Below are 57,671 nucleotides of genomic sequence, written 5' to 3' on the forward strand. Positions count from 1 at the left end.
CAACCGCCTGGTCGGCATCCTCCACGGCTGCCTCAAAACACATACCCCCTACGACCAGGCAACCGCCTGGTCACACCGGCAACACGACCTCGCCGCTTGACATTCCGGCTCCAGGGATGTCTGACCCGGCTGTACAGCGGCGACGACTCCAAGGACAATCGGACCACAGCCTGCCCGCAGAGCCTGCCCCGGCCGACCGGCAAGTCATGCGACGAGTACCCCTTCGCTTCCAGCAACCAGGGGGCGAGCCTGAGCGGCGGACCCGGCCGTACCTTCGGCTACTGCGAGGTGGCGCCACTACCGCAGGGGGTCACCGGCCCCACGGGATACAGCTCATGCATGATCAACGCTTCCCAGAACAGCGGCGGCGGGACTTGGCTTGGGACGGTGTACCGGCAGAACCGCATCCTCCAGAATGATCCGTTCTACGTCTGGATCAAGCCCTGACCGTCCGATCTGACGGCGTTCCAGGCCGACGGCCGGGGACGCCGTCCTCCATGACAGGCCGGGACCGGGCTACCGGCGCCATACGAGACTCCCCACGCTGACCGCGGCTCTGAGACCGGTACGCGTTTCGGGAGCGCCTGTGCCGAGAGCGGTTTCGACCGAGGAGAGGAGCGACGACAGGTCCGGCCAGCGCACGCCGGTGGCATCGGCGTCCACGTCGTCGATCTCAGTCACGCAACCGTACTGTCCGCCCTTGCGTGTCCTGCGGTCCACCACCAGGAAGGTTTCGCTCTGGTCCTCCGCGATCGGGAGCCATGGCGAGATGAACCGGCCGGCTGGGGTCCCCGCAGGTTCGGCGTTCAGATTCCGATCCTTTGATGTCGGATCGGCTGCAAGCTGCGCCAGACGGACCGCCCTGTCGGCGTCAACGGCGAATGCGGCACCGGAATCCGACACGCCGATAAGAAACGTCTCCCACCAGGCCACCACTTCTTCAAGAGCCAGCGGGCGAAATCCTGGAAACACGTATCCGGAGGGGGTCCGCTCGAGACCGTCGCATCGGCTGAAGAAATCAAGCACATCAGCCGGCCAGTTCCAGCCACCGGTCCGGCGCTGCGCCGAAGCCAGCGCGTCCGGCGTCTTGGCGGCTCGTATCGCCGAGAACGTGTTCGGGGCGTTGTCCCTGCACCACTCCACAATGCTGTCCCATGAGTCCACGACTCATTATGTCATGCCCGGACGAACGGAGCTTGGCATGGGCGGAGTCGGCCGCCTTCTGCGAGGCGTGCTTGTTCCTTCCCTTATCGGCACTGATCCCGAGGTCCATAACGGCGTTCCGTCCGGAGCGGCGAGAACCTGAACGTTCATGCCATGGTGCCGGTGCTTGCCGGGGAGAAGCTACGATTGGGACATGTAAGCCATCAACTTTCTTCTCGGGAAGGTGGAGTGAGTGAAGAACGACAAAGGCTGGACGTTCAGTCTCGATGCAGACGAAATGGTTGTGCCGATCGCCCCCGCGGGGTGCCGGAAAATCTGAGGCCGGCTGTCGAGACGCTGATAATTCCCTTCGGTCTCACGGCCTATGCTGTAACGTAACTATCTCGAGCAATGGGAGCGGATGCGACAGGAGTTCGAGACCGGGTACATCGTGCAAACGCTTAGCGCAACCGTGAAAGGCACCTCCCGGTATCCGGGGCTGAACCGGCGGGAAGCCGGGTCCGCGTCCACATTTGCGTCGATGTCGTGGCACGCCAGATGCAGTGCGGCGAACGCATGGCGGTCCTGGCCGGCCCGAGCGGCCATCTCCGCTTGGAGGGCGTGGGCGCGCAAGATCCGGCTGTCGCTGCGTCTGGCGAGCCGTACCGTCTCGTCGGCCACCATGCGGGCTGCGGTGACATCGCGACTGGAGAAGCAGGCCACCAGGGCCCGACTGGTGCCTATCACGGCCTGTTCCCAGGCCGTGATACCGGCCGCGGCGTGGGCGGCTTCCTCGCGCATATCGTTGGCGCCGGCGGCGCCGGCGGCCAGGCGCAGCGGAGGCTGGTCGCTGCCGACGACTTCCGGAATGGCGGCGGCGACGTGCCCGGCGGAGTTGAACGCGCTGGGCGGTGGTTCGCCGAGTTGCCGCTGTACAGCCCGGACTGTCTGGTCGTAGCCGCTGACGGCGTCAGAGGTGTTGAGGTTCGGCCAAGAAGGCGGTGGCAGTCGGGGCGGGCTCGGTCAGGGTGACCTTGATGCCCGGCGGCTTCACCTCGCCGGTGAGAGCGTCGGTGAGTCCTTCGGCGTTTCTCACGGGGTGAGGACGATGCGGCCGTTGGCCGTGTGGTTCTCCAGCCGCTCGTGGGCGGTCGAGGCGTCCGTCAGGGGAAGGACCTCGATCTCGGTGTCGGCCAGGCCGGCGGCGACCGCGGTCAGCGCGGCCTCGGCCGCGGGGCCGATGGCGTCGGGGTGGGCCGGCAGGTAGACGCCGGCGTTGAACCCGGCGACGACGACGTTGCTGTACCAGATCTGGTTGCCGTCGATGCGGTGGGTCCAGTCGCCGCTGGCATTGCCGACCAGCAGGAGACGGCCGGACGGCGCGAGCAGGTCCAGGCTCTGTGTGCGGACCGCGCCGCCGACGGGGTCGATGATGACGTCGAACTTCTCGCCGCCCAGGGCGTCGGACAGCTCGGCGGAGTCGACGATGGCGTCGTAGGGCAGCTTGGTGGCGGCCGCCGCGCCCATCCTCTCGGTGCGGACCGTGCCGACCACACGTGAGGCGCCCAGCTGTCGGGCGATGCCGGGGAAGGCGGCGGCGAGCGCGCCCAGTGCGCCGTGGATGAGGATGCTCTCGCCCGCGGACATGGTGATGGCGCGGGTGAGGGCGACGTGGGCCATGATCGCGTTGGGCACGACGGCGACCGCGAGGGCGGGATCGATGTCGTAACCCTGGGTCGACACGACCCGCGTCTGGTCGCTGAGGTGCACCGACGCGTATCCACCCGTCGCGTCGGCGGAGAGCGCCACCACCTTCTCGCCGACGGCGAAGCCGGTGACCCCGTCGCCGAGCGCTCGCACGGTGCCGGCGACCTCCAGACCGGGAACGTACGGCGGTTGCGGCAGTCCTTCGCGGTCTTTGTACAGCCCCTGCCGGATGTAGACGTCGATGAGTCCGACGGCGGCGTGAGTGACGTCGATCGCGACCTGACCCGGCCCGGGCGTCGGATCCGGCAGGTCGGTGACGGCGAGCACATCCGGTGCGCCGAACCGGGTGACCTGGACAGCCTTCATGGCGATCCCCTCCCATTACGCACCCAATGATGCGTTAAATGGACCATATCGCAATGCGCGAGATAGCGCATCTTGGGGTGCGTTAATCGAGACGATCATCCCTGCCGACGCGAGCTGGGTGATGTCCGGCAAATGATCACGGTCAGCTGATCGTTTGTGGCGTGACGAGGTGAGCTGACCGACAAGGCCCGACATCGGATCGGACCCCTGCCGCCCGGGACGGATGGCAGGGGACGGCCCTGGCGCGTGATCACCGCGAGGTCATCTTGGGAGCATGTCTCTATAACGGGTGAGCGATGGACGGTGTGCTCGGGCGCGGGTGTCGCCGGTGGTGGCGTTGAGGTGATGGTCGGGCTCGCCGGTCTGGTGTCGGCGGCGGTGATGGCCCGGTGGGCCTGGTCCGTGATGCGGCGGGTGGGCCCGGGCCGTGTCACTCCTCGCCGGAGAAGCGCTCCCAGGCGGACTGGCGGGTGACCCCGAGAGCTTCGCCGATCCTCGTCCAGGTGACGCCGCGCCGGCGCAGCTCCTGCACCCACGCGCGCAGGTCCGCCTCGGCCTGGTCGATGTGCGCGGCTACGCGCGGAATGTGGCTCAGCATCTCCACGTCCGTCAACGACTCCCACACCGGCACCCGCGGACGCGTGGGGCCGCCGAAGCTCTCATCGATGATCGAGGCGGCCAGAGCCACGCACTCGTTGCAGATCTGCACTCCAGCGCCGGCGACCAGCTTGTCGACCTCGGTGTCCGGCTTGCCACAGAAGGAGCACCGGACGAGTTCGGTCAGCGTCTCAGGGGATGTCACGGCACACTCCTATGGCGTCAGGGACTGCCTGACACCATAGCTCGTCAGGGAATCCCTGACAACTGTCGTGCGTGCAGCTCCCTTCGGAAGCGCACTCGCTCACTACACCCGGGAGCAGGCGATCATCGTCACCCCTCTCAGCCCACCACCGCCTTCATCGGCTGCCAGGGCGCCGCGTCGAAGATCAGCATGATCGAGGTGATCCTGCCGTCGTCGAGGCGGAAGTGCTCGGCGGTGCGCTGGGTGCCGGCGGGGGTGGCCGTGTGCACGTCGTAGACGAGGGTGGCCTCGGCCTCGCCGTACAGCTCGCTGATCAGGTCGACGCCGGTGACGACCTGAAGGAACCCGCCGATCCCGGCCAGATGTCCCGCGGGGTCGGCCGAGCTCATCATCGGGCTGCGGAAGGCGAACGGCTCGCCGATCTGGGCGGTCGCCGCGGGCACGTCCCCGCGAAACCTCGCCTCGTGGTAGGCGCGGACGGTCCGCCGGGTGTCATCGGCAACGCTCACGGGGGCTCCCAAAGGGTTCGGTCCGCAAGGGACAGCAATAAGGGGTCAGGGGTGGAGGCGCAGGGGTGGAGGCGCAGGGGTGGAGGCGCAGGGGTGGGGGCAGCGGCGAGGCGGTAGGGGGCCAGCGCTGGGGCCGTGGGGGGCCAGCGGTAAAGGGGCGAAAGCGAAGGGATCGGGCGCGGAGGTGGGGTCAGGGGCTGGGAGAAGGGGTGGGGGGTGGGTTCTGGGTCAGGTAGCGGGTGAGTCTCTGTTGGTTGGCGGCCAGGTGGAGGCAGAGGTGGCGTAGGCGGGTGAGGTCGTCGGGGGTGAAGCCGCGGAAGACGGCGGCCATGGCGGCCTGGGTGGGGCGGCGGAAGGCGTCGAGCCACTCCTGACCGGCGGGCGTGATCCGGGCGAGCACGGAGCGCCGGTCCCTGCTGTCCGGCACCCGCCGCGCCAGGCCCTCCCGCTCCAGGGTGTCGACCAGGCCGGTGACGTTGCGGGAGCTCACCCCGGCCGCCTGGGCCAGGTCGCCGATGCTGACGCCGTCGCCGGGCGAGGCGCTCAGCCGGATCAGCAGGTCGAGCGCCCCTGAGCTCAGCCCGCGCCCTTCGGATCCGTGTGAACGCATGCGCTCGACGGCGTGGAAGGCGGTGCGGACGGCCGCCGCGGTCTCCAGGGCGAGGATGTCCTCCCCGCCGGTGAACCGGGTCATCGCCTCCCTGACCGCGGGGTCGAAGAGCCTGCCGTCCGGATCGTGACCGAAGCCCTCTGATGAGTTATGTACGTCCTTCATGATGAAGCAACACTTTAGTACGTACTTCCAGATATGGCCAAGCCGTTCCGACGATCTCCCGACACTCCGATCCGGTTCTTTCAAATTCCACTGTTTCTTGGTAGGAAAAGGGGGAGGAGGTGCCCATGCCGTACGAGAGGCCCGCCGACGAGGACCCGCCGGGGGCGGCACGTCGCGCGCCCGGCAGGCGTGACCTGCTGCGGATGCTGCCCGCGCTAGGTGGATTCGCCGCGCTCGGCGGCGGCACGCGAGCGTGGGCGGCGCAGGCCGAACACGCGGCGGGCACCGGTGCGGGGCACCCCGCCGCGCCGGGCGCCCGGCACCCGGCGGGCGGGATCACCCGTGCGGGCACGAGGACCGACGTGAACGGAAGGGCGGACGGGGACGACGCCGGCAGCGGCGGGAGCGGAAGGGGCGGGCGGGGGGTGGGGGTGAGTGGCATCGTCAAACCGCTGCCCGAGGACGTCTTCGTCGTGCACGGCACCAACGCGGAGACCCGCTGGGAGGCGCTCGGCGACGTGGGCCACCTCGTGCCCAACGACCGGTTCTTCGTGCGCAACCACACCTCGACCCCGCTGATCGACGCCGCCACCTGGCGGCTGCGCGTGCACGGGAGCGGGGTGCGCCGCCCCCACGAGTTCCGCTACGACGACCTGCGCGCCCTGCCCTCGGTCACGCTGGACGCCGCGATCGAGTGCGCGGGCAACGGCCGTTCGTTCTTCGGCTCGCAGCAGGGCTCGCCGGCGCCCGGCACGCCGTGGCGGCTGGGCGGCATCGGCGTGGCCCGCTGGCGCGGGGTGCCGCTGGCCACCGTGCTCCGCCTGGCCGGGCTGCTCCCCGGCGCGGTGGACGTGCTCCCGCGCGGCCTGGACGCCCCCTTCGTCAGCGACGGCGTGGACCTGGGCCCGGTACGCCGGCCGCTGCCGGTGGCCAAGGCGCTGAAGGACGTGCTGCTGGCCTACGAGATGAACGGCGAGCCGCTGCCGCCCGACCACGGGTTCCCGGTGCGCCTGGTGGTGCCCTCCTGGATCGGGATCGCCTCCATCAAGTGGGTGGGGGACATCGAGGTGTCGGCCGAGCCGCTGTCCTCGCCGTGGGACACGCGGTTCTACCGGATGTTCGGCCCCGGTCACCCGGCCGGGGGCGGCCCCCCGCTGACCACGCAGGTGGTGAAGAGCGCGTTCGAGCTGCCGTGGGACGCCTCGCTGCCCGCCGGGCGGTCCCACGTGCTGCGCGGCCGGTCGTGGTCGGGCACGGGGAGGATCGTCCGGGTCGAGGTGAGCACGGACGGCGGCGGCACCTGGCGGCCCGCCGACCTGCGCGGACCCCGGCAGCGGGCCGCCTGGTCGTCGTGGCGCCTCACCTGGCGTCCGCCCGGCCCCGGCGTGCACACCCTGCTCGCCCGCGCCACCGACGAGACCGGCGCCACCCAGCCCGCCGTCACCCCGCACAACACGTTCGGCTACCTGTTCGACGCCGTCGTGGCCCACCCTGTCACGGTGTTCACGCCGTGAGGCGGATCAGCGGGCGGCGTGCGCGCGGAGCATGCCGGTGACGGCGGCGGCCCACGGGAACAGCTCGGCGCGGGCGCGCGCCGCGGCGCCCGCCCGCGGGTCCAGCAGGTCGCACACCGCGCGGGCCAGTTCCGCCGGCTCGGCAGGCACGGCCCGCCCCGCGCCCGTCGCGAGCAGTTCGGGCAGGGCGCCCTCGTCCGGCGTGACCACCGGCGTGCCGCAGGCCAGCGCCTCCAGGGTGGCCAGGCCGAAGGTCTGCGCCGGCGCGGTGGCGAGCGCCACGTCCGCGGCGGCGAGCAGCCCGGCCACCTCGGCCCGGGAGGACAGGTGCCCGGCGAAGGACACCGGCAGCCCCTCGGCCGCCTGGCGCAGACGGCCGAGCAACGGCCCGTCGCCCGCGACCACCAGGCGCGCGTCCACCCCCGCCCGGCGCAGTTCGGCGAGCGTGCGCACGGCCAGCATGGGGCGCTTGCCGGGGTACAGGCCGGTCACGGTGGCGAGCAGCACGTCGGCGGTGCCCCGCCAGCGCTGGTCGGCGGCGCCGGGATGGAAGACGGACAGGTCCACGCCGAACGGCACCCGCACGACGTTGCGCGCGGCGATCCGCTGGAACTCGGCGGCGCCGTACCGGCTGGCGACCACGATCTTGTCGAAGCGGCGGGACAGGCGGCGGTTCCACGCGTCGGCCGCGCGCTCGGCGGGCAGCCACGGGCTCGTCCGGAGCAGCGCGTCGAGCCGCCGCCGGGCGACGAGCAGCGCGGGCACGCCGTTGGCCCGCGCCCATGGGCCGAGGTAGCCGAGGGTGAGCTGGTCGCAGACCTCCAGCCGGTCGGCGGCGAGGTCTTCGAGCACCCGCAGCAGCGGGCGCCGGTACGCCACCATCCTGCGCCCGCCGGGGTAGGGCAGCCCCGGCACGGTGCAGCACCAGCCGGACCCGGCGTGCGACCTGCCCGGCTCCGGTCCCGGCCGGACCAGCACGGGATCGTGGCCGGCGGCGAGGTATCCCCGGCCGAGCTCCTCCAGCACGGTGTCCTCGCCGGTGGCCGGCATACCGAAGCCGACCACCCTGACGATCCTCATGCCGTCCGCCCCCCGGGACACGCCGTTGTGACCTTCTGGACACGCATCCCGCCATCGTCGAGGCGATCGTTGGCCGTGCGGTGACAACAAACTGTCAGCCCGGCGAAAGCCACGGAATTGTTCGACCCCCGTGCCCCTTATTTTCCTAAAGAAAAAGAACAAGTACCTCAATCCACAACCAATTACGCCGATTTCACCTGCGACAATCTGCGGGAGACCCTACAGAAACGTTCGTGAAACGAAGCAGGGCGATGATGAACACAACCCCCCGTCCCGTTCCGTTGTAGGAGGCCTGACCGATGCGCCAGTTGACCGCACTCGACGCGCAGTTCCTCCATGCCGAATCGCCCACGACGGCGGCCCATGTGGCGGGGGTGGCGGTGCTGGATCCGGCGTGCGCCTCAGGTGCGGTCACCAGGGACGCCCTGGTCGTGTTGCTGCGCAGGCGGCTGCACCGGGCGCCCGCGCTGCGGATGCGTCTCGCCGACGTCCCGCTCCGCCTGGACCACCCCTACTGGACCGAGGACCGGGACTTCGATCCGGACGACCACGTCTACGAGGTGACCCTCGCCAACCCCGACCTGCTCGCCGAGGAGGTCGGCCGGATCCACGCCCGGCGGCTGGACCGGCGCCGCCCGCTGTGGGAGATGCACCTGATCCACGGGCTCGCCGGGGGCAGGGTCGCCCTCTACTCCAAGGTGCACCACTGCGCGATCGACGGCGTCTCCGGCGCGGAGACCTTGGCCGCCCTGCTCGACCTCTCCCCCGAGCCGCCCGAGCCGTCCAGGCGGGCCGCGGCCCGGCCCGCCGGTCCCGCCCAGGTCACCGCGCCGGTCACCGCCCCGGGCTCGCTGGCGATGCTGGCGGGCGCCGCCGTCCGCTCCGCGGCCCATCCGCTGCACGCGCTCGGCTCGCTCTGCCGTACGGTGGCCGACCTGGACGCGCTGCCGCTCACCTCCGGGCTGCCCGGGGCGCGGCTGGTGGCCAAGGCGACCAGGATGCTCACCGGGGACACCCGGCCGATGCCGGACCTGCCCGCGCTGCACGTGCCGCGCACCCCGTTCAACGGGCCGATCAGCGCGGAGCGGCGGTTCGCGTACGGGTCACTGCCGCTGGCCGAGATCAAGCGGGTGGCCAAGGCGTTCGGGATCAGCCTGAACGACGTGGTGATGACGTTGTGCGCGTCGGCGTTGCGCGGCTGGCTGCGGGAGAACGACGCGCTGCCGGACCGGCCGCTGGTCGCCGGGGTGCCGGTCGCGGTGCGCACGGCCGGGGCCTCGACCGTCGTCGGGAACCAGCTCTCCGCCATGGTCGCGCCCATGGCCACGGACGTGGCCTGCCCGCGGGAGCGGCTGCTCGCGACCGGCGCCGCCATGCGCGCCGCCAAGCGGCGGTTCGCCTCCTCACCCGCCACCTGGCTGAGCGAGCTGTCCTCGCTGCTGCCCGCCGCCGTCACCGCGCTGGCGACCGCCCCGGTCTTCCGGCTGGCCTCGGTCGCCTTCCCGCCGGTCAACCTGATCGTCTCCAACGTGCCGGGACCGCAGTTCCCGCTGTACCTCGGGGGCGCGCGAGTCGAGGCGTACTACCCGATCTCGGTGCTCACCGACGTGAGCGGCGGGGTCAACATCACCTGCTTCTCCTACGACGGCTCGCTCGACTTCGGCATCGTGGCCTGCCCGCAGCGGATGGCGGACGTGTGGCGGCTCTTCGAGCATCTCCGCGAGGCGATGTCGGAGCTGTCCGGGCTGTCGGAGCTGTCAGAGCCGCCCGAGCCGCCGGAGTTGTCGGAGCCGCCGGGCGCCGGCGTGGCGTCCCGCCGTCCGGCCGCACCCGTCGTCGAGGTACCGGCGCCCGCCGAGGCGCAGGCCGCCTCCGTGGCACCGCCCGCGAAGGCCGCGCGGGCCAAGGTGCCCGCCTGAGAGACGTCGCGCCCGGAGACGTCGCGCCCGGAAAACCAGGCGCCCCCGGACCCGCGTGCCGGCGGATCCGGGGGCGTGGTGGCGGCCCGGCCCCGGGGGGGTGAAAGCCGGGCCGCCTGGGTCCCCAATGGGGTGGTTCAGTGGCCGGTCGCCTTCTCGGCGCCGACGCCGGTGAGGGAGCGGACCTCCATCTCGGCATACTTGCTGGCGTTGTATTCCTTGCTGAGGATCGTGCCGAGCCAGCCGGCGACGAAGCCGATCGGGATCGACACGATGCCCGGGTTGGACAGCGGGAACCAGGCGAAGTCCGCACCGGGGAACAGCGCCGTCTCGCTGCCGGACACCACCGGCGAGAAGATCACCAGCAGCAGGGCGGAGACCAGGCCGCCATAGATCGCCGAGACCGCGCCAGCGGTGTTGAACCGGCGCCAGAACAGGCTGTACAGGATCGCCGGCAGGTTGCCCGAGGCGGCCACCGCGAAGGCCAGCGCGACCAGGAAGGCCACGTTCAGGCTCTGCGCCAGGATGCCGAGACCGATCGCGACCGCGCCGATGACGAACGCGGCGATCCGGGCGACCAGCACCTGCTCCTGGTCGGTGGCCCGGCCGCGCTTGAACACGTGGGCGTAGAGGTCGTGCGCGAAGCTGGAGGAGGAGGCCAGCGTCAGACCGGCGACGACCGCGAGGATGGTCGCGAACGCCACCGCCGCGATCACGGCCAGCAGGATCGTGCCGCCCACCGTGCCGAAGAGCTGCTGGCCTACCGCCTGGGCTAGCAGTGGCGCGGCCGTGTTACCGCCCTTGTCCGACGCGGCGATCGTGTCGCTGCCGACCAGCGCGGCGGCGCCGAAGCCGAGGACCAGGGTGAGCAGGTAGAAGATGCCGATGATGCCGATACCCCAGAGCACCGACTTCCGGGCGTCCTTGGCGGTCGGCACGGTGTAGAAGCGGATCAGGATGTGCGGCAGGCCGGCGGTGCCGAGCACCAGGGCGAGCCCGAGGCTGATCAGGTCGATCTTGCCCGCGATGCCCTGGGCCTCGGTGCCGTAGCGCAGGCCGGGGATGAGGAAGGAGTTCCCCTTGCCGCTCTGGGCGGCGGCCTCGCCGAGCAGCGCGGAGAGGTTGAACCCGAACCTGCCCAGCACCAGCAGCGTGATCAGCGCGGCGCCGGTCATCAGGAGCACGGCCTTGACGATCTGGACCCAGGTGGTGCCCTTCATGCCGCCGACGACCACGTAGACGATCATCAGCACGCCGACGCCGACGATGGTCAGCGCCTTGCCCACCGGGGAGGTGATGCCGAGGAGCAGGCCCACCAGCGCGCCGGCGCCGACCATCTGGGCCAGCAGGTAGAAGATGCTGACCGTGATGGTGGACACGCCGGCCGCGGTGCGGACCGGGCGCGGGCTCATCCGGAAGGCGAGCACGTCGGCCATGGTGAACTTGCCGGAGTTCCGCATCAGCTCGGCGACCAGCAGCAGCGCCACCAGCCAGGCGACCAGGAAGCCGATCGAGTACAGGAAGCCGTCGTAGCCGGACAGCGCGATGATGCCCGCGATGCCGAGGAAGGAGGCGGCCGACATGTAGTCGCCGCCGATCGCCAGGCCGTTCTGCGCCCCGCTGAAGGACCGGCCGCCGGCGTAGAAGTCGGTGGCGTCCTTGGTGTTCCTGCTCGCCCAGAACGTGATGCCGAGCGTGGCGGCCACGAAGAGCAGGAACAGAATGGTGGAAAGTGCCTCAGAACTCACTGTTCCCTCGCTTCGACCTCGTCGCGGAGCTGGTCGGCCAGCGGATCGAGCTTCTTCTGCGCGTGCCGCGAGTAAGCCCACGCGATGCCGAAGGTGGACACGAACTGGAGCACACCGAGGACCAGTGCGACGTTGATGTTGCCGAGGAGCTTGACGCCCATGAAGTCACGGGCCCAGCCCGACAGCACCACGTACAGCAGGTACCACCCGAGGAACGCGGCGGTCATCGGGAACGTCCAGGCGCGGAAGCGCCTTTTCAGCTCCTGGAACTGCTCACTTCCCTGTACCTGTTCATACACGGATGATTCATGTTCTTGGGTGGTCACCGGGCCGCCTCCCACGAATGTGATGTGGATCACGCCATACCGTAGGAGGGGACGCTACCCGCCGGGGAGGGGGGTGGGCGGGTTCTTCGCCGAGCCGTCTCCGCGCGGCGTTCAGCTGGACCCGGTGTGCGATGAAAGGTCGCATATGCGCGACGAACGGTCGCCGGTCAGCTCCGGCGTGGCCGCCAGTCGCCGCGGTCCACGTTCAGCATCTCGGGAGTGTGCAACCGGACCATGACCCGGGCCACGTCGCCGGGTACCCGGTGCTGCGTGGCCAGCGAGACGACCACCATGACGACGAAGGCGATCGGCACGGTCCAGGCGGCGGGCTGGGCCAGCAGGGCGCCGGCCATCCCGTGGTGCGGGCCGCCCACGATGGTGGTCAGCACCGCCGTACAGGCCAGGCCGCCGCCCGCGAGCAGGCCGGCCATCGCGCCCGGCGGGGTGAGCCGCCACCACCAGATGCCCAGCACGAGCAGCGGGCAGAACGACGAGGCGGCGACCGCGAACGCCAGCCCCACCACGTCGGCCACCGGCAGCGACCGCGTCGTGGACGCGAGCGCCAGCGGCACGATCACGGCGAGCACGGTCGCCACCCGGAACGACCGGACGCCCCCGCCGCCCAGGATGTCCTGCGCGATCACGCCCGCCACCGAGACGGTCAGGCCCGAGGAGGTGGACAGGAACGCGGCGAAGGCGCCCGCCGTGACCAGCGCGGCCAGCAGGTCCCCCGGCGTCCCGCCGAGCAGCCGGGCCGGCAGCGTCAGCACCACCTGGTCGGTCTGCCCCGTCGCCAGCAGGTCCCGCGCGTAGATCCGGCCCAGCGCCCCGTAGATCGCGGGCAGCAGGTAGAACGCGCCGAGCAGCGAGAGCACCACCAGCGTCGTACGGCGGGCCGCCCGGCCGTCCGGGTTTGTGTAGAACCGCACCAGCACGTGCGGCAGGCCCATCGTGCCGAGGAACGTCGCGAGGATCAGCGAATAGGTCGAGTAGACGGGATAGTCCCTGCCGCTGGCCAGCGGCAGCGCCCACGACGCGGAGTCTCCCGCGGGCAGGCCGGGCGCGCCGCGCGCCCGCCAGGCCATCAGCAGGAAGACCAGCGGCAGCGCCAGCGCGGTGAGCTTCAGCCAGTACTGGAACGCCTGCACGAACGTGATGGACCGCATACCGCCGGACAGCACGTTGACCGCGACCACCACCGCGACCAGCACTCCCCCGGCCCAGTCCGGCGCCCCGGTGATCGAGTGCAGCACCACGCCCGCGCTCTGGAACTGCGGCATCAGGTAGAGCCACCCGATCAGCACCACGAGCACGCTCGCCGTGCGGCGCACCGCCACCGACGACAGCCGGGCCTCGGCGAAGTCCGGCAGCGTGTAGGCGCCCGAGCGGCGCAGCGGCGCGGAGACCAGCACCAGCAGCACCAGGTAGCCGCCGGTCCAGCCGACCGGCAGCCAGAGCATGTCGGCCCCGTAGGCGAGGATGAGCCCGGCGATGCCGAGGAAGGAGGCCGCCGACAGATACTCGCCGCCGATCGCGGAGGCGTTCCACAGCGGGGAGACCGTGCGGGAGGCGACGTAGAAGTCGGAGGTGGTGCGGGACAGCCGCAGCCCGAACCCGCCGATGAGCACGGCGGCGACCACCACGACCACGACCGCGGTGACTCCGTACGCGGGGTTCAACGGGCTCCGACCCTCCGGGTCACCGGCGTTCGACCAGCTCGGTGAAGTGCCGTTCGTTGCGCTCGGCGTGCCGCACGTAGAGCCACGCGCCGGCCACGAACGCGGGGTAGATCAGCCCGGCCAGCACCGCCCACGGCAGCGGCACCCCGAGCAGCCGCACCTCACCCAGGTCGGGCACGAGCATGAAAAGCACCGGCAGCCCGCACACGACGCAGCCGAGCACCGTGCAGATGAACAGCGCGAGCCGGAACTGCGTCCTGACCAGGGAGCGGATGTAGACCTCGCCCAGCCGGGTCTGTTCGTCGATCTCCCGGGTCACCGGGTAACGCGGGCGGCGGGCGGCCCGCGTCCTCGGGCTGGTCACCACCTCCCGGCGCGGGCGGTCGCCGCCCATCCCGGAGATCCGCCGCGGCCTCTCGGTCACCGCGCCCCCTGTCCCTTGCGCGCCCTGCGGACCAGCAGGTCGCGCAGCTCTCTGGTGTGCCGGCGGCTGACCGGGATCTCGGTGCCGCCGATGCGGACGACGCACCGCCCGGAGTCGATGTGCAGCTCGTCGATGTGCTTGACGGCCACCAGATGGCTGCGGTGCACCCGGACGAAACCGGAGGAGGCCCACCGTTCCTCCAGGGTGGCCAGCGAGATGCGGACCAGGTGGCTGCCGCTGGCGGTGTGCAGGCGGGCGTAGTCGCCCTGGGCCTCGACGTACCTGACCTCGGTGCTGGCGACGAACCGGGTCACGCCGCCCAGTTCGACCGGGATCGTGTCCGGCTCCCTGGCCGGTACGGCCTCCGGCTCGGTGAGCTCGGTGGCGACGCACACCCGCCTGATCGCCTCGGCCAGCCGTTCCGGGCGGACCGGTTTGAGCAGGTAGTCCTCGGCCTTGATCTCGAAGGCGTCCACCGCGTGGTCCTCGTAGGCCGTGACGAAGACGATCTTGGGCGGGTTGGCGAACTGGGACAGCAGCCGGCCCAGCACCACGCCGTCCAGGCCGCGCATCCTGATGTCCAGGAACGCGGCGTCCATCGGCCGTCCGTCGGCGATGGCCCGGTCCAGCAGCCGCAGCGCCGCGGCGCCGTCCCTGGCCAGCGCCACCTCGCCGATCCGCGGATCGGCGCGCAGCATGTAGGCGAGGTCCTCCAGGGCGGGCAGTTCGTCGTCCACCGCCAGGACACGCAGGCCGGGCACCGTCACTCCCCTCCGGCGTGCCCGCGAACACACCGATCGCTGCGATTTCCGCGGCTTCCACTAGCTCGTGATGAAACAGGGGCGAGAAGTCAACGGCGTCACGGCGGGGTCACAGCTCGGCCGAATGCTCCGCGAGGCTCAGCGGACCGAGACACCCGGGTGGTACTTGGGCAGCCGGACGCTCACCTTGGTGCCCGCCTCCGGAGCGGTCTCCACCACGAGACCGTACTCGTCGCCGTACACCTGGCGGAGCCGCTCGTCCACGTTGGCCAGGCCGACCCCGCCCGCCCCCGAGCGCTCGTCGGTGTCGCCGGCGAGGATGCGGCGCAGCCGTTCCGGGTCCATGCCGATCCCGTCGTCCTCGACGCTGATCAGGCACTCCGCCCCGGCGTCCTCGGCGACGATCGCGATGCGGCCGGTGCCGGGCTTGCTCTCCAGGCCGTGCCGCACGGCGTTCTCGACCAGGGGTTGCAGGCACAGGAACGGCACCGCCATCGGCAGCACCTCGGGGGCGATCCGCAGGGTGACCTGGAGCTGGTCGCCGAACCGCGCGCGTTCCAGGGTGAGGTAGCGGTCGATGGAGCGCAGTTCCTCGGCCAGGGTGGTGAACTCGCCGTGCCGGCGGAAGGAGTAGCGGGTGAAGTCGGCGAACTCCAGCAGCAGTTCCCTGGCCCGCTCGGGGTCGGTGCGCACGAAGGACCCGATGGTGGTCAGCGAGTTGTAGATGAAGTGCGGGGAGATCTGCGCGCGCAGCGCCCGCACCTCGGCCTCCATCAGCAGGGTCCGCGAGCGGTCCAGCTCGGCGAGTTCGAGCTGGGAGTCGACCCAGCTCGCGACCTCCTGGGTGGCCCGGACCAGGCCGGCCGAGGCGTGCTCGCCGTACGCGGTGAGGGTGCCGACGACCCGCTCGTCCGGGGTGAGCGGCACCACGACGGCGGACCTGATCGGGCACTCGGGGTACTCGCAGGAGACGACGTCGGGGCCGAGGACGTGGGTCCTGCCGTCTTTGAGGGTCTCGGCGGCGTGCGCGAAGACGTCGGCGGCGTGGTGCTCCCCCGCGCCGTCGTAGACGAGCAGGCGCTCGCCGTCGGTGATGGCCAGGGCGGGCGAGCCGAGCAGGGCGCGCAGGTGGCGGGACGCCTTCAGGGTGCCCGCCTCGGTCAGGCCGGCGCGCAGGGCGGGCGCGGCCAGCGAGGCGGTGTGCAGCGTCTCGAACGTCGCCCGCTCGGCGGGGCTGCTGCCGAGCTCCCGCCGGCCGCGCAGCATCCGCCGCAGGACCAGCGCCGGCACACTGATCAGGACGAGTACCACCAGAACGGCCACGACGGGTTCCACAGCCGCAGAGTAGCCCTTTTCCGATCTCGGGCCGACGTCCTTGACAAAGTAAGGTCACTTCATGGCTGCACGGATTTTCGCCGCATAAGTCTCAGCTTCACTTTCATCCGCATATTTCACCCGGGGCCAGAAAAATCCGCGCAAACCGTCTTTTCGATTACGGGGCACCACGTGCACGTGCAGATGCGGCACGCTCTGGCTCACCCGGTTGTTCATCGCCACGAACGAGCCCGCCGCGGCCAGCCCCTCCTCCACGGCGCCGGCCACCGACCGCACCCGCTCGAAGAAGGGGCCCACCAGCTCGGCCGGCAGGTCGGTCAGCGTCTCCACGTGCGCCCGCGGCACGACCAGGACGTGCCCCTTGAAGACCGGGCGGCTGTCCAGGAATCCGATCGCCGTCTCGTCGGACAGCACGACGTGCGCCGGACGGTCGCCGCCGGCGATGGCGCAGAACAGGCACTCGGCGTTCACCAGTCCAGTGTGGCCTCTCCCGAGACCAGGGCGCGCGCGATCACCATCCGCTGCACGTCGTTGGTGCCCTCGCCGATCGCCATCAGCGGCGCGTCCCGGTAGAGTCGCTCGATCACGAACTCCTGCGAGTAGCCGTAGCCGCCGTGCACCCGCATCGCCTCCATCGTGGTGCGCAGCGCCACCTCCGAGGCGAAGTACTTCGCCATCGCCGCCTCGGCGTTCACCGCCCCCGCCGCCGACCGGTCCGCCGCCCAGTACGTGAGCAGCCTGGCCGCCTGGATGTCGGTGGCCATGTCCGCCAGTTTGAGCTGGATCGCCTGGAACTCCGCGATCGGCCGGCCGAACGCCCGCCGTTCCCGCGCGTAGGCCAGCGCCGCGTCGTAGGCGCACTGCGAGACCCCCACGGCCCGCGCGGCGATGTTGATCCGGCCCAGCTCCAGCGCGGAGAGCACCTGCTGCATGCCGCGCCCCTCGGCCCCGCCGAGCAGGTCCCCCACCGGCACCCGCACCTCGTCGAGCACCACCTCACAGGTCTCGGTGCCCTTGTAGCCGAGCTTGGGCAGGTCGCGGCCGATCGAGAAGCCCTCGCTCGCCGGATCGACCAGCAGCACGGACATGCCCTTGTGCGCGGGCGTGGTCCGCGACGTCTTCACCAGCACCGGCAGCGGGTCGGCGTGCCTGGCGTTGGTGATCCAGGTCTTGGTGCCGGTGACGACGTAATGGCCGCCGTCGCGGACCGCCCTGGTCTGGATGCCCTGCAGGTCGGTGCCGGCGGCCGGCTCGGTGAGCGCGATCCCGGTACGGCGGGCGCCGCTCGCCAGGTCGGGCAGCAGCCGGGCGCGCTGTTCGTCCGTGCCGTATTTCGCGATCATCCAGGTGGCCAGCGAGTGCGAGCCGAGCACGCCGGCCACGCCCATCCAGCCGCGGGCGATCTCCTCGAAGACCAGCGCGAAGGACACCCGGTCGAGGTCGAGCCCGCCGTACTCCTCGGGGACGGTGATCCCGAACAGGCCGAGCTCCGCGAACCTTTCGACGATCTCGGCCGGGTAGCGGCCGGTGCGCTCCCACTCGGAGGCGACCGGCACGATCTCCTTGTCCACGAACTCGCGGAGAGTCCGTCTGAACAGCCGCTGCTCGTCGTTCAGTGCGAAGTCCATCAGCCCGCCGCCTCGACCGGAACATGATTCGGAACTTCTACGCTAACCGATCGCCCGGCCCCGCACCCCGACCGGTCAGGTCAGGCGTCCGGCGCGCGCGGACGGCGGGGCCGCGCGCCTGCCGAGCAGGCGCCGGACGATCAGGAAGGCGACCACCCCGCCCGCGGTCCACACGAGTCCCTGACGGCGCCGGATCCCGGCGGCGGGCCCGGTCTCCCCCCGGTCGCCTCCGTCCCCGGCCGGGACCGAAACGGGCACGCCGGTGGCCTGGCCGTCCGGCGAGGGCCCGGCGGCGGGCGGCTCGCGGGACGCGCGTTCCCCGGCGGCCTTCCGCTCCAGCGCGCCCACCTGGGGCTCCGCCCCCGGCTCTCCGGCACGGGCGAAGTCCTCGTGCGCGGCCTTCTCCCGGCCGGTGGTCCCCAGCGTCTCCTCCCGCTCGGCGTACTCCCGCGCCCCCGCCCTCGTGTTCGGCACGTTCAGCGACAGCCGCTCGTCGGAGGGCACCTCCTCGCCCACCGTCTGCCGGTGCGCGCCGACGTCACCCGCGGTGTACTCCGGGCGGACCTCCCCTGGATCACTCTCGGTCATCTCCGGCGAACCTCCTCCTCCCCGGGCCTCCCCCGGGCCTTCCCGGCGCCCGGCCCTGGTGCGCCTACCCGCGGGACACACGGCAAACCTGCGGCGGGCGCGCGCTCAGCGACGCGGGCGGGGATCGCGCCCGGGGAGGGGGGCGGCGGCGGTGGTGCGGATGTGGCCGGCGTGGAACCCGCTGATCAGTTGTCCACGAAGTCCGCGGGCACCATCACGCGCAGCCCGTTGGCCACGGTGCGCAGCGTGATCGGCGTGAGCAGGCGGACCTCGCCGTCCACGTCGGCCCGCATCGGCGGGTCGGTCTCCAGCACGATCTCCCTGCCGACCACGAACGGACCGCCGGCGAGGCTGCGCCAGCGCCCGCCGGTGGCCCGGGTCAGGGTCTCCACCAGCAGTCTCAGCCGCTTGCCCGAGCCGAGCTGGTAGGCGACCAGCCTGCCGTTGTCGATGCTGATGTCGCTGGCGACCTGCCAGCCGCCCTGGAAGCGGCCGTTGGCGATGTTGAGCTGGTGGGTCAGCACCTCGTGCCGCCGCCCGTCCACGGTCAGGTAGGCGCGGAAGGGCCGGTGGCCGGGCAGCACCGTGAGCGCGGTGAGCGGGTAGGCGGCGCGGCCGACCAGTCGCTTGAGCCACGGCCGGACCGTGCCCGCCACCTCGACCGAGACGCCGAAGCTGGCGAGGTTGGCGAAGGCCCGGTCGCCGGCCATGCCGAGATCGATGTCGGCCACCTTGCCCCGGCTGAGCACGCCGATCGCGCCCGCCAGGTCGAGCGGCAGGCCCAGGCTGCGCGCGAAGTTGTTGGTGGTGCCGAGCGGCAGCACGCCGAGCGCCACGTCACGGTGCGCCACGTGCTTGACAGCCGTGCTGAGCGTGCCGTCGCCGCCGCCGACGATGAGCAGGTCGGGCCCGTCGGAGAGCGCGGCCTCCAGGGTCGCACGCAGCTTCTTGGGGTTGACCACGCTGAACACCCGGTAAGGGTCGAACCCGTCCCTGCGCAGGATGCGGATGGCCTCCGGATAGAGCCGGCGGCCCCGCCGGGAGTGCGTGTTGATCACCACGGTCGCCCGCCGCAACTCGTGGATCGCCTTGGTGTGCTCGGTCTTGCTGCGCAGCCCGGCCGTGCCGTCTCCCGCGCCTTGCTCGCTGCCCACGTTTCCCCTCAGAACCGATTCCCTTGTGTCTCGCGGAGAACCGTCGATTGCCCGCCTCCATCGTAGAACGCGGAACGCCGCCCCCGGGCGGTCCCGGGGGCGGCGTGGCCGGATGAATCCGTGCTACTTCCTGGCCGCCTTCGGCGGGGTCACCTGAATGATCGCGCCGAGGTTGCCGGGCAGCGGGGCGACCAGCTTGAGCTGAACGCCCAGCGCCTTGCCCTCGTCACCGGGGTTGCCGGAGCCGAGCACGCTGCCGTTCACCTGCTGGCCGTACAGCTCCTTGGCCGGGGTGCCGTCGGGGTTCACGACCCGGGTGGAGTACGGCTGGTCGTCCTTGGACGGGACGACCACCGAGGCGTCGAAGTCGCGGTAGCTCAGCGCGCCGTTCCGGACCTCCAGACCCGGGTACCACGTCTTCGCGTCGGTGAAGGCGGAGACCGCGGACAGGGCCGGGAACTTCGTGCAGTACTCGCTGAACGGCTCGGCCGCCGCTTCGAGGCACTCGGTGAAGGGGTAGGTCTTGCCGAAGGAGAAGGCCGCGTTCGAGGTCTGCGGGCGTCCCGGCAGGTTCTTGGCGACGGTGGTGTCCTTCTGCGCCGCCACGCCGGTGCGCCGCAGCGGGTCGAAGTGCGAGTCCACCAGCAGCAGGCTGCCCTTGGTGCCGAGGCTCGGCGGCAGGGCCAGGTTGGACTGGAGGATGTTGTTGGTGAAGGTCGAGTCGCGGTACCAGACGAGCATGCCGGGCGCGTTGTACTTGACCTTCTCCACCTTCCAGGCGCCGTCGCGCAGGTAGTTGGTGTCGTAGGTGTACTGGAGGCCCTTGTCGAAGCCGTCGAAGTTGCGCCACTCGGCGAGGTAGAAGCGCTCGACCTCACGCTCGCCGTTGTTGATCGCCCAGCCGCCGCCGTGGGTGTTGGTGTGCGTGCCGCCGCTGGCCGCCCAGCCGTTGGCGCCGCCCTCGACGTCGTCGCTCCACACGGTCTGGCCGCCGCTGGTCACCGAGAAGTCGTCGGAGTGCCAGCCGCGCGGGGTGAAGGCCGCGTCGGTGTTGTAGCGCAGGCGCAGCTTGACCGTCTTGCCGGCGAACGGCGCGAGGTCGACGTAGTCGTGCCGCCAGCCGTTGGTGTTGCCGGTCAGGCCGTACTTCTTGTTGCCGAAGGTGGCGAGGTTCTTGTTCGGGTCGGTGTAGTCGTCGTCGGTGCTGACCAGGTTGCCGGCCTCGTCGTAGACCTTCTGCTCGGCCCAGGTGGCGCCGCCGTCGGCGGACACCTCGACGAAACCGTAGTCCCAGTCCTCCTCGATCTCGTAGTTGTTCCACAGCCAGAACTTCACGTCGGACCCGGCCGGGACCTGCACCTCGCGGGTGAGCTTGACGTCGGCCCACTCCTGGTCGAGGTTGGACCACCAGGCGTTCGATCCGCTGTGCGGCTCGATCATGGCGAGCGGCGCGCTGTCCAGGTTCACCCGGACGCCGTCCTCGGTGAGCTTGGGCGTGCGCGAGGTCTGGCCGACGGTCACCAGGCCGCCCCGGTCACCCGGGTCGAAGGTCTTCGGGTCCGCCCAGCCGAGCACCCACTTGTCCCACAGTCCCATGTGCGTGGGCATCGACTGGAAGATCGGCCCGGAGTGGGAGCCGCTGGACATGAGGTCCCAGAAGTCCACCGCCGACTCCGCGCCGCCGGAGGTGTCGTAGAGGTCGGGCAGGCCCAGGTCGTGACCGTACTCGTGGGCGAAGACGCCGACGCCGGAGTCCTCCGGCTGCACGATGTAGTTGGAGATCTTGAGCTGGGTGCCGGGGATGCTGTAGCCGCCGGCCACCGCGCTGGAGTGCGCCCAGATCGCGTACGTGCCCTGCGCGCCGCCGTCGCCCGACTTGTCCTTGCCGGCGTGCACCAGCACCAGGTGGTCGATCACGCCGTCGGGCTCGGAGTAGTTGCCGTCGCCGTCGGCGTCGGAGACGTCCTCGACGTCGTAGTCGGCCCACGGGAAGTCCGGCTGCTGCTCGGCCAGCGTGTTCACCGCGTCGATGGCGAGCTGGGCCGCGCCGACCCGGTTGTCCGGGTGGCCGGACATGTCCTGCGCCGCGCCGCCACAGGCGGACGCGCCGTACCACGCCTCGGAGTGCGGGACCTTGAGCCAGCCGACGGCCTCGCCGTTGACCGAGTAGGCGCCCTTGGACATCTCCTCGTACATGTTCTTCATGGTGTAGCCGGACATGTCGATGCCGGCCTTGCCGTCGGGCCCCTTGAGGTCCTTGCGCACCCGGGTGGTGATGCCCTCCTTGGAGTAGAGCATCTTGTTGAAGTGCGAGGTGCTGAAGTCCGGCACCCACATGGTGTTGTTGTCCTTGCGGGGCAACTTCGCCGGGTCCGGGATCTGGTTGTGGAGGGGACCGTTGAGCAGGGTGCCCGGCGGCTCCGTCACGCAGTCGTCCGGGCCGCTGCCGATGGCGCGCGGCCGGGAGAACCCGGAGAAGTCGTCGTTCGCCTGGTCGTTGAACTCGACGAGCAGGGTGAGCAGCTCGGCGTTCTGCGTCTGCTTCGAGTTCTTGAAGATGAACTGCGCGGGGTTGAGGCCGGTCCGCATGGCCTGGCGCTCCCGGGCGGCGAGGACCCGGCCGGCGACCGGGTTGCCGCTGGAGAACTTCTGGTCGAACTTCTTGGTGGTCGCGGCCATCGTCCGGGCCCGGCTGGAGACGCTGGGCTCGCTCTGCTCCGGCTCGACGGCCGGGGCGGCGTAGTTGATGTAGTAGTCCGCCGGTGACGGCTGGTATCGCGCGATCGAGGTGTCGGCCGGAGTGGCGGCACCGGTGATCGCGAGGCCCGCTGCGGCGAGACCCAACGCCGGCACGATCGCGATGAGGCGCCGTCGGGCGCCCCTGCCTCTGCTGGACAACTAACTTCCTCCCTCGCCCGGGGTCACCGGGCAAACATCCAGGGCACGCTGGGGATGAGCGTGTCGTTCCGGATACATGGGCCACATGCGACACAGGGCTCATGAATCCGCAAACGGGACGTTAGAGGAGAAGGTAAAGCGGGAGTAAAGCAGTTGTCGGATGTTGTAAAACCGTGATTCATCCGAAGTGATCCGGTTTCCGGCCGGGGTCAGACCGCCTCCGGCTCGGACCGGCGGAGGGCATGACGGTTGCCACCGGGGAACGTGGGAGTCGTACAGTCCTGGTGTGACCGCAATCGCCCAGCTTGCCGCCGCCCTGCCTCCGGGCCGGGTGCTGACCGACCCCGACGTCACCGACGGCTACTCCCGTGATCGGACCTTTCTCCCGCCGGGCAGGCCCCTCGGCGTGGTACTCGCCCAGTCCCGCGACGAGGTCGCCGAGACGCTGCGCTGGGCCGCCGCGCACCGGGTGCCGGTGGTGCCGCGCGGCGCGGGCACCGGCCTGGCCGGCGGCGCGACCGCCGTCGAGGGCTGCGTGGTCCTCTCCGTGGCGCGGATGACCGCGATCAAGGAACTGTCGCCCGGCGACGAGATCGCCGTCGTGGAACCCGGCGTGATCACCGCCGACCTGGACCGCGCGGCCAGGGAACACGGGCTGATGTACGCGCCCGACCCCTCCTCCTACGAGATCTCCAGCATCGGCGGCAACCTGGCCACCAACGCGGGCGGCCTGCGCTGCGTGAAGTACGGCGTGACCCGCGACTCGGCGCTCGGCCTGGAGGTCGTGCTCGCCGGCGGGCGGGTGCTGGACACCGGGCGGCGCACGATGAAGGGCGTCACCGGCTACGACCTGACCGGGCTGTTCGTCGGCTCCGAGGGCACGCTCGGCGTGATCACCGAGGCCGTCGTACGGCTGCGCCGCGCCCCCGCGGACCCGCCCGCGACGGTCGCGGCCGAGTTCCCCGGGCTGCGCGCCGCCGCCTCCGCCGTGTCGGCGATCATCGCGGCCGGCTGCGGGCCCTCCATGCTGGAACTGCTGGACCGCGCGACCCTCCAGGCGATCGACGACTGGAAGCACATCGGCCTGGAGTCCTCGGTCGAGGCCATGCTCATCGCGCAGGCCGACTCCCCCGACAGCGCGGCGGTGGCCGAGCGGATGCGCCGGCTGTGCGAGGAGAACGGCGCGTCGTTCGTGGCCGTGTCCGCGGACCCGGCGGAGGCGGACGAACTCGTCGGGCTCCGCCGGCTCGCCTACCCGGCCAAGGAACGCCTGGGCAACTGCCTGGTGGAGGACGTCTGCGTGCCGCGGTCGGCGCTGCCCGAGATGATCTCGGCGGTGGAGGCGGCCGCCGCCAGGCACGACGTGACGATCTGCACGGTCGCGCACGCCGGCGACGGCAACGTGCATCCCGTGTTCGTCTTCGAGCACGGCGTGCCCGAGCCGCCGCCGCGGGTGTGGGCCGCGGCCGACGACGTCTTCCGCGCGGCGCTCGACCTCGGCGGCACGCTCACCGGCGAGCACGGCGTCGGGCTGCTGAAGCGGCGCTGGCTGTCGCTGGAGATCGGACCGGTGGCGGAGGAGGTCCAGCGCGGGATCAAGGGGGTCTTCGATCCCCTGGGGATCATGAACCCGGGCAAGGCGATCTGAACGCCGCCTTTCTCCCTTGGCGCCTTTCCACCCCGGCGGTAAAGCACCCGCTTCAGACGCCACACTGGTACCGTTCTGCCGGGGTTAAACAAATTTGCAGGTCTTTGTCGGGGGGCATAGGTGGCGCAGGTCCAGCCGCTCACCACGGAAGATCCGCGCCAGCTCGGGGCGTACGAGGTGCTCGGCCGGCTCGGGGAGGGCGGTCAGGGGATCGTCTATCTGGGGCGCGGTCCCACGGGTGAGCAAGTAGCGGTCAAACTGCTGCACAGCGGGCTGGTCGCCGATCCGGAGGCGCGGGCCAGGTTCCTGCGCGAGGTCGCGGTCGCCCAGCGGGTGGCCGCCTTCTGCACCGCGCCGGTCCTGCACGCCGACCTGGCGGGCAACCAGCCCTACATCGTCAGCGAGTACGTGCCCGGCCCTTCGCTGCGCCAGCTGGTCGACCGGGAGGGGCCGCGCCGGGGCAGCGCGCTGGACCGGCTCGCGATCAGCACCGCCACCGCGCTCGCGGCGATCCACCGGGCGGGCGTCCTGCACCGCGACTTCAAGCCCGCCAACGTGCTGATGGGCCCCGAGGGCCCGGTGGTGATCGACTTCGGCATCGCCAGGGCGCTGGACTCGCCCGGCGCGACGGCGACCGGCACCACCATGGGCACCCCGGCCTACCTGGCTCCCGAGCAGCTCACCACCGGGGACGTCTCCCCCGCGGCCGACGTCTTCGCCTGGGGCGTCACGATGGTCTTCGCGGCGACGGGCGCGCCCGCGTTCGGCCAGGACTCCATCCCGGTGGTGATGAACCGGATCCTGCACCAGGAGCCGGAGCTCGGTGACCTCGACGGGGCGATGCGGGAGCTGGTCGCCGCCTGCCTGTCCAAGGACCCGGCCGTCCGCCCGACCGCCGAGGAACTCGTCGGCCATCTCACCGGCCAGCCCACCGGTCCGCTCCGCACCCTCGCGGTGCCCTCCTCCCCGCCCCAGGCGTACGACGTCCGGCACGCGCCGCCGTACGAGCACGGCCACGCGCCCGCCGCCGACCCCACCCTCCTGCAGCAGCCGGCCTTCCACCTCACCGACCACGCGAACCCCCACGGCACCGCCCCCGGCACTCCGCAGGGCCACCCACCACCCCAGAGCCACGGAGCACCTCAGGGACACGGGCTGTCTCAGGGACACGGGCTGTCTCAGGGACACGGGCTGCCTCAGGGACACGGCGGACCGCAGGGACCCGGCGCCCAGTACGGTCCGTACGGGTCCGGCGGGCCGCAGGGACCCGGACCCCAGCAACATCACGGCTCACCGCAGGGACCCGGATCCCAGCAACATCACGGTCACGGCTCGCCGTACGTCCCCGGCGGACCTCAGCACCCTGGAGCGCCCCAGGGCCCCGGCGGCCCGCGCGGAGCACACGGAGCGCACGGCGGGCAGCCGCACGGCCCCGGGCCACAGGGCCCCGGTGGCCATGGTGGACCCGGCAGCCCCGGCGGACTCGGTGGACCCGGTGGGCAGCAGGCCGGGCCCGGCGGGCAGGGGCGGGCCGGGCAGGGGGGCGGGCCTCGGCACGGGACGCACGGGCGGGCCGGTTCCCGGCGCGGGAGCGCACGGCGGCCGGTCGTCATCGCGCTGGGGTCGGTCGCCGCCGTCCTCGTGCTCGGCGGCGGGATCGTGCTGGCCAACGCCGGCCGGGAGCAGACCCCCGCGCCCGACCCGAACCCCGCGTTCGTGGCGGCCGAGGAGACCCAGACCCCCGACCCGGACGTGCCCGAGCCGACGCCGGTCACGGCCGAGGCGACCGCCGAACGCACGCCGAAGCCCAGGACGCCCAGCCCGTCGCGGACCGCCGCCCGGTCCCCCGAGCAGCGCCCGCGCACCTCCAGCGCCCCTTCGCCGCGCAGGACGCCGTCCGCCGAGCCGTCCAACGAGATCCCCGCGACGGACACCGCGGCCCCCACCCCCAAGCCGTCCTCGCCGAAGCCGACGACCGCGCCCCCGTCCTCGGCGAAGCCGAGACCCAAGCCGACCACGAGCGCGCCGTCCAAGCCGAACCGGTACTCGGCGGCGGGCGTGTGCGGCTCCGGGTTCAAGCAGATCGACTCGCACAGCCTCGGCGGCGCCACGGTCTACCTGCTGTACAACTCCGCCCAGGGCAAGAACTGCGTGGTCACCCTGTCCAGGTACGAGATGCCGGCCAAGGTGGCGATGAGCGCCGTCCTCCAGGTGCAGAACGGCGCGAGCGACAGCGACAGCGGCTCCTACAGCTCCTACGCGGGGCCGATCCGGCTGCCCGCGGTGAAGAAGTGCGTGATGTGGGGCGGTTCCTTCGGCGGCACCTCCTGGAAGAGCGGCTGGAGCCACTGCACCTGACCGGGGCACGGCTCCGCCGCGCCGGGGGGTCCTTCCCGGGCCGGACGCGCCCGCGTTAGATTGCTGCGTGATCGTCATGCGGCCGCCGCCGCAGGGCCGGCCGAGGCGGGAGCCGTGCCCGTCGTGTCCGAGGAGCGTCAGTGACCAGCAGCGATGGAGGGTGGCCCGTGGAGAGCCTGGTCCGCAGGGAGGTGGCGGACGGCGTGGCCACGATCACCCTGGACTCGCCGCGCAACCGCAACGCGCTCTCGGTGCGGCTGCTCGGCGACCTGGAGGCCCGGCTGAACTGGGCGCTCGGCGAGGAGAGCGTACGAGTGATCGTGCTGACCGGCGCGGGGCCCGTGTTCTGCTCCGGCGCCGACCTCAAGGAGCAGCGCGTCGCGCCGGACGATCCGCACCGCGCGCCGGTGACCGCGTCCTTCCCGGAGATCATGAGCCTGATCTGGGAGAGCCCCAAGCCGGTGATCTGCCGGCTGAACGGCACCGCCAGGGCCGGCGGGCTCGGCCTGGTCGCGGCCTGCGACTTCGCCATCGCGCCGCTGACGGCATCCTTCGCCTTCTCCGAGGTGCGGCTGGGGGTGGTGCCCGCGATGATCTCGGTGACCGTGCTGCGCCGGCTGGAGCCGCGGGCGGCGGCGGAGTACTTCCTGACCGGCGAGGTGTTCGACGCCGCGCGGGCGGCCGAGATCGGGCTGCTCACCCGGGCGGTGCCGGAGGAGGAGCTGGACGCGACGGTGGCGCGCTACGCGGACATGCTGTTGCGCGGCGGGCCCGAGGCGCTGGCCATCACCAAGGGGCTCGTGCGCAGGGTTCCGGCGCTGACGGTCGAGGAGGGGATGCGGCAGATGGCCGAGCTGTCGGCGGAGCGCTTCACCTCGGCGGAGGGGCAGGAGGGCATCGCCGCGCTGCTGGACAGGCGCCCGCCCCGATGGGCGCCCCGGCCCGCCTGACCGGAACCCCTGCCGCGGAGACTTTCCACGCGCCATCCCCCTTGTAGCCGAAACCCAATATTTCGGGTGGCGGGCGTAATATCCTGATCCCTGGGCATTGGAACCTTCCAGCGACCTTGATCCCTATACAATTGCGCGCAATTGCAGGGGGGACCGCTCGGGGAAGGAAACATCATGCGCTTGCGGTTTCTCGGCTCCACCTCGGAGGCGGGCGCCTGCCCGTCCCTCTACGAGACCGACCGCGGCACCATCGTCGTGCAGGGACTGCAGGTCAGCGACGCCGCCGCGCTCGCCGACCTGCGCCACGTGCTCGACGGGGAGGTCGCCGTCGAGGTGCCTCGCGAGCTGCTCACCGAGATCGCCCGGCGCGTTCTCGACTGACCGGCGCCGCCCCCTCCGCCCGTCGTCGTTGATCACGATTTAGCCGCGCACCCTGGCACGGCCGCCCGGTCCGGTCTACTGTCATGCGCACCCCGGGCCCGGCACCGCCGCGGCTGCCGGGAACGTGGCCAGGCCCTTCGGCGCCCCGCAGCGGAGGTGGCGTGAGCAGCTTTCAGCAGGCTCGGATCGATCTCGGCTCCCAGCTGAGACGATTGCGGGAGGCCGCCCACCTGTCGGGCAAGGAACTCGCCGAGCGCCTCGGCTGGCAGGCGTCCAAGGTCTCCCGGCTGGAGAACGCCCGGCAGACCGCGACCGAGGACGACGTGCTGATGTGGGGCCGGGCCGTCGGCGCCCCGCAGGGCACGGTCGGCACGCTGGCCGGGCAGGCGGCGTCGCTGGTGGAGCGGAACGAGTCCCGGCACCGGCCGCGCGCCGGCCTGGTGGCCATGCAGGAGGACATCAGGGACCTGGAGGCGCGCACCCGGTCCTTCCGCGTCTTCGAGCCCGGCGTGGTCATCGGCCTGCTGCAGACCACCGAGTACGCCCGCAACGTCTTCGCCAAGGTCAGGCGGCTCCAGGCGGCCCCGGAGGAGATCGACTCCGCGATCAGGGTCCGGATGCAGCGCCAGGAGATCCTCTACGACCGCAACCGCCGTTTCCGGTTCGTCCTGCCCGAGGCGGTGCTGCGTTACCGGCTGGCCCCGCTCACCGTCATCCTGGGCCAGCTGGACCGGCTGCTCGCCGTGAGCACCCTGCCCAACGTCGAGTTCGGCGTGATCCCGTTCGAGGCGCCGCTGCCGTCGGCCCTGCTGAACGGGTTCTGGATCTACGACGACGAACTCGTGGGGGTGCCGACCAAGACCAGGGACCTGCTGCTGCGCGCCCCGGAGGACGTCTCCTTCTACTGCTCGACGTTCGAGGAACTCTGCTCGGCCGCGGCCTTCGGCGACGCGGCGCGGGCGGTGGTGGTCAGGGTGATCGACGACTTCGCGCGGGAGGAACAATCCGCGAATTGACCTTCGCAATTGCTTGCTTGTCATGACAAGATCGTGCAATCCTGTCGCGAGAAAAAGTTGCGGAGGTGACGCATGATGCTGGACACGATGTCCTGTCTTGAGCACTTCGCCGTGGCGGCGCGCCGCCACGCCGACCTGACCGTGCAGAACCTCGCTCTGAGCAGCGACCCGGCTTACGTGTGCGTTCGGAACCGGTTCAGCGACACGCTCCTGGAGACGGTGACCTGCTGCCCCGAGGGCAACTTCCTCACATCGTGGGGCTACCGGCTCGGCAGCGCCGACAACATCGAGGACGCGGCGGCCCGGCTCGCCTACCTGCTGGCCGCCCAGCCCGTGTAGCGAGGTCGCGCGGTCAGTCGCCGAAGGCCGCCGGCGGCAGCCCCACCTCGCGGGCGGCGGCGATCCTGGCGTGCTCCAGCAGCCGCTGCCGGGTGAGCACGGCGGGGTGCAGCGTGTAGCGGGTGACCAGCCCGTCGAGCATCGCGTCGATGCGCTCGGCGGCCCCCCGGGGATCGTCGCAGCTGAACTCACCGGACTCGACCCCGGCCTTGATCAGCCCCTCGACGGCGGTGATCCAGGTCAGCTCCAGCTCGTACATGATCTCGCAGACCGCGGGCTCGCGCAGGGCGGCGGCCCAGGCGTCGATCCAGATGATCCAGCTCTGGTCGCTGCGCGACTCGGGGATGTAGAACCGCAGCATCTGGTCCAGCCGCGACACCACGCTGCCCGGTGCGCCGGCCAGCTCGGCCAGCCGGGCGCTCTCCTCCTCCAGGGTGGCCCGGAGCATCGCGGTGATCAGCTCGTCCTTGGTGGCGAAGTGGTAGTGGATCAGCCCGCCGCTGACGTTGATCTCCTTGGCGATGTCGGAGACGCGGGTGCTGGCGAGCCCTCGCTCCAGCACGACCCTGCGGGCGGCGTCGAGCAGCTCCGCCCGCCGCTGGTCGGCCTGATCCGCCCTGGTGTTCGTCCTGGCTTCCCGCACGCTCCGCATTCCTTCAGACTATCGCCGCGCGCGGCTTCGGGGATCACCTGCGCCGCGCGGAGCCGCCGGGCTGACTCCACGATGCACCAGGTGGCTCCGCGGCGCCAGAGGGCGTCCGGTGAAGAGCGCGTGAAGGCTCGTCAACCGCCCAGGACGGCCATGGCGGCGTTGTGCCCGGGGATGCCGCTGACGCCGCCGCCCCTGCGCGCCCCGGCCCCGCACAGCAGGACCCGCGGGTGCCCGGTCCGCACGCCCCAGCGGTCCTCGCCCTCCGGCGCGTACGGCCAGGCGAGGTCGCCGTGGAAGATGTGCCCGCCGGGCAGCCCCGCGTCGGTCTCCAGGTCCACCGGGGTCTTCACCTCCAGGCAGGGGGCGCCGTCCGCGTCGCGGAGCAGGCAGTCCTCCAGCGGCTCGGCGAGCACGGAGTCGATCGAGGCGAGCGTGGCCCGCAGCGCCGCCTCGCGGGCGCCCGCGGGGTCCTCGCGGAACAGCCGGGCGGGCATGTGCAGGCCGAACAGCGTCATCGTGTGCGCGCCCGCGGCGCGCAGCTCCGGCCCGAGGATGGACGGGTCGGTCAGGGTGTGGCAGTAGACCTCGGCGGGCGGCAGGGCGGGGATACGGCCGGCGGCGGCCTGCGCGTGCGCGGCGGCCAGCTGGCCGTGCCCCTCGTTCACGTGGAACGTGCCGCTGAACGCCTCCGCCGGCTCCACCGCGGGGTCCTTCAGCCGGGGCAGCCGGGCCAGCACCATGTTGATCTTGAGCTGGGCGCCCTCGGGCGGCTCCGCGTGGCCGCCGAGCAGCCGGGCGAGCACGGCGGGCGGCAGCCCGGCCAGCACGTGGCCGCCGCGCACCGTGTGCTCGCCGTCCTCGCCGGCGAACGTCACCTCGCCCGAGTCGGGGTCGATGGCCAGCACCTCCGCGCCGGTGCGGATCTCGGCGCCGGCCGCCCGGGCCGCGCCGGCGAGCGCGCCGGACACCGCGCCCATGCCGCCGACCGGCACGTTCCAGTCGCCGGTGCCGTCGCCGATCACGTGGTAGAGGAAGCACCGGTTGGCCAGCAGGCCGGGGTCGCCGGGGTCGGCGAAGGTGCCGATCAGCGCGTCGGTGAGCACGACGCCGCGCACCGTGTCGTCCGCGAACCGCTCCGCCACCGTCTCACCGATGGGCCGCTCGAACAGGTCGCGCCACGCCTCGTCCCCGACGGCCGCGCGCACCGCCGTACGGCTGGGGAGGGGTTCGAGCAGGGTGGGTGCGAGGCGGGCGGCCACCCGCGCGGTCATCGCGTAGAAGCGCCGCCACGCCTCGTGCTCGGCGGGGCCGCCGGTGACCGCGGCGAAGGAGGCGGCGGTGCGGCCCTCGTCGGCGCCGTCGACCAGCAGGCCGGTACGGCCGAGCGGGGTGTAGGAGGCGAACCGGCGGCGGCGCAGCTCCAGGGTCAGCCCCAGGTCCTTGACGATCCGCGCGGGCAGCAGGCTGACGAGGTAGGAGTAGCGCGACAGCCGGGCGTCCACGCCGGGGAACGGCCGGGCGGAGACGGCGAGGCCGCCCACGTGGTCCAGGCGCTCCAGCACCAGGACCCGGCGGCCCGCCCTGGCGAGGTAGGCGGCGGCCACCAGGCCGTTGTGCCCGCCGCCCGCGACGACGACGTCATAACGCGAGGCTTGCATCGGGGGGTGTCTCCCAGCTGATCGTCCGGTCCCGCGGCCGGTGCCGGGCGCGGGCGGGCGCGGTTCGGTGACCGCGCCGGAGGGCTCCCGGAGGTCAGGGACCGCCGCGCCCGAACGGGCCGGGACGGGGTACGGCCAGGGCTCCCTCCACCACCATGCCGGGCACTCTACACCTGCGCCGCGGCCCCGAGTGGACGCCGGACATGGGCCCCCGTAACCTGCTCACTTCGGAACAAACACACCGTTCCACGCAAAGCGCTAACGACTGTCGACGAGGGGTAAGAACCAGCCCATGTCTAGGAGTGCCGACACCATCCTCCGCCCTTCCGCCGAGGTCGCCGCCGCCCTCGCCGAGGGGACGCCGGTCGTGGCGCTGGAGTCCACGATCATCTCGCACGGGCTGCCGCAGCCGCGGAACCTGGAGGTGGCCGGGGAACTGGAGGAGATCGTCCGGGAGGCCGGGGCCGTGCCCGCGACGATCGCGGTGCTGGACGGGGTCGCGCGGATCGGGCTGGACGAGGAGGGGCTGCGCCGCGTCGCCGCCGAGCCCGGGCTGCGCAAGCTGGGGCAGCGCGACCTGCCGCTCGCGGCGGCCCTGGGCGCGAGCGGGGCCACGACGGTCTCGGCGACCTCGTTCCTGGCCGCGCGGGCCGGGATCCGGGTCTTCGCCACCGGCGGCCTCGGCGGGGTGCACCGGGGCTGGACCGAGGACCAGGACGAGTCCGCCGACCTCGACGCGCTCAGCCGTACCCGGATCACCGTCGTCTGCGCCGGGGTGAAGTCCATCCTCGACGTACCGGCCACGCTGCAACGGCTGGAGACCCGGGGCGTGACGGTGGCCGGTTACCGCACCGACTTCTTCCCCGGCTTCTACCTGCACACCTCCGGCGAGCCGGTGGACTGGCGGATCGAGTCGCCCGCCGAGGCCGCGGCGGTCATGCGGGCCCAGGACGCCCTCGGCGGGACGGAGACCGCCCTGATCGTCGCCAACCCCGTCCCGGTGGAGCAGCAGCTCGACCCCGCCCTGCACGACCGGGTGCTCGCCGAGGCCCTCCAGGCGGCGTCCGCCGCCGGGGTCAGCGGCCAGGCGATCACCCCGTTCCTGCTCGACTATCTGGTCAAGGGCACCGAGGGCGCCTCCCTGGAGGCCAACCTCGCCGCCGTGCGCGGCAACACCCGCCTCGCCGCCCGGATCGCCGCCGCCTGGTCCACGGCCCGCTGACCCGCCATGCCCGGCCGAGACACCCCGGCGCCCCCACCACCCACCCCGCCCGACCCCGCACGCACTCCCCCGCCCGACCCCGCGCCCACCCCGCCCGACCCCGCACGCACTCCCCCGCCCGACCCCGCGCCCACCCCGCAGGTCCCCGCACGCACTCCCCCGCACGACGCCGCGCCCACGCCTCCCGCTGCCCACCGGCCCCCCGCGACCGCGGGTGGCCGTCTCCGGCCCGCCGCGGCCGGTGAGCGTGTGCCTCCGGCGGGGCTGCTGGTGATCGGGGACGTGGTGACCGATGTGGTGGCCATCCACCGGGAGGGGATCGCGAAGGGGACCGACACGGCGGCCGACATCACGCTGCGGCCGGGCGGGTCGGGCGCCAACACGGCCGCGTGGGCCGCGCGGCTGGGCGCGGACGCGCGGCTGCTGGCCAGGGCCGGGTTCGACACGGCCGAGTGGCACACGGCGGCGCTGGTGCGGGCGGGGGTGCTCCCGCACGTGCGGGTGGACGCCGGGCGGCCCACGGCTGTGGTGATCGCGATGGTGGACGGGACCGGCGAGCGGACCATGCTGACCAACCGGGGCGCGGGCGGCGCGATCGGCCCCGGCGACTGGGCCGACGAGCTGCTCGACGGCGTGGGCCACCTGCACGTGTCCGGCTACACCCTCTTCGCGGGACCCGGCCTGCTCCTCGCCCGCCGCGCCATGGCCGCCGCCGCCGGGCGCGGCGCGCGGATCAGCGTGGACCCGGCCTCGACCGGTTTCCTGCACGACTTCGGCGTCGAGCGCTTCCTGGCCGAGACCGCGCCGGCCGGCCTGGTGATCCCGAACCTGGACGAGGCCCTGCTGCTGACCGGCGAGACGGACGCGGAACGCGCGGCCGAGCTGCTGAGCGCCCGGTACGGCACGGCGGTGGTGAAGCTCGGCGCGGACGGGGCGTTGCTGGCCAGGCGCGGCCGGGTGTCGGCGAGAGCGCCCGGCGCGCGCGTGGACGTGGTTGACTCGACCGGGGCGGGCGACGCCTTCGCGGCCGGATATCTGACAGCATCATTGGGGGGCGCGAACGACGCGGACGCGCTGGCCGCCGGATGCCGGTCCGGCGCGGATGCGACCACGCTGGTGGGGGGAAGGCCCGACTTGAGGCTTTCGCCCGATTTATCGCCCGACGAGCTTTACCCTATTGACACCAATTGATAGCTTGCGGCGTAGGCTGCACCATCAGCCACACGCGTCACTCTGGGGAGGTTGCGGTCTGCCGATGGACGCCGAGTCATCGATCTGCCTGAGCGATCTGGTTCCGGCCCTGCGCTGGAGCCGGCCCAGACAGGTCACCGAAGTTCTGGCCGACCCGCGACTTCCCGCCGGTTGGTGGGCCTCCGTGACGCTGCCACGGGCCTTGGCCGTGATGGGCATGGACTGGCTCTGTGACCGGCTCTCGCGGCTGTCCGTCACCCGCTGGGACCATCTTCCGCTGACCGACCTGATGCCCGCGTTGCAGGTGCACGCCGCCGACCCGGCGCTGCCCGGCTGGCCGGAGCCGGTCCGCGCGGTGATCAACGGGCTGGGCGGCTGGTCCAGGCTGCGCAGGCTCACCCCGGCCGACCTGTCCGCGCCGGCCGCGCCCGCCTCGGCGGAGACCGTGCTGTCGGCGATCTACCGCGACGTGCTGAGCCGGATCCCGGCGCACCGGTCCGCCGGCGCTGCCACCCAGCAGGCCCAGACCCAGGCCGGCGCGCAGCAGGGCACGCACATCGCCGCCCTGGCGGGCGGCCCCGCCGTACCCGCCGGGCGCCCCGCCCTGCCCCCGGCGCAGGCCGTTCCCCCCCAGCCACACCCGCAGGCCGCCCAGCCGCAGCCCGCTCACCCCCAGGCCGCCCAGCCGCAGCCCGCTCACCCCCAGGCCGCCCAGCCCCAGGCCCCTCACCCCCAGGCCGTCCAGCCGCAGGCCCCCCAGCCACAGATCGGCCAGCCGCAGCTCGCTCAGCCGCCGGCCGCTCAGGTGCAGCCCGGTCAGCCGGCGCTCGCCCCGCCGCAGGCGGTCCAGCCCGGACAGCCGCAGCCGGGCAGCGCCGCGCCGCAGGCGCCTGCGCCGGGGGCGCCGGCCGCGCCGCCCACCCCGGAGATGGTGGCCGAGCACCCGCTGGTCGGGCTCGTCGACTCGACCTTCCGCGAATGGCAGCCGCTGGAACAGGCCGTGGCCGTCGAGCGGCTGTTCGCCACCGACCCGATCAGCCTGCGCACGCTCGCGCACCGGCTCGGCGTGGACCGCGAGGTGCTGTCACTGGCCCAGCGCAGCGCCGAGGAGCGGGTGCTGCTGTGGCTGCGCTCGCCGGCGTCCTCGCCGCTCACCGGGCACCTGTTCCGGCTGACCGAGTGGCTCGGCGCGGCGGCGACCGAGGAGCAGCTCGTCGGCGCCGACCCGTCGCATCCGGTCGAGGTGCCGATCCTGCGCACGCCGCTGTGGCGGGTGCTGGTGACGCTGATGCCCGACCGCAGGCTCCAGGAGGGCTGGCTGGTCGTCGGCGACCTGGGCGGCCTGCGCGAGCGCACCCGGCAGCTCGTCGCCACGAAACCGGCCGAGGCCGACGTGGTGGAGCTGCTCGCCCAGCTCGGCATCCGCTCGCACTCGGCCAGGGCCTGGCTCGACGCGCTGGGCACGATCCCCGCCGCGCACGAGCGGGCGGCCCACGAGCAGCAGCAGCTCCCGCAGCGGCCCGCCGGCGCCGCATCCGGCACGGTTTCCGGCGCGTTCCCGGCCCAGCTGCCCCGCCGTACGCCGGGGGTCAACGGCCACGCCCGGGGCGGTCAGCCGGTGCCGCAGGTCGCCAACACGAACATCGACCCGAGCGCCGCGCTCGCCACGCTGTCCGCGCTGTCGGCGAACGCGTTCGCCGGCAACGGCCAGCCGCGTCCCCCGCACCTCACCCCCGGCCAGCGCGCCGGCGCGCCCTCCACGCCGCCCCCGCCGCCGCCGAGCCCGAGCTCCGACCCGCGCCGCTGGCAGCGCATCGACGTCACCAGCGAGCACCTGCGGGGCGAGCCGGTGGCCGTGCCCGAGGGGTACGCCGCGCAGCTCGGCATGCGCCCTGGCACGCTGCTGTCGGTGACCGGTCCCGGCGACAACGCCGTGGTCCTGGTGTGGCGTGACCGCCAGCCGGTCTTCGACTCCCTCCAGCCGGTCCTCATGCGGCTCAACGCCCGCCCCGGCGACCAGGTCTACGTCACCGTGGACGGCTACCGCCTGGACGCCCAGCTCCCCTCCTGACCCCCGTCACCCCGGCGCGTCCCACCGTCCCCGCGACGACGGGACGCGCCAGGGCACGCCGACGGCCCGGCGCGGAGTGATGCTCACCGGCGCCGGGCGTCGTCCAGGGGACAGGGTGCGGTCGGACACGGCGGGACGGGTGGGCCGGACCGCCTGGCGGGTCACAGGTCGGCGAGACCCAGCTGGCGGGCGATGAGCATGCGCTGGACCTCGCTGGTGCCCTCGCCGATCTCCAGGATCTTGGCGTCGCGGTAGAAGCGGCCGACCGGGAACTCGTTCATGAAGCCGTAGCCGCCGAAGACCTGGGTGGCGTCGCGGGCGTTGTCCATCGCGGCGTTGCTGGCGACCAGCTTGGCGATGGCGGCCTCCTTCTTGAAGGGCTCGCCGGCGAGCATCTTCTCCGCGGCGTGGTAGTAGGCCAGGCGGGCGGTGTGCGCGCGGACCTCCATGTCGGCGACCTTGAACTGGATGGCCTGGTAGTGGCCGATCGGGTGGCCGAAGGCCCGCCGTTCGCGGACGTAGCGCAGCGACTCGTCCACGCAGCCCTGGGCGAGGCCCACCGACAGCGCGGCGATCGCGATCCGGCCCTCGTCGAGCGTCTGCAGGAACTGCGCGTAGCCACGGCCCCGCTCGCCCAGCAGGTTGGCGGCGGGCACCCGGCAGTCCGCGAAGGACAGCTCCCGGGTGTCCGAGGCCGACCAGCCGACCTTGGAGTACTTCTTCGACACGGTGAAGCCGGGGGTGCCCGACGGCACCAGGATGGTGGAGATCTCCGGCTTGCCGGCCTCGGTGGTCCCGGTGATCGCGGCCACGCCGACGACGCCGGTGATGTCGGTGCCCGAGTTGGTGATGAACGCCTTCGTGCCGTTGATCACCCACTCGTCGCCGTCGAGCACCGCGGTGGTGCGCATCCCGCCGGGCACGTCGGAGCCGCCGCCGGGCTCGGTCAGGCCGAACGCGCCCAGCATCTCCCCGGCGGCCAGCGCGGGCAGCCACCGTTCGCGCTGCTCGGGGGTGCCGAACCGGTAGATCGGCATCGCGCCCAGCGACACCGCGGCCTCCACCGTGATCGCCACGCTGGAGTCGACCCTGGCCAGCTCCTCCAGGGCCAGGCAGAGCGCGAAGTAGTCGCCGCCCATGCCGCCGTGCTCCTCCGGGATCGGCAGCCCGAAGACGCCCATCGCGCCGAGCTGCCGCACGATGTCGTAGGGGAACTCGCAGCGCTCGTACAGGTCCCCGATCACCGGGGCGACGACGTCGCGGGCGAACTCGCCCACCGTCTTGCGAAGCGCTTCGTACTCGTCGCTGAGGCGGTGCATCGGATCCTCCTAGGAAAGCGCCTGGACGACGCGGGAAGGGCTGGGACGGCCGAGCTTCTCGCTCAGCCACACGCTGGTGCGCACGAGGGATTCGAGGTCCACGCCGGTCTCGACGCCGAGGCCGTGCAGCATCCAGACGAGGTCCTCGGTGGCGAGGTTGCCGGTGGCCGACTCGGCGTACGGGCAGCCGCCGATGCCGCCGGCCGAGGCGTCCACCACGGTGACCCCGGCCCTCAGCGCGGCGAGCGTGTTGACCAGGGCCTGGCCGTAGGTGTCGTGGAAGTGCACGGCGAGCCGCCCGGGGCCGATGCCGCGCGCGGCGAAGGCGTCGAGCAGGGCGGTGACGTGGCCGGGGGTGCCGACGCCGATCGTGTCGCCGATGGACAGCTCGTGGCAGCCGAGGCCGAGCAGTTGCTCGCCGACGTCCACCACCCGGCCGATCGGGGTCGGCCCCTCCCACGGGTCGCCGAAGCACATCGACAGGTAGGCCCGCACCTTCACCTCGGCGGCCAGCGCGCGTTCCACCACCGGGGCGAACATCTCGATCGAACCGGCCACGCTGCGGTTCAGGTTGCGCCGGGCGAAGGTCTCGGTGGCGCTGCCGAAGACGGCGATCTCGGAGACGCCGTGTTCCAGCGCCCGGTCCAGGCCGCGCTCGTTGGGCACCAGGACGGGGTAGCGGACGCCGGGCATCGGCGTCATCAGCGACAGCAGCTCCCCGGCGTCGGCGAGCTGCGGCACCCAGGTGGGGTGCACGAAGCTGGTGGCCTCGATCGTGGTCAGCCCGGCCGCGGCCAGCCGGGCCAGGAACTCCGCCTTCACCTCGACGGGCACCACGGCCGACTCGTTCTGCAGGCCGTCCCGCGGCCCGACCTCGTAGATCGTGACCCGCTCGGGCAGCCCCGCCATCGGCACCTCGTACGGCTGCCGCATCATGCTCCGGCCTCCCCCGCCCGCACCACGGCCAGCACGGCGTCCATGTCGACGGACTGGCCCGCCCGCACCGGCAGCTCGGCCACCACGCCGGCGGCCGGCGCGGTCACGGTGTGCTCCATCTTCATCGCCTCCACGATCAGCAGCGGCTGCCCCTCGGCGACCTCGTCGCCCACGGCGGCCTTCACCACCAGGACGGTCCCCGGCATCGGGCTGCGCACCACGCCGTCGCCGCCGAGCGCGGCCCCGGCCCGGTCGCCGGGGTCGCCCAGCAGGTGCCTGGTCAGCGCCCAGGCGGCTCCGTCCCCGCCGAGCCACAGCGTGTCGCCGTCCCTGGCCGCGGTGAAGCGGCGGGTGACGCCCGCGACGGTGACCGCGAGTCCGCCGCCGGCGTCCCCGGCGAGCCGGGCGGGGAGCGGGTCCGCGCCGGGGGTGCGCACCTCGGCGCCGGCGCGTGGCAGGCCGCGCACTCCCACCTCGTGCACCTCGCCGCGGGCCTCCAGCCGCCACGTCGTCCAGGCGTGGCCGCCGACCCGCCAGCCGTCCGCGACGTCCCACGGATCGGCGGCGTCAGCTCCCGGCGCGGGGGACAGGCCATCGTGGAAGACGAGCGCGGCGGCGGCGAGCACGTCGGCGGGGACGCCGCCGGCCGGGAGCAGTTCGGGGAGCACCCGTTCGACCAGCCCGGTGTCGAGGTCGCCGGCGAGCACGGCGGGATGGGTCACCAGGCGGCGCAGGAAGGGCACGTTGGTGGTGAGGCCGAGGATCCCGGTCTCCCCCAGTGCCCGGTCCAGCCCGCGCAGCGCGCCCTCCCGGTCCGGCGCCCACACGACGACCTTGGCCAGCATCGGGTCGTACGCGCTGCTCACCACTCCCCCGGCCGCCAGCCCGGAGTCCACCCGCACGACCGTGCCACCGGCCCCGCCACCGGTCGCGGCGTCGCGGGGCGGGGTCTCGGGCGGGGTGGTGAGGGCGAGGACGCGGCCGCCGGTGGGGAGGAAGTCGCGGGACGGGTCCTCGGCGTAGACGCGGGCCTCGGCGGCGTGGCCGGTCAGGCGCACCTCGTCCTGGGTGAACGGCAGCGGCTCCCCGGCGGCGATCCGCAGTTGCAGTTCCACGAGGTCCAGGCCGGTGACCATCTCGGTGACCGGGTGCTCGACCTGGAGCCGGGTGTTCATCTCCATGAAGTAGTGCTCGCGGGTCTCGCCGTGCACGATGAACTCGACGGTGCCCGCCCCGGCGTACCCGACCGAGCGGGCGGCCTCCACCGCCGCCGCGCCCATCCGGGCCCGCGCCCCGGCGTCGAGCAGCGGCGAGGGCGCCTCCTCGACGATCTTCTGGTGGCGTCGTTGCAGGCTGCACTCGCGCTCGCCGAGGTGCACGACGTTGCCGTGCCCGTCGGCGAGCACCTGGATCTCGATGTGCCGGGGCCCGGCCACGAACCGCTCGATGAGCAGCGTGCCGTCCCCGAACGCGGCCAGCGCCGTACGGCGGGCCGACTCGATGGCGCCGGGCAGTTCGGCGGCGGTGCGCACCAGCACCATGCCCTTGCCGCCGCCGCCCGCGGACGGCTTGATCAGCGCGGGGAGGCCGACCCGCAGCGCCGCCTCGGCGAGGTCGTCGTGCGGCTCCGCGCCGCCGGGCACCACGGGCACCCCGGCGGCCGAGACCGTCGCCTTGGCCCTGATCTTGTCGCCCATCGCCTCGATGGCCTCCGGCGGCGGGCCGACGAAGACCAGGCCGGCCTCGGCGCAGCGGCGGGCGAAGGCGGCGTTCTCGGCGAGGAAGCCGTAGCCGGGGTGGACGGCGCGCGCGCCGGTGGCCAGCGCGGCCGCGATGACGGCCTCGATGTCGAGGTAGCCGGGCACGGCCACCGCCGTGTCGGCCTCGGCGACGTGCCGGGCGCCCGCGTCGGCCGCGGTGTGCACGGCGATCGCGCGGACGCCGAGGCGGCGCAGCGTCCGGGTGACCCGGACGGCGATCTCGCCCCGGTTGGCGATGAGAACCGCGTCGAACATGATCACACTCACATCCGGAAGACGCCGTAGCCGACGGGGTCGAGGGGCGCGTTGGCGGCCGCGCCGAGGGCGAGGCCGAGCACCGTGCGGGTGTCGAGGGGGTCGATCACGCCGTCGTCCCACAGCCGGGCGGTGGAGTAGTAGGGGTTGCCCTGGTGTTCGTACTGTTCCCTGATGGGCGCCTTGAACGCCTCCGCCTCCTCGCCGGTGAGCCCGGGGCGCACGGTGGCGAGCACGTTGGCGGCCTGCTCGCCGCCCATCACCGAGATCCGGGCGTTCGGCCACATCCACAGGAAGCGCGGCGAGTAGGCGCGGCCCGCCATCGCGTAGTTGCCGGCGCCGAAGGAGCCGCCGATGACGACGGTGAACTTCGGGACGCGGGCGCAGGCGACCGCGGTGACCATCTTGGCGCCGTGCTTGGCGATGCCGCCCGCCTCGTAGGCCCTGCCGACCATGAAGCCGCTGATGTTCTGCAGGAACACCAGGGGGATGGACCGCCGGTCGCACAGCTCGATGAAGTGGGCGCCCTTGAGCGCGGACTCGGCGAACAGGATGCCGTTGTTGGCGATGATCCCGACGGGGTGGCCGTGGATGCGGGCGAAGCCGGTGACGAGGGTGGGGCCGTACTCGGCCTTGAACTCCAGCATGCGGCTGCCGTCGACGATCCTGGCCACGACCTCGCGCACGTCGTAGGGGGTGCGCGGGTCGGGCGGGACGACGCCGTACAGGTCGCGGGGGTCCAGGGCGGGCTCCTCGCCGGGCGCGGTCTCCCAGGGGGCCGGGGACCGGGGGCCGAGGGTGGCGACGATGTCGCGGACGATCGCCAGGGCGTGCGCGTCGTCCTCGGCGAGGTGGTCGGTGACGCCGCTGGTGCGGGCGTGCAGCTCGCCGCCGCCGAGCTCCTCGGCGGTGACCTCCTCGCCGGTCGCGGCCTTCACCAGCGGCGGCCCGCCGAGGAAGATGGTGCCCTGGCCGCGCACGATGACGGCCTCGTCGCTCATCGCCGGGACGTAGGCGCCGCCCGCGGTGCACGAGCCGAGCACGGCGGCGATCTGCGGGATGCCCCGCGCCGACATGGTGGCCTGGTTGTAGAAGATGCGGCCGAAGTGCTCGCGGTCGGGGAAGACCTCGTCCTGGGCGGGCAGGAAGGCGCCGCCGGAGTCGACGAGGTAGACGCAGGGCAGCCGGTTGTGGAGGGCGACCTCCTGGGCGCGCAGGTGCTTCTTGACCGTCATCGGGTAGTAGGTGCCGCCCTTGACCGTGGCGTCGTTGGCGACGACCACGACCTCGCGCCCGCTCACCCGGCCCACCCCGGTGATGATCCCCGCGGCGGGCGCCTCGTCTCCGTAGAGGCCGGTGGCGGCCAGCGGAGACAGCTCCAGGAACCGGGATCCGGGGTCGAGCAGCGCGTCGACGCGGTCTCTGGGCAGCAGTTTGCCGCGCTCGACGTGCCGGGCGCGGGCGCGCTCGGAGCCGCCGGCGGCGGCCGTGGCCAGCCGCTCGCGCAGCTCGGCCGTCAGGCGCTCGTTGGCCTCCGTGTTGCGCTTGAACCCTTCTCCGCCCGGATCGCACGTCGTCCGCAGCACCGGCCAGGCGTTCACCGCATCCCCTCCTCGGCTCAGCCTCCGCAGTCCGCCATTCCGGCTGCGATGTTAGTCATCATTAACGTATCCGTCTACCATGTCCAGGTGTGACGGTTCCCCGGACACCTACCCGCAATCGGGGCACGCGGCGCGCCGAGATCCTGCGGGCCGCCGCCGCCCTGTTCGCCGCGCGCGGCTTCCACGGTGTGACGATCGAGGAGATCGGCGCCGCCGTCGGGGTCTCCGGCCCCGCGCTCTACCGGCATTTCAGCGGCAAGGAGGCCCTGCTCGCCGAGATGCTGCTCGACGTGAGCGAGCGGCTGCGCGCGTCGGGGGCGGCGGTGGCGACCGAGGCGGGCGGGCCACGGGAGGCGATGAACGCACTGGTCGCCGGACATATCGTGTTCTCGCTGGACGAGCCGGCGCTGATCCGGGTGCATGACAGGGAGCTGGACAACGTGCCGGAGCGGGACCGGCGGCGGATCCGCCGGTTGCAGCGGCTCTACGTCGAGGAGTGGGTCACGGTGCTGAGCGAGCTGCACCCGGGCTGCCCGCCGCCCCGGCTGCGCGCCGCCACCCACGCCGTGCTGGGGCTGCTCAACTCCACACCGCACAGCGCGGGCGAGCTGCCGCGCGCCGACATGGCCGCCCTGCTGCACCGGCTGGCCGTCGCCGCCCTCGCCGCCGTGGTTAGCGGTTGATAACTTTTCACCCGGTCGAGCTCATGGTGGCCGGACGGCGCCCGGGGCCGGGTCCCGCTCCCGTGCCGATCGCGGCGATGAGCGCGGACGCGCCGAGCCCGAACATGGCCGTGGTCGCGCCCGCCGGGCCCAGGTCGAAGAGACGGCCGATCACCAGGTCGCCCGCGAAGGAGAACATGCCGGCGCAGAACGCCAGGACGCCGTAGTACGAGCCGAAGCTTCCTTGCGGGGCGTGGTGGGCGGCGCGCTGGAAGATGGCCGGCTGGATCAGCCCGTTCGCCACGCCGTTCAGGACCGCCGCGAGCATCAGCGGGCCGAGTTGCGTGCCGTCCAGCCGGGCGAGCACGAAGAACGCCGCCGCCGCGCACAGCAGTCCCGTGCGCAGCACCCACGGACGCCTGCCCCGCTGGCCGGCGGCGACGAACGGCTGGGCCGCCGCGGCGACCGCGGCCAGCACGCAGAAGCAGAGGGTCGCCGCGCCGGCCGGGAAGCCGAGGAGCGGCACGGCCGTCATGATGTGGTTGGCGAGCAGCGTCGTGGGGGCGGTCATCACCGCGAAGAGCAGGAACGACCGGTCGCGCAGCACGGCCCGCACGCCGCTGAGGACCGCACCCTGGCGCGCGGGCGCGGGCCCGCGCCCGCGCCGGGGCAGGAGGAGGAAGAGGCAGCCGGCGACCGCCCACATGGCGGCGGCCGCGCCCGTCAGCAGCGCGAACCCGGAGCCCGGCGCGACGGAGACGAGGACGAGCCCCGCGGGCGGGCCGGCGACGGTCGCGACGTGCTGCGTCGCCACGTAGGCCGCGAAGCCGCCGGAGCGGCGGGCGGGGCCGACCCCGGCCAGCAGGCTCTGCGCCGCGGGGTTGTAGAACGCGCCGCCGGCGGCGAGGAGGACGGCCGCGCACAGCAGCGTCCCGACGCCGTCCGCCGCTCCGAGCGAGGCGAACCCCAGGGCGCGCAGGACGCAGGCGATCACCCCGGCGCGGCGTGCCCCGATCAGGTCGGTGGCCGCGCCGATCGGCAGCAGCAGCGCGAACTGCAGCCCGACCCGCACCCCGAGGACCAGCCCGACCGTGCTCGCCAGCAGGCCCAGGTCGTACCGGAGGTAGGCGACCAGGTGCGCCATCACGGCGAAGAAGCCCAGGCAGGAGGCGAACTGGATGGCGACCACCGTCACGATCACCCGGCGGGCGGACCGATCGTCTTCGACCTCGGGCGACGCGGGAACGAGGGCGGTGGAGTTCACGGCCGCCGGCGCCCGTGACGTGCCGCGGGCCGCACCGGGATCGCCCGGCCGGTCCCCGCAGGCGGGTACGGGCCGGGCGGGCGGCGCCGGTCTGCCGGCCGGTGGCGGCGGCGCCCCGGGACGTGCGGATCGCCGTGGCCGTCAGGAGGGGACGGCCGGGACTGCTCGCACGGCATCTGGCGGGCACCTGCTTTCACTCGGCCGAGTCTCGGCGCTCCCCCGGACCGCGGACGTAAACACCGGGCCGTGGACATGGACACCGCGCCGTGGACGCGGACACCGCCCAGCAGACCAGAAGCGATCAAGAAGTGTCCAATATTGATATCGCAAACGATGCGATAGCCGGATCTGTATCGATACTGGTGAGAGGTTCCGCCACAGGCTACGGGACGGAACCCTCCGCCGGCCTTCCGGGAGGGTTCGTTCGGCTTCACGGCCGTCCCCGTCAAGCGTTCACAAATCTCAACAAAAGCATTGAAGATCGGTCAAAACGGCGGCATGACCTGGTTGACCCGCAGGCCAGGCGGATGTCGGCAGGCGGCAGACGAAGCCGGGGGCGTGGCGACATAATCGGCAGTGTGGCGCGCGACTCTGTAGAGACTCACTTCCTCAAGGCCGTTGCGGCCCTGCGGCCCGGACCGCCGCGGGACCCCGGACTCCCCGTCGCCGAGGGCACGACCCTGACCGGCCGGCGCTGTGCCGAGCTGTACGAGTACCAGCTCGGCAGCAGACTCCTCGACATCGCGGCCCGCGTCCTCCGCGAACAGGGTGAGGGCTTCTACACGATCGGCTCGGCCGGGCACGAGGGCAACGCCGCGGTGGCCGCCGCGCTGCGCACCACCGATCCGGCGCTGCTGCACTACCGCTCGGGGGGCTTCTACCTCGCCAGGTCCGCGGCGGCCGGGCGGCTGCCCGAGGAGGGGCTGCGCGACGTGCTGCTCGGGCTGGCCGCCTCCAGCGAGGAGCCGATCGCGGGCGGCCGGCACAAGGTCTTCGGCCATCCCGAGCTCGCCGTGATCCCGCAGACCTCGACGATCGCCAGCCACCTGCCCCGCGCCGCCGGCGTGGCCTTCGCCCTGGAGCGCGCCCGGCGGCTCGGCGTCCGCTGCCCGTGGCCGGGCGACGCGATCGTGGTGTGCAGCTTCGGTGACGCCTCGGTCAACCACGCCACCGCGCTGTCCGGTTTCAACACCGCCGCCTACGGCGCCCACCAGGGCCTGGCGATGCCCGTGCTCTTCGTCTGCGAGGACAACGGCCTGGGCATCAGCGTGCGCACCCCGGACGGCTGGATCGAGAGCGCCCACCACCCGGGCCTGGCCTACTTCCAGGCGGACGGCGCGGACATGGTGGCGGTGTACGAGGCGACCCTACGGGCCGCCGAGCACGTCCGCACCCGGCGCGCGCCCGCGCTGCTGCACCTCAGGACCGTCCGGCTGATGGGCCACGCGGGCTCCGACGTCGAGAGCTCCTACCGCACCAAGCGCGAGATCGACGCCGACCTGGCCCGCGACCCGCTGGTGACCGGCGCCGCGCTGCTCGTCCAGGCCGGGCTCAGCACCCCGGACGAGCTGCTGAGCCGCTACGAGACCACCCGCGAGCACGTGCTGAAGATGGCGCTGGAGAGCGCGCGGCGCCCGCGGCTGTCCTCGGCGGGCGAGGTGATGGCCCCGCTGGCGCCGCGCCGCCCCGACCTGGTGGCCGCCGCGGCGACCGTCGCCGCCGAGCCCCAGGTCCGGACGCGCGCCTTCAACGGCACCCCGCCGGAGTCCGAGGGCGCGCTGACGCTCTCCCAGGCGATCAACCGCACCCTCGCCGACACCCTGGCCGCGCACCCCGACGTCCTGGTCTTCGGCGAGGACGTCGGGCGCAAGGGCGGGGTCTACGGCGTGACCCGCGGGCTGCAGAAGCGGTTCGGCGCGTCCCGCGTCTTCGACACCCTGCTGGACGAGCAGGCGGTGCTCGGCCTGGCGCTCGGCGGCGGGGTCTCCGGGCTGGTCCCGGTGCCGGAGATCCAGTACCTCGCCTACCTGCACAACGCGCTGGACCAGATCCGCGGCGAGGCGGCGACCCTGTCGTTCTTCTCCCGCGGCGCCTACCGCAACCCGATGGTGGTCCGGGTGGCCGGCTACGCCTACCAGAAGGGCTTCGGCGGCCACTTCCACAACGACGACTCGGTGGCCGCGCTGCGCGACATCCCCGGCCTGGTCATCGCCTCCCCCGCCCGGCCGGACGACGCCGCCGCGATGCTGCGCACCTGCCTGGCCTCGGCCCGGGCCGACGGCTCGGTCTGCGTGTTCCTGGAGCCGATCGCGCTCTACAACACCCGCGACATGTTCGAGGACGGCGACAACGGCTGGCTCGCGCCCTACGCGCCGCCCGCCCGGTGGGGCGAGACCCACGTGCCGCTGGGCCGGGCCCGCACCTACGGCGACGGCCGCGACCTGACGATCGTGACCTTCGGCAACGGGCTGCGGATGAGCCTGCGCGCCGCCGTCCGGCTCACCTCCGAGGGGCACAGCTGCCGGGTGCTCGACCTGCGCTGGCTGTCGCCGCTGCCCACCGAGGACCTCATGCGGGCCGCCGAGCTCACCGGCAAGGTGCTGATCGCCGACGAGACCCGGCGTACCGGCGGGGTCTCCGAGGGCGTGATGACCGAGTTGCTCGACGCCGGCTTCACCGGCCGGATCGCCCGGGTGACCTCCCGGGACAGCTTCATCCCGCTGGGCGACGCGGCGAACCACGTCCTGCTGTCGGAGACGGACATCGAGGAGGCCGCCCGCAAGATGCTCGGCTGAGCCCTCAGAGCCAGTCGCGGCGTTTGAAGACCACGTAGAGCGTCAGGCAGACCACGGCCATCAGCAGCAGCGCGAACGGGTAGCCGAACATCCAGTGCAGCTCGGGCATGTAGTCGAAGTTCATCCCGTAGATGGTGCCGACCAGCGTGGGGGCGAACAGGATGGCCGCCCAGGCGGAGATCTTCTTGACCTCCTCGCTCTGCGCGTAGCTCGCCTCCGACAGCTTGGTGATCTCCTCGTTCTGCGCCTGGCTGACCAGTGTGGAGTTGACCACCAGGATGTCCTGGAGCATCTGGCGGAACCCCGCCGCCCGCTCCACCGCGGTGATCGCGTGGTCGGCCACGTCGCGCAGGTAACGCTCCAGCTCCTCGTCCACGCCGTACTTCGCCGAACCGGCGATGAACCCCTCCAGCATGCCGAGGAGCGGCCGGGTGGCCCGCTGGAACTCGATCACCTCGCGGGACAGCTCGTAGATGCGGCGGGAGACGGTGGGGTCGCCGCCGAAGACCTGGACCTCGATCTCGTCGATGTCGTTCTGCAGGCCGGAGACGACCGGGGCGTAGCCGTCCACCACGGTGTCCAGGATCGCGTAGAGCACCGCCTGGGGGCCCTGGCGGAGCAGGTCGGGGTCGGACTCCATCCGGCGGCGCACGCTGGACAGGTCGGGGGCCTCGCTGTGCCGTACGGTGATCACGAAGTTGGGGCCGACGAAGACGTGCAGCTCGCCGAAGCCGACCTCTTCCAGCTCGTCGTCGTAGCTGGCGGCGCGGAGCACCACGAAGAGGGTGTTGCCGTAGCGGTCGGACTTGGGACGCTGGTGGGCGACGATCGCGTCCTCGATCGCCAGCTCGTGCAGCGCGAACTCCTCGGCGAGCTCGGAGAGCTCCCGGTCCATCGGGCGGTAGAGGCCGATCCAGGCCATGCTGCCCCGGATCCGCTTCAGGCCCTCGAACGCCTCGGCCAGCGACTCGGGGGTGGCCACCCTCCGCCCGTCCACGTAGAGCGCGTTGTCGATCACGCTCGGGCGGGCCGGGGTCTCCTCCTGGGCGCGCGGGTCCATCGACCGCTCGGGCGCCATCGTGGTGTCGTCGGGCCTGCTCGGGGGGCGGAGAAAGGTCCGCACGCCACGTGATCGCCGCTCGGTCATTCCCGCCCCCTTCCCACCGGGACACCCGTCATCTCCGGACGAACCGATGAATTCTCGGTCACTCGCGGCACAGGGCCCGGACGTCCACGAGTGTAGTCAGGATGCCAACCCGAAGAGCCCTGCCGCATTCTCCCAGCACACCGCGCGCAGCCAGTCCTCGCCCAGGTCGAGACGTTCCAGCGCGTACAGCTGGTGGGCGTAGGGATAGGGGATGGTGGGGAAGTCGCTGCCGAGCAGGACCTTTCCGGCCAGGCCGAGGTCGCGCAGCCGGGGCCTGAGCCGGGCGGGGAACGGCGCGTCCGGCTCGCTGTGGTCGGTGAAGGCCATCGTGGTGTCCAGCCGCACCCGCTCGTGCTGTTCGGCCAGTCCGAGGAACTCCGCGTACTCCGGCATGCCGAGGTGCGCCACGATCACGGCCAGCCGGGGATGGCGGCCGAGGACCTCCGCGATGGGGCCGGGGCCGGTGTGCCGGCCCGGCACCGGCATCGAGCTCGCGTGCACCACGACCGGGACGCCCGCCTCGGCGAGCAGCCCCCACACCTCGTCCAGCTCCGGCAGCCGCGGGTCGAACGCCCCCACCTGGAGGTGCACCTTGAAGATCACGGCCCCGTCGTCGATCGCCCGCCGGACCTGGCCGAGCACGCCCGGCTCGGGGAAGAAGGTGGCCGAGGGCAGGCAGCCCGGCGTCCGCGCGGCGAAGGCGAGGGTCCACTCGTTGAGGTCGCGGGCCATGTCCGGTCTGTGGGCGTACGCCAGGGCCGGGAAGGCGCGCACCCCCATCTCCGCCAGCCGGGCCACCCGCCGCTCGACCGGCCAGGCGTACTCGACCGCCCAGCCGTCGCCGACCAGCGGACCGCCGTGGGTGAAGTGGTGCCAGACCCGGCGCTCCATCCGGGGTGGCAGGAAATGTACGTGGACATCCGCGAGTCCGGGCAGTCCGAGCCGCGCCCACCAGGCGGTGACCTGCGCATCCTCCGTCAGCACCGAATGCCGTTCCACGGTCATGGGACGATCTTAGGCTCGGCCCTTCACTCCGGGTCGCGGGGCGGTAATGTTTCGGGCAAGCTTGAGCTTGATGGAGTCGCTCAACAAGGTGTGGGCCCACCTGATCACGGCCCAGGACCAGCCGCCGTGGTGGGCCGTCCTGCTGGCCGCGCTGGCCGCCCTGGTGATCGTGCTGTCGTCCACGTCGTGGCAGCTGTCGCGGGGGCTGGTCACGATCGCGCACGAGGGCGGGCACGCGGTGGCCGCCGTGCTGACCCGCCGCAAGCTCCAGGGCATCCGCCTGCACTCCGACACGTCGGGGGTGACGCTGACCCGGGGGCGGCCGACCGGTCCCGGCATGATCCTCACCGCACTGGCCGGTTACGTCGCGCCGTCGCTGCTCGGGCTCGGCGGCGCGTGGCTGGTCTCGACGGGTTACGTGACGATCCTGCTGTGGGCCGTGCTCGCCCTGCTGCTGTGCATGCTGCTGCTGATCCGCAACCTGTTCGGGGTGGTGTCGCTGCTGGCCACCGGGGGCGCGGTGTTCGCGCTGTCGTGGTTCGCCAGCGGCGAGGTGCAGGCCATCTGCGCCTACCTCGCCGTGTGGTTCCTGCTCTTCGGCGGCGTGCGGCCCATCCTGGAACTGCAACGCAAGCGCCGGTACGGCCGCGCCGCCAACTCCGACGCCGACCAGCTCGCCCGGCTCACCCTCTTCCCCGCCGGGTTCTACATCCTGTTCTTCCTGCTGGTCGCCGCGCTGTCGCTGGTGGCCGGGTTCACCATGATGGTGCCGCTGCCGCCGAGCTTCGACCTGCCCCTCCCCTGAGGGACCCCGCCCTACTCCGGTGACTGGCGCAGGCCGTCGAAGGCGATCTTGCAGACCGCGTCGGCCAGCGCCTCCGCGCCCATCCCGCCGCGCGGCCGGTACCACTCGGTCAGCGAGTTGACCAGGCCGAACAGCAACCGGCTGGTGACCGCCGGGTCCACGTCGGGGCGGACGTCGCCCTCCGCCTCGGCCTGCTCGACCAGCGCGCTGACCAGCCGGTCGAACTCGCGCCGCCGGGCCAGCGCCTGACGCTCGACCTTGGTGTTGCCGCGCACCCTGAGCAGCAGCGTGACGAAGGGGAGGCGGTCCACCAGGACGTGCACGCTGCGCCGTACGAGGTGTTCCAGGCGGTCTATGGCGCGGCCCTGCATGGCGGTGGCCTCGCCGGCGGCCTCGAAGAGGCCGTCCAGCGCGTGGTCCACCGCCAGGCGCAGCAGCTCGTCCTTGCCCGTGACGTGGTGGTAGATCCCGGACTTGGTGATGCCGAGCCGCCGGGAGAGGTCCTCCATGCTGGTGGCCTCGTAACCGCGCTCGTTGAACACCTTGACCGCCACGGCGAGCAGCGATTCCAGGTCGTATCCCGGCCGGCCGCGTCGGGCGGGGCGGGTGGTGGAAGCGGTCACCGGACGAGTATTCCAGGCCCGGACCGCCGCCCGGCTCGGCGAGTCGCCGGACGACCTGCTCCCCTCCCTTTCGCGAGGCATGCCGCGAAGGTAACATACTGAACGAATGGACGGTAAGTAATTCGGTCGAGGAGGCCGCCGATGACCCCGCTGAGCAGCTACGTCAACGGCTCTTGGCATGTGCCCGGCGACGAAGGCACACCGGTGCTGGACGCGGTGACGGGTGAGGAGATCGCGCGCCTGTCGAGCGCCGGGATCGACTTCGCCGCCGCGCTCGACCACGGGCGGCGGACCGGCGGCCCGCCGCTGCGCGAGCTGACGTTCCACCAGCGCGCCGCGCTGCTCAAGTCGCTCGCCTCGTACCTGCGCGAGCACCGCGAAGAGCTCTACCGGCTCTCCCTGCACACCGGCGCGACGCTCGCGGACGCCCGGTTCGACGTGGACGGCGGCATCGGCACGCTGTTCTCCTACTCCTCCAAGGGCCGCAGGGAGCTGCCCAACGACACGCTGTACCTGGACGGCGGCGTCGAACCGCTCGGCAGGGGCGGCACGTTCGCCGGGCAGCACCTGTGCACGCCGCTGCTGGGCGTGGCGGTGCAGATCAACGCGTTCAACTTCCCGGTCTGGGGGCCGCTGGAGAAGCTCGCGCCCGCCTTCCTGGCCGGGATGCCGTCGCTGGTGAAGCCGGCCGGCCAGACGGCCTACCTGACCGCCCGGCTGGTGGAGCTGATCATCGAGTCCGGCCTGCTGCCCGAGGGCTCGGTGCAGCTCGTCTGCGGTGACGTGCGGGACCTGCTCGACCACCTGACGGAGCAGGACGTGGTGGCGTTCACCGGGTCGGCCGCCACGGCGAGGAAGCTGCGCGCGCACCCGGTGATCACGTCCCGCGCGGTGCGGTTCAACGCCGAGGCCGACTCGCTCAACTGCTCGATCCTCGGCCCCGACGCCACGCCGGGCACCGCCGAGTTCGACCTGTTCGTCCGGCAGCTCGTCACCGAGATGACCGTCAAGGCCGGTCAGAAGTGCACCGCGATCCGCCGCGCGTTCGTCCCCGCCGGGCTGCTCGGCGACGTCGCCGAGGCCGCCGCCGCGCGGCTGGCCGAGATCAGGGTGGGCGACCCCGCCGACCCCGAGGTGGGCATGGGCGCGCTCGCCGGGCTGGACCAGCGCGAGGAGGTGCGGCGCGCGGTCAAGGTCCTGATGTCGGCGGGCACGGCGGTGTTCGGCGACGCCGAGCAGGTGCGGGTCACCGGCGCCGACGCCGAGCGGGGCGCGTTCGTCTCCCCGGTGCTGCTGCGGGCCGAGGACCCGGGCCGCGCCGAGCCGCACGAGATCGAGGCGTTCGGCCCGGTCAGCACCCTGATGCCCTACACCTCCGCGGACGAGGTGGTCGCGCTGGCCGCCCGCGGCCGGGGCAGCCTGGTCGGCTCGGTCGTCACCGGGGACGGCGACTTCGCGCGCCGGGTCGTGCTCGGGGCCGCCCCGTGGCACGGCCGGCTGCTCGTGCTGGACGCCGAGTCGGCCGCCGAGTCCACCGGGCACGGCTCGCCGCTCCCCGTGCTGGTGCACGGCGGTCCCGGCCGGGCCGGCGGCGGCGAGGAGCTCGGCGGGATCCGCGGCGTCCTGCACCACATGCAGCGCACCGCCGTACAGGGCAGCCCCGCGATGCTGACCGCGATCACCGGCCGCTGGACGCCCGGCGCGCCGCGCGCCGCCGGCGGCGTGCACCCCTTCCGCAAGCACCTGGAGGAGCTGCGGCCGGGCGACACGGTGGTGGCGGGGCCGCGGCGGGTCTCGCTCGCCGACATCGAGCACTTCGCCGAGTTCACCGGCGACATGTTCTACGCGCACATGGACGAGGAGGCGGCCAGGGCCAACCCGTTCTTCGACGGCAGGGTGGCGCACGGCTACCTGGTGGTTTCGCTGGCCGCCGGCCTGTTCGTGGACCCGGCCCCCGGGCCGGTGCTCGCCAACTACGGGCTGGAGAACCTGCGCTTCCTCACGCCGGTCTACCCCGACGACGAGCTGACCGTCACGCTGACCGCCAAGCACGTCGACCCCCGGGAGGGCGCGCCGCACGGCGAGGTCCGCTGGGACGCCGACGTGACCAAGCAGGACGGCTCGTCGGTGGCGAAGTACGACGTGCTGACACTGGTCGCCAAGCGCGACCCGGAATCGAGGTGACCGACGTGACCGGAACCCCCCAGGGCGACACGCTCCCGCTGGAGCGGGACTTCGAGGCGACGATCGGGCACGACCAGCGGATCGAGCCCCGGGACTGGATGCCCGACGGCTACCGGAGGACGATGGTCCGGCAGATCGCGCAGCACGCCCACTCCGAGATCATCGGCATGCAGCCGGAAGGCGAGTGGATCACCAGGGCGCCGTCGCTGCGCCGCAAGGCGATCCTGCTGGCCAAGGTGCAGGACGAGGCGGGCCACGGCCTCTACCTCTACTCGGCGGCCGAGACGCTGGGCGCCGACCGCGGCGAGCTGACCGAGATGCTGATCGAGGGGCGGCAGAAGTACTCCTCGATCTTCAACTACCCGACGCTGAGCTTCGCCGACGTCGGGGTGATCGGGTGGCTGGTGGACGGCGCCGCGATCTGCAACCAGGTGCCGCTGTGCCGCAGCTCCTACGGCCCCTACGCGCGCGCCATGATCCGCATCTGCAAGGAGGAGTCGTTCCACCAGCGGCAGGGGTTCGAGCTGCTGCTGACGATGATGCGCGGCACCCCGGCCCAGCGGGAGATGGTGCAGGACGCGGTGAACCGGTGGTGGTGGCCGTCCCTGATGATGTTCGGGCCGCCGGACGACGCCTCGCCGAACACCGAGCGGTCGATGGCGTGGAAGATCAAGCGGCACACCAACGACGAGCTGCGCCAGCGGTTCGTGGACATCACGGTCCCGCAGGCCGAGGTGCTCGGCGTGACGCTGCCCGACCCCGACCTGCGGTGGAACGCCGAGCGCGGCCACCACGACTTCGGCCCGATCGACTGGTCCGAGCTCAAGCGGGTGATCAGCGGCGACGGCCCGTGCAACGCCGCGCGGATGGCCCGGCGCAGGTCGGCGCACGAGGACGGCGCGTGGGTGCGCGAGGCGGCCGCGGCTCACGCGGCCAGGAAGACCGGACGGGAGGTGGCGGCATGACCGGCTCGTCCTGGCCGCTGTACGAGGTGTTCGTGCGCAGCAAGCGCGGGCTCAACCACGTCCACGTGGGGTCGCTGCACGCGGCCGACGACGAGACGGCCCTGCGCCACGCCCGCGACCTGTACACCCGGCGCAACGAGGGCGTGAGCATCTGGGTGGTCCGCTCGGCGCACATCACGGCCTCCAGCCCGCAGGAGAAGGACCCGTTCTTCGCCCCCAGCGGCGACAAGGTCTACCGGCATCCCACCTTCTACGCCATTCCCGACGACGTACCGCACATGTGAGGGAAGTGACATGTCCACCGGCAACGCCTACGAAGCGTTGAACGACGCGGCGGGGGACGCGCGCTGGGCCTACGGCACCGGTTTCGCGGACCCGCTGGCCGGCGTCGACACCCGCCTGCCGGACGGCGTGGACGGGGCCGACCTGGGCGCCTACTGCCTGATGCTGGGCGACGACGCGCTGGTCATGTCGCACCGGCTCCAGGAGTGGGTCACCCGGGCGCCGGAGCTGGAGGAGGAGGTCGCGCTCGCGAACGTCGCCCTCGACCTGCTCGGCCAGGCCCGGCTGCTGCTCGCCCGCGCGGGCCAGGCCGACGGCTCCGGCCGCGGCGAGGACGACCTCGCGTTCCACCGCGAGCCGCACGAGTTCCGCGGCGTGCTGCTCGCCGAGGCCGAGAACGGCGACTTCGCCCACACCATGGCCCGGCTGCTCGTCTTCTCCACCTGGCGGCTGGCGCTGCTCGACCGGCTCCGCGCCTCGCGGGACCCGGTGCTCGCCGCCGTCGCGGGCAAGGGCGTCAACGAGGTCGCCTACCACCGCGACTACGCGGCGGGCTGGGTGGTGCGGCTCGGCGACGGCACCGCGCTGTCCAGGGAGCGGATGGCGGCCGGTCTCGCCGCCGTCTGGCCGCTCACCGGCGAGCTGTTCGCGGCGCACGAGGTGGAGACGCGCCTCGTCGCGGCGGGGGTGGCGGTGGACCCGGCCGGGCTGCGCGAGGAGTTCGGCGCGGTGCTCCGCCAGGTGCTGGCCGCGGCCACCCTGGACGCGCCGCCGCTCCCCGTCCCCGGCGCCGCCGCCGGCCGTTCGGGCGAGCACACCGGCGCGCTCCGCGACCTGCTGGCCGAGCTCCAGGGGGTCGCCCGCGGCCTTCCGGAGGCGACGTGGTGACCGGTCTCGCCCAGCGGGTCGCCGAGGCCGTCCCCGACCCCGAGCTGCCCATGCTGACCCTCGCCGACCTCGGCATCCTGCGCGGTGTCGAGGAGGCGGGCGCGGGCCGGGTGGTGGTCACGATCACGCCGACCTACAGCGGCTGCCCGGCGATCGGGGCGATCCGCGCCGACCTGTCCGCGCGGCTGCGCGAGGCGGGCTACGACGAGGTGGAGATCCGCACGGCGCTCTCCCCCGCCTGGACCTCCGACTGGATCAGCGAGACGGGCCGGCGCAAGCTGTCGGCCGCCGGCATCGCCCCGCCGGGCGCCGCCCCGGTACGGCGGAGCGGGCCGGTGCCGCTGACCCTCGGGCCGGTCCGGCGGCGGGTGAGCTGCCCGCGGTGCGGTTCGGCGGAGACCGAGGAAGTGTCCGGGTTCGGGGCAACGGCGTGCAAGGCGCTGTGGCGCTGCCGCGCGTGCGCGGAACCGTTCGAGCGGGTCAAGGAGATCTGAACGTGAGCACCACCACCCTGCGCCGTACGGAGTTCGCCACGTTGCGCGTGGCCCGGGTCGACCGGCTGTGCGACGACGCCGCCGCGATCACCCTGGACGTGCCCGAGGAGCTCTCCGCCCGTTTCGCCTTCCGTCCGGGTCAGTGGCTCACGCTGCGCCGGACGGTGGACGGCCGGGAGGAGCGGCGGTCCTACTCGATCTGCGCCCGGCGCGGCGGCCCGCTGCGCATAGGCGTGCGGGAGGTGCCCGGCGGGCTCTTCTCCTGCTGGCTGGTGCGCGAGGTGCGGCCCGGCGACGAGGTCGAGGTGCTGCCGCCGGCCGGCGGTTTCACCCCCGACCTGGCCCGGCCCGCCCACCACGTGCTGATCGCGGCCGGCTCCGGCATCACGCCGGTGCTGTCCATCGCGTCGTCGGTCCTGGAGGACCCGGCGGGCCGGGCGACGATCTTCTACGGCAACCGCGCCGCGGACACCGTGATGTTCGCCGACGAGCTGGCCGACCTCAAGGACTCCTGCCCGGCCCGGCTGGAGCTGGTGCACGTGCTGTCCCGGGAGGCCCGCGAGGCGGAGCTGTTCAGCGGGCGGCTCGACGCCGACCGGCTGCGCGTGCTGCTGCCCGCCCTGACCAGGGTCGCCGAGGTGGACCACTGGTGGCTGTGCGGGCCGTACGAGATGGTCGCGGACGCGCGGCGGGTGCTCGCCGAGCTGGGCGTGCCCGCCGAGCGGGTGCACCAGGAGCTGTTCTTCGTGGACGAGCCGCCGCCCGGCCCGGTGCGCAGGGAGGACACGCCGGACGGGGAGGCGGCCAGCGAGGTGACCGTGGTGCTCGACGGGCGTGCCACGACGATGACGCTGCGGCGTGACGTCACCGTCCTGGAGGGCGCCCAGCGGGTGCGGCCCGACCTGCCCTTCGCGTGCAAGGGCGGCGTGTGCGGCACCTGCCGGGCGCGGCTGGTCTCCGGGCGGGTGGACATGCGGCGCAACTTCGCGCTGGAACCGGCCGAGGTGGCCGCCGGGTTCGTGCTCACCTGCCAGTCGTCGCCGGCCTCCGGCGCGGTCGTCGTGGACTACGACGCCTGACGCCCGCACCGGGTCACCCAGGGTGACGCCCGCGCCGGGTCACCCGGGTGGCACGGGCGTCACCGCGCAGATCTCCTCGACCAGGTCCGCCGCGGTGCGCCCGCGAGCCTGCGCCTCCGGGGTGAGGGCTAGCCGGTGGGCCAGCACCGGAACGGCGAGCGCCTTGACGTCCTCGGGCACCACGTAGTGCCGCCCGGCCGCGGCGGCCCGCACCCGCGCGGCCCGGAGCAGCCCGATACCGGCCCGCGGGCTCGCCCCGGACCGCGTGTCCTGCGCGGTCCTGGTGCCCGCGACGACGCCCACCACGAAGTCGTAGATCGGGTCGGCGACGTGGATCCGGGTCGCGAAGTCGATCATGCCGGCGACGTCCGACGCCCTGGCCACCAACGGCAGCTGCTCGACCTGGGCGCCGGAGTTCCTGAGCATGTCCACCTCGGCCGCGTGGTCCGGGTAGCCGACCGGCACGCACATCAGGAAGCGGTCGAGCTGGGCCTCCGGCAGCGGGTGCGAGGCGTCGGTGTCCGCCGGGCTCCGGGTGGCCAGCACCAGGAACGGCCTGGGCACCGGCCGGGACTCCGCCCCCACCGTGACCCTGCGCTCCTCCATCACCTCCAGGAGCGCCGCCTGCGTCTTCGGCGCCGCCCGGTTGATCTCGTCGGCGAGCACGATGTTGCCGAACACCGGCCCCTCGTGGAACTCGAACCTCTGCGCCTGCGGGTCGAACACCGACACGCCCGTGATGTCCGAGGGCAGCAGGTCGGGGGTGAACTGCACCCGCCGCAACCGCGCGTCCACACCGGCCGCGATCGCCCGCGCCAGCGTCGTCTTGCCGGTGCCCGGCACGCCTTCCACCAGCAGGTGCCCCTCGGAGAAGAGGCAGATCAGGGCCAGCTCGACGACGTCCCGCCTGCCCTTGATCACCTTCTCCACGTTGCCCGCGAGCAGTTCGAACCGCTGCGCGAACTGCGCCGCCAGCGCCGCCACCTCGCCCTGCGCCTCCGGCACCTCCATCCGCCGCTGGTGACCGGACTCCGGCGTCGGCGCCGCATAGGGCGCCTGCGCGGCGTAGCCGTCCCCCTGGTGGGAGGGGCTGTACGGCGCGAGCTCCTGCCCCGGCGCGTACGACGCCGCGTCCCTGTACTCCTGGTAGGCGGGCTCCTTCGGCGGGTACACCGGGGTGTCCTTCGCCGCGTAGTCCTTGGCCCCGTAGTCCTTGGCCGCGTACGAAGGCCCGTCCTTGAACGCCGGCCGGTCCACCGGGGCGTAGGAGTCCTGGGCCCCGTAAGGCACGACCTCCTGACCGGCGTGCTCCTTCGGAGCGTAGTCCTGGCCTCCCCTGTAGGGGACGTCCTGCGAGGTGTACGGCGAGGCGTCGCCGTACGGGGGAGGCGTACGGTAGCCGTTGTCCGGCGAGGGCCGGTGCGCGGGCTCGAACCCGCCATCCGTACCGGAACGGGGTGCCGGGTCCGGGGCGGGCCGGGGGTCGTAGCCGGGATCGGACCCCGGGCGGTCGTAAGTGTCGGTGCCCGGACGCGGGGACGGGTCATAACCGCTGTCGGAGGCGGGCCGGGGGTCATAACCGCCGTCCACCCCCGAACGCGGCGACGAGTCGTACCCGCCGTCAGAGCCAGTCCGCGCGTCGTAACCGCCGTCGGACCCCGGACGCGGCTCGTAGCCACCGTCCGAGCCAGGCCGGGGATCGAAACCGCCGTCGGAACCAGGCCGAGGATCGTAACCGCCGTCCGAGCCAGGCCGGGGATCGAAA

General features: G+C 72.8%; 51 protein-coding genes and 1 pseudogene (1 of these 52 running past the window's edge). 21 read left to right on the forward strand and 31 right to left on the reverse strand.

Annotated features, from left to right (window positions below):
- The first annotated feature begins 96 nt into the window (after positions 1–96).
- Complete coding sequence (locus QSK26_RS33930; RefSeq protein WP_285779412.1) at positions 97–447, forward strand: NucA/NucB deoxyribonuclease domain-containing protein; 351 nt, start codon at positions 97–99, stop codon at positions 445–447.
- Between the two features lie 69 nt (positions 448–516).
- Here QSK26_RS33930 and QSK26_RS33935 read toward each other — a convergent pair whose 3' ends face one another.
- From QSK26_RS33935 to QSK26_RS33970, 8 genes and pseudogenes are all read right to left on the reverse strand, one after another.
- The gene (locus tag QSK26_RS33935) at positions 517–1,164 is read right to left on the reverse strand and encodes an SMI1/KNR4 family protein (protein ID WP_285779413.1); all 648 of its coding nucleotides are present in this window, start codon (positions 1,162–1,164) and stop codon (positions 517–519) included.
- Positions 1,165–1,221: 57 nt separating this feature from the next.
- Positions 1,222–1,335 (reverse strand): annotated as a pseudogene (locus tag QSK26_RS33940) (IS5/IS1182 family transposase); the annotation flags it as partial.
- 207 nt (positions 1,336–1,542) lie between these two features.
- A complete protein-coding gene (locus QSK26_RS33945) occupies positions 1,543–1,944 on the reverse strand; it encodes a hypothetical protein (protein WP_285779414.1) in 402 nt (133 codons plus the stop codon).
- 169 nt (positions 1,945–2,113) lie between these two features.
- The gene (locus QSK26_RS33950; RefSeq protein WP_285779415.1) at positions 2,114–2,239 is read right to left on the reverse strand and encodes a hypothetical protein; all 126 of its coding nucleotides are present in this window, start codon (positions 2,237–2,239) and stop codon (positions 2,114–2,116) included.
- Positions 2,236–3,216 carry a quinone oxidoreductase family protein gene (locus QSK26_RS33955; RefSeq protein ID WP_285779416.1) on the reverse strand — a complete coding sequence of 327 codons (981 nt, stop codon included), beginning with the start codon at positions 3,214–3,216 and terminating at the stop codon, positions 2,236–2,238. Before QSK26_RS33955 ends, QSK26_RS33950 begins: the two co-directional genes overlap by 4 nt.
- A gap of 430 nt (positions 3,217–3,646) precedes the next feature.
- Entirely contained in the window at positions 3,647–4,018 is a 372-nt protein-coding gene (locus QSK26_RS33960) for a ClpX C4-type zinc finger protein (RefSeq protein ID WP_285779417.1), read from the reverse strand.
- A 137-nt stretch (positions 4,019–4,155) separates the two neighbouring features.
- Positions 4,156–4,527: a nuclear transport factor 2-like protein gene (locus QSK26_RS33965; protein WP_285779418.1), complete on the reverse strand. Its 372-nt coding sequence runs from the start codon at positions 4,525–4,527 to the stop codon at positions 4,156–4,158.
- Positions 4,528–4,717: 190 nt separating this feature from the next.
- Positions 4,718–5,302 (reverse strand): MarR family winged helix-turn-helix transcriptional regulator, encoded by a 585-nt coding sequence (locus tag QSK26_RS33970; RefSeq protein WP_285779419.1) that lies wholly within the window; start codon positions 5,300–5,302, stop codon positions 4,718–4,720.
- Positions 5,303–5,427: 125 nt separating this feature from the next.
- On the opposite strand from QSK26_RS33970, the gene QSK26_RS33975 reads away from it, so the two are divergent.
- Complete coding sequence (locus QSK26_RS33975; RefSeq protein WP_285779420.1) at positions 5,428–6,816, forward strand: sulfite oxidase; 1,389 nt, start codon at positions 5,428–5,430, stop codon at positions 6,814–6,816.
- A gap of 6 nt (positions 6,817–6,822) precedes the next feature.
- On the opposite strand, the gene QSK26_RS33980 is transcribed toward QSK26_RS33975, so the two are convergent.
- The gene (locus QSK26_RS33980) at positions 6,823–7,896 is read right to left on the reverse strand and encodes a glycosyltransferase (protein WP_285779421.1); all 1,074 of its coding nucleotides are present in this window, start codon (positions 7,894–7,896) and stop codon (positions 6,823–6,825) included.
- Between the two features lie 299 nt (positions 7,897–8,195).
- Between QSK26_RS33980 and QSK26_RS33985 the strand changes: the two genes are divergently transcribed.
- Complete coding sequence (locus tag QSK26_RS33985) at positions 8,196–9,815, forward strand: WS/DGAT/MGAT family O-acyltransferase (protein ID WP_285779422.1); 1,620 nt, start codon at positions 8,196–8,198, stop codon at positions 9,813–9,815.
- Between the two features lie 137 nt (positions 9,816–9,952).
- Here the strand turns inward: QSK26_RS33985 and QSK26_RS33990 are convergent, their stop codons facing one another.
- The 11 genes from QSK26_RS33990 to QSK26_RS34040 all read right to left on the reverse strand — a co-directional run bounded on the left by QSK26_RS33990 (position 9,953) and on the right by QSK26_RS34040 (position 22,311).
- Positions 9,953–11,563 carry a monocarboxylic acid transporter gene (locus QSK26_RS33990; protein WP_285779423.1) on the reverse strand — a complete coding sequence of 537 codons (1,611 nt, stop codon included), beginning with the start codon at positions 11,561–11,563 and terminating at the stop codon, positions 9,953–9,955.
- Positions 11,560–11,862 (reverse strand): DUF485 domain-containing protein, encoded by a 303-nt coding sequence (locus QSK26_RS33995; protein ID WP_285779424.1) that lies wholly within the window; start codon positions 11,860–11,862, stop codon positions 11,560–11,562. Before QSK26_RS33995 ends, QSK26_RS33990 begins: the two co-directional genes overlap by 4 nt.
- 194 nt (positions 11,863–12,056) lie before the next feature.
- The gene (locus tag QSK26_RS34000; RefSeq protein ID WP_285779425.1) at positions 12,057–13,568 is read right to left on the reverse strand and encodes a sodium/solute symporter; all 1,512 of its coding nucleotides are present in this window, start codon (positions 13,566–13,568) and stop codon (positions 12,057–12,059) included.
- Between the two features lie 19 nt (positions 13,569–13,587).
- Entirely contained in the window at positions 13,588–13,992 is a 405-nt protein-coding gene (locus tag QSK26_RS34005; RefSeq protein ID WP_285779426.1) for a DUF485 domain-containing protein, read from the reverse strand.
- The gene (locus tag QSK26_RS34010) at positions 13,989–14,753 is read right to left on the reverse strand and encodes a LytR/AlgR family response regulator transcription factor (protein WP_285779427.1); all 765 of its coding nucleotides are present in this window, start codon (positions 14,751–14,753) and stop codon (positions 13,989–13,991) included. Before QSK26_RS34010 ends, QSK26_RS34005 begins: the two co-directional genes overlap by 4 nt.
- 138 nt (positions 14,754–14,891) lie before the next feature.
- Positions 14,892–16,088 carry a histidine kinase gene (locus tag QSK26_RS34015; RefSeq protein WP_285779428.1) on the reverse strand — a complete coding sequence of 399 codons (1,197 nt, stop codon included), beginning with the start codon at positions 16,086–16,088 and terminating at the stop codon, positions 14,892–14,894.
- 54 nt (positions 16,089–16,142) lie between these two features.
- Positions 16,143–16,559 (reverse strand): HIT family protein, encoded by a 417-nt coding sequence (locus tag QSK26_RS34020; protein ID WP_352244449.1) that lies wholly within the window; start codon positions 16,557–16,559, stop codon positions 16,143–16,145.
- Complete coding sequence (locus QSK26_RS34025; RefSeq protein ID WP_285779429.1) at positions 16,556–17,716, reverse strand: acyl-CoA dehydrogenase family protein; 1,161 nt, start codon at positions 17,714–17,716, stop codon at positions 16,556–16,558. The genes QSK26_RS34020 and QSK26_RS34025 overlap by 4 nt, the downstream gene beginning before the upstream one ends.
- A 75-nt stretch (positions 17,717–17,791) precedes the next feature.
- Positions 17,792–18,304 (reverse strand): hypothetical protein, encoded by a 513-nt coding sequence (locus QSK26_RS34030; RefSeq protein ID WP_285779430.1) that lies wholly within the window; start codon positions 18,302–18,304, stop codon positions 17,792–17,794.
- A 185-nt stretch (positions 18,305–18,489) separates the two neighbouring features.
- Positions 18,490–19,458 carry a diacylglycerol/lipid kinase family protein gene (locus QSK26_RS34035; RefSeq protein ID WP_285779431.1) on the reverse strand — a complete coding sequence of 323 codons (969 nt, stop codon included), beginning with the start codon at positions 19,456–19,458 and terminating at the stop codon, positions 18,490–18,492.
- Positions 19,459–19,581: 123 nt separating this feature from the next.
- Complete coding sequence (locus QSK26_RS34040) at positions 19,582–22,311, reverse strand: immune inhibitor A domain-containing protein (RefSeq protein WP_285779432.1); 2,730 nt, start codon at positions 22,309–22,311, stop codon at positions 19,582–19,584.
- 331 nt (positions 22,312–22,642) lie between these two features.
- On the opposite strand from QSK26_RS34040, the gene QSK26_RS34045 reads away from it, so the two are divergent.
- The 6 genes from QSK26_RS34045 (at position 22,643) to QSK26_RS34070 (ending at position 29,048) form a co-directional block, all read left to right on the forward strand.
- Positions 22,643–24,004 (forward strand): FAD-binding oxidoreductase, encoded by a 1,362-nt coding sequence (locus QSK26_RS34045; protein WP_285779433.1) that lies wholly within the window; start codon positions 22,643–22,645, stop codon positions 24,002–24,004.
- Between the two features lie 120 nt (positions 24,005–24,124).
- Positions 24,125–26,362 (forward strand): serine/threonine protein kinase, encoded by a 2,238-nt coding sequence (locus QSK26_RS34050; RefSeq protein ID WP_285779434.1) that lies wholly within the window; start codon positions 24,125–24,127, stop codon positions 26,360–26,362.
- A gap of 140 nt (positions 26,363–26,502) precedes the next feature.
- Entirely contained in the window at positions 26,503–27,312 is an 810-nt protein-coding gene (locus QSK26_RS34055; RefSeq protein ID WP_285779435.1) for an enoyl-CoA hydratase-related protein, read from the forward strand.
- A 174-nt stretch (positions 27,313–27,486) separates the two neighbouring features.
- A complete protein-coding gene (locus QSK26_RS34060; RefSeq protein WP_285779436.1) occupies positions 27,487–27,693 on the forward strand; it encodes a hypothetical protein in 207 nt (68 codons plus the stop codon).
- Between the two features lie 161 nt (positions 27,694–27,854).
- On the forward strand, positions 27,855–28,709 hold the full coding sequence (locus QSK26_RS34065) for a helix-turn-helix domain-containing protein (protein WP_285779437.1): 855 nt from the start codon (positions 27,855–27,857) through the stop codon (positions 28,707–28,709).
- Between the two features lie 72 nt (positions 28,710–28,781).
- Positions 28,782–29,048, forward strand: coding sequence for a hypothetical protein (locus QSK26_RS34070; RefSeq protein ID WP_285779438.1), 267 nt, complete (start codon positions 28,782–28,784; stop codon positions 29,046–29,048).
- A gap of 13 nt (positions 29,049–29,061) precedes the next feature.
- Here the strand turns inward: QSK26_RS34070 and QSK26_RS34075 are convergent, their stop codons facing one another.
- Both QSK26_RS34075 and QSK26_RS34080 read right to left on the reverse strand, forming a co-directional pair.
- Positions 29,062–29,691, reverse strand: a complete 630-nt coding sequence (locus QSK26_RS34075) for a TetR/AcrR family transcriptional regulator (RefSeq protein WP_285779439.1) — start codon at positions 29,689–29,691, stop codon at positions 29,062–29,064.
- 140 nt (positions 29,692–29,831) lie between these two features.
- Entirely contained in the window at positions 29,832–31,358 is a 1,527-nt protein-coding gene (locus QSK26_RS34080) for a phytoene desaturase family protein (protein ID WP_285779440.1), read from the reverse strand.
- Between the two features lie 292 nt (positions 31,359–31,650).
- Here QSK26_RS34080 and QSK26_RS34085 point away from each other — a divergent pair, with 292 nt between their 5' ends.
- The 3 genes from QSK26_RS34085 to QSK26_RS34095 all read left to right on the forward strand — a co-directional run bounded on the left by QSK26_RS34085 (position 31,651) and on the right by QSK26_RS34095 (position 35,842).
- Positions 31,651–32,580 (forward strand): pseudouridine-5'-phosphate glycosidase, encoded by a 930-nt coding sequence (locus QSK26_RS34085; protein WP_285779441.1) that lies wholly within the window; start codon positions 31,651–31,653, stop codon positions 32,578–32,580.
- Between the two features lie 249 nt (positions 32,581–32,829).
- Positions 32,830–33,771 carry a carbohydrate kinase family protein gene (locus QSK26_RS34090; protein ID WP_285779442.1) on the forward strand — a complete coding sequence of 314 codons (942 nt, stop codon included), beginning with the start codon at positions 32,830–32,832 and terminating at the stop codon, positions 33,769–33,771.
- A gap of 184 nt (positions 33,772–33,955) precedes the next feature.
- Positions 33,956–35,842, forward strand: coding sequence for a hypothetical protein (locus QSK26_RS34095; protein WP_285779443.1), 1,887 nt, complete (start codon positions 33,956–33,958; stop codon positions 35,840–35,842).
- Positions 35,843–36,003: 161 nt separating this feature from the next.
- Here the strand turns inward: QSK26_RS34095 and QSK26_RS34100 are convergent, their stop codons facing one another.
- The 4 genes from QSK26_RS34100 to QSK26_RS34115 are packed head-to-tail and all read right to left on the reverse strand — an operon-like array spanning position 36,004 to position 41,713.
- A complete protein-coding gene (locus QSK26_RS34100) occupies positions 36,004–37,161 on the reverse strand; it encodes an acyl-CoA dehydrogenase family protein (RefSeq protein ID WP_285779444.1) in 1,158 nt (385 codons plus the stop codon).
- A 9-nt stretch (positions 37,162–37,170) separates the two neighbouring features.
- Positions 37,171–38,097, reverse strand: a complete 927-nt coding sequence (locus QSK26_RS34105; RefSeq protein ID WP_285779445.1) for a hydroxymethylglutaryl-CoA lyase — start codon at positions 38,095–38,097, stop codon at positions 37,171–37,173.
- Positions 38,094–40,112, reverse strand: a complete 2,019-nt coding sequence (locus QSK26_RS34110; RefSeq protein WP_285779446.1) for an acetyl/propionyl/methylcrotonyl-CoA carboxylase subunit alpha — start codon at positions 40,110–40,112, stop codon at positions 38,094–38,096. Before QSK26_RS34110 ends, QSK26_RS34105 begins: the two co-directional genes overlap by 4 nt.
- Positions 40,113–40,120: 8 nt before the next feature.
- Positions 40,121–41,713: a carboxyl transferase domain-containing protein gene (locus tag QSK26_RS34115; RefSeq protein ID WP_285779447.1), complete on the reverse strand. Its 1,593-nt coding sequence runs from the start codon at positions 41,711–41,713 to the stop codon at positions 40,121–40,123.
- An 89-nt stretch (positions 41,714–41,802) separates the two neighbouring features.
- Here QSK26_RS34115 and QSK26_RS34120 point away from each other — a divergent pair, with 89 nt between their 5' ends.
- Positions 41,803–42,396, forward strand: a complete 594-nt coding sequence (locus QSK26_RS34120; protein ID WP_285779448.1) for an SACE_7040 family transcriptional regulator — start codon at positions 41,803–41,805, stop codon at positions 42,394–42,396.
- 7 nt (positions 42,397–42,403) lie between these two features.
- Here the strand turns inward: QSK26_RS34120 and QSK26_RS34125 are convergent, their stop codons facing one another.
- Positions 42,404–43,639, reverse strand: a complete 1,236-nt coding sequence (locus QSK26_RS34125) for an MFS transporter (RefSeq protein ID WP_285779449.1) — start codon at positions 43,637–43,639, stop codon at positions 42,404–42,406.
- Between the two features lie 578 nt (positions 43,640–44,217).
- Here QSK26_RS34125 and QSK26_RS34130 point away from each other — a divergent pair.
- A complete protein-coding gene (locus tag QSK26_RS34130; RefSeq protein WP_285779450.1) occupies positions 44,218–46,434 on the forward strand; it encodes a dehydrogenase E1 component subunit alpha/beta in 2,217 nt (738 codons plus the stop codon).
- Between the two features lie 4 nt (positions 46,435–46,438).
- On the opposite strand, the gene QSK26_RS34135 is transcribed toward QSK26_RS34130, so the two are convergent.
- Both QSK26_RS34135 and QSK26_RS34140 read right to left on the reverse strand, forming a co-directional pair.
- Complete coding sequence (locus QSK26_RS34135; protein ID WP_285779451.1) at positions 46,439–47,581, reverse strand: magnesium and cobalt transport protein CorA; 1,143 nt, start codon at positions 47,579–47,581, stop codon at positions 46,439–46,441.
- Between the two features lie 96 nt (positions 47,582–47,677).
- Positions 47,678–48,586 carry an amidohydrolase family protein gene (locus QSK26_RS34140; RefSeq protein ID WP_285779452.1) on the reverse strand — a complete coding sequence of 303 codons (909 nt, stop codon included), beginning with the start codon at positions 48,584–48,586 and terminating at the stop codon, positions 47,678–47,680.
- Positions 48,587–48,656: 70 nt separating this feature from the next.
- On the opposite strand from QSK26_RS34140, the gene QSK26_RS34145 reads away from it, so the two are divergent.
- Positions 48,657–49,391 carry a M50 family metallopeptidase gene (locus QSK26_RS34145; protein ID WP_285779453.1) on the forward strand — a complete coding sequence of 245 codons (735 nt, stop codon included), beginning with the start codon at positions 48,657–48,659 and terminating at the stop codon, positions 49,389–49,391.
- A gap of 11 nt (positions 49,392–49,402) precedes the next feature.
- Here QSK26_RS34145 and QSK26_RS34150 read toward each other — a convergent pair whose 3' ends face one another.
- Positions 49,403–50,014: a TetR/AcrR family transcriptional regulator gene (locus tag QSK26_RS34150; RefSeq protein ID WP_285779454.1), complete on the reverse strand. Its 612-nt coding sequence runs from the start codon at positions 50,012–50,014 to the stop codon at positions 49,403–49,405.
- Positions 50,015–50,155: 141 nt separating this feature from the next.
- Here QSK26_RS34150 and paaZ point away from each other — a divergent pair, with 141 nt between their 5' ends.
- Genes paaZ through paaE form a run of 6 tightly spaced genes read left to right on the forward strand, consistent with a single transcriptional unit; the run spans position 50,156 to position 55,906 of the window.
- Positions 50,156–52,198 carry a phenylacetic acid degradation bifunctional protein PaaZ gene (gene paaZ, locus QSK26_RS34155; RefSeq protein WP_285779455.1) on the forward strand — a complete coding sequence of 681 codons (2,043 nt, stop codon included), beginning with the start codon at positions 50,156–50,158 and terminating at the stop codon, positions 52,196–52,198.
- The gene (paaA, locus tag QSK26_RS34160) at positions 52,195–53,163 is read left to right on the forward strand and encodes a 1,2-phenylacetyl-CoA epoxidase subunit PaaA (RefSeq protein WP_502888776.1); all 969 of its coding nucleotides are present in this window, start codon (positions 52,195–52,197) and stop codon (positions 53,161–53,163) included. The genes paaZ and paaA overlap by 4 nt, the downstream gene beginning before the upstream one ends.
- A complete protein-coding gene (paaB, locus tag QSK26_RS34165) occupies positions 53,160–53,447 on the forward strand; it encodes a 1,2-phenylacetyl-CoA epoxidase subunit PaaB (protein WP_285779457.1) in 288 nt (95 codons plus the stop codon). Before paaA ends, paaB begins: the two co-directional genes overlap by 4 nt.
- Positions 53,448–53,457: 10 nt before the next feature.
- Complete coding sequence (paaC, locus tag QSK26_RS34170) at positions 53,458–54,333, forward strand: 1,2-phenylacetyl-CoA epoxidase subunit PaaC (protein ID WP_285779458.1); 876 nt, start codon at positions 53,458–53,460, stop codon at positions 54,331–54,333.
- Complete coding sequence (gene paaD, locus QSK26_RS34175) at positions 54,327–54,827, forward strand: 1,2-phenylacetyl-CoA epoxidase subunit PaaD (RefSeq protein ID WP_502888777.1); 501 nt, start codon at positions 54,327–54,329, stop codon at positions 54,825–54,827. Before paaC ends, paaD begins: the two co-directional genes overlap by 7 nt.
- Positions 54,828–54,829: 2 nt before the next feature.
- Complete coding sequence (gene paaE, locus QSK26_RS34180; protein WP_285779460.1) at positions 54,830–55,906, forward strand: 1,2-phenylacetyl-CoA epoxidase subunit PaaE; 1,077 nt, start codon at positions 54,830–54,832, stop codon at positions 55,904–55,906.
- A gap of 39 nt (positions 55,907–55,945) precedes the next feature.
- On the opposite strand, the gene QSK26_RS34185 is transcribed toward paaE, so the two are convergent.
- On the reverse strand, positions 55,946–57,671 hold the 3' portion of the coding sequence (locus QSK26_RS34185; protein ID WP_285779461.1) for an AAA family ATPase. The gene runs 1,094 nt beyond the window's last position; the window shows 1,726 of its 2,820 coding nt (coding positions 1,095–2,820); its start codon lies beyond the right edge, outside the window — the gene reads right to left on this strand; the stop codon is at positions 55,946–55,948.

This window comes from Microtetraspora sp. NBRC 13810 (assembly GCF_030268685.1).
Classification (GTDB): domain Bacteria; phylum Actinomycetota; class Actinomycetes; order Streptosporangiales; family Streptosporangiaceae; genus BSRQ01.

Excerpts from the sequence above, each read along its gene's own strand:
- QSK26_RS34135 (WP_285779451.1), bottom strand. The coding sequence starts at position 47,581 with ATGACCGAGCGGCGATCACGTGGCGTGCGGACCTTTCTCCGCCCCCCG.
- QSK26_RS34030 (WP_285779430.1), bottom strand. The coding sequence starts at position 18,304 with ATGACCGAGAGTGATCCAGGGGAGGTCCGCCCGGAGTACACCGCGGGT.
- QSK26_RS34060 (WP_285779436.1), top strand. The coding sequence starts at position 27,487 with ATGCGCTTGCGGTTTCTCGGCTCCACCTCGGAGGCGGGCGCCTGCCCG.
- QSK26_RS34105 (WP_285779445.1), bottom strand. The coding sequence starts at position 38,097 with ATGATGCGGCAGCCGTACGAGGTGCCGATGGCGGGGCTGCCCGAGCGG.
- QSK26_RS33945 (WP_285779414.1), bottom strand. The coding sequence starts at position 1,944 with ATGCGCGAGGAAGCCGCCCACGCCGCGGCCGGTATCACGGCCTGGGAA.
- paaB (WP_285779457.1), top strand. The coding sequence starts at position 53,160 with ATGACCGGCTCGTCCTGGCCGCTGTACGAGGTGTTCGTGCGCAGCAAG.
- QSK26_RS34085 (WP_285779441.1), top strand. The coding sequence starts at position 31,651 with ATGTCTAGGAGTGCCGACACCATCCTCCGCCCTTCCGCCGAGGTCGCC.
- QSK26_RS34070 (WP_285779438.1), top strand. The coding sequence starts at position 28,782 with ATGATGCTGGACACGATGTCCTGTCTTGAGCACTTCGCCGTGGCGGCG.
- QSK26_RS33985 (WP_285779422.1), top strand. The coding sequence starts at position 8,196 with ATGCGCCAGTTGACCGCACTCGACGCGCAGTTCCTCCATGCCGAATCG.
- QSK26_RS34100 (WP_285779444.1), bottom strand. The coding sequence starts at position 37,161 with ATGCACCGCCTCAGCGACGAGTACGAAGCGCTTCGCAAGACGGTGGGC.
- QSK26_RS34140 (WP_285779452.1), bottom strand. The coding sequence starts at position 48,586 with ATGACCGTGGAACGGCATTCGGTGCTGACGGAGGATGCGCAGGTCACC.
- QSK26_RS33970 (WP_285779419.1), bottom strand. The coding sequence starts at position 5,302 with ATGAAGGACGTACATAACTCATCAGAGGGCTTCGGTCACGATCCGGAC.
- QSK26_RS34025 (WP_285779429.1), bottom strand. The coding sequence starts at position 17,716 with ATGGACTTCGCACTGAACGACGAGCAGCGGCTGTTCAGACGGACTCTC.
- QSK26_RS33980 (WP_285779421.1), bottom strand. The coding sequence starts at position 7,896 with ATGAGGATCGTCAGGGTGGTCGGCTTCGGTATGCCGGCCACCGGCGAG.
- QSK26_RS34145 (WP_285779453.1), top strand. The coding sequence starts at position 48,657 with ATGGAGTCGCTCAACAAGGTGTGGGCCCACCTGATCACGGCCCAGGAC.
- QSK26_RS34110 (WP_285779446.1), bottom strand. The coding sequence starts at position 40,112 with ATGTTCGACGCGGTTCTCATCGCCAACCGGGGCGAGATCGCCGTCCGG.
- paaC (WP_285779458.1), top strand. The coding sequence starts at position 53,458 with ATGTCCACCGGCAACGCCTACGAAGCGTTGAACGACGCGGCGGGGGAC.
- QSK26_RS33955 (WP_285779416.1), bottom strand. The coding sequence starts at position 3,216 with ATGAAGGCTGTCCAGGTCACCCGGTTCGGCGCACCGGATGTGCTCGCC.
- QSK26_RS33975 (WP_285779420.1), top strand. The coding sequence starts at position 5,428 with ATGCCGTACGAGAGGCCCGCCGACGAGGACCCGCCGGGGGCGGCACGT.
- paaZ (WP_285779455.1), top strand. The coding sequence starts at position 50,156 with ATGACCCCGCTGAGCAGCTACGTCAACGGCTCTTGGCATGTGCCCGGC.
- QSK26_RS34080 (WP_285779440.1), bottom strand. The coding sequence starts at position 31,358 with ATGCAAGCCTCGCGTTATGACGTCGTCGTCGCGGGCGGCGGGCACAAC.